The 57,671-nt window shown below is 65.7% G+C and carries 45 protein-coding genes and 1 pseudogene (2 of these 46 cut by a window edge); 11 read left to right on the top strand and 35 right to left on the bottom strand.

Features of this window, described 5'->3' with window-relative positions; all coding sequences use genetic code 11:
- A protein-coding gene (locus tag GAK28_RS15795; protein ID WP_291781174.1) for a helix-turn-helix transcriptional regulator crosses the window boundary here: on the bottom strand, positions 1-494 show its 5' portion. It extends 112 nt beyond the left edge of the window; only the first 494 of its 606 coding nucleotides appear in the window; its start codon is at positions 492-494; its stop codon lies off the left edge, out of view.
- A 568-nt stretch (positions 495-1,062) separates the two neighbouring features.
- Here GAK28_RS15795 and GAK28_RS15790 point away from each other — a divergent pair.
- From GAK28_RS15790 to GAK28_RS15780, 3 genes are all read left to right on the top strand, one after another.
- Complete coding sequence (locus GAK28_RS15790) at positions 1,063-4,110, top strand: TonB-dependent receptor (protein WP_291781171.1); 3,048 nt, start codon at positions 1,063-1,065, stop codon at positions 4,108-4,110.
- A gap of 472 nt (positions 4,111-4,582) precedes the next feature.
- Complete coding sequence (locus GAK28_RS15785) at positions 4,583-7,609, top strand: TonB-dependent receptor (protein WP_291781168.1); 3,027 nt, start codon at positions 4,583-4,585, stop codon at positions 7,607-7,609.
- Positions 7,610-8,063: 454 nt separating this feature from the next.
- The gene (locus GAK28_RS15780) at positions 8,064-8,912 is read left to right on the top strand and encodes a YbaY family lipoprotein (RefSeq protein ID WP_291781165.1); all 849 of its coding nucleotides are present in this window, start codon (positions 8,064-8,066) and stop codon (positions 8,910-8,912) included.
- Positions 8,913-8,977: 65 nt separating this feature from the next.
- Here GAK28_RS15780 and GAK28_RS15775 read toward each other — a convergent pair whose 3' ends face one another.
- On the bottom strand, positions 8,978-9,376 hold the full coding sequence (locus GAK28_RS15775; RefSeq protein ID WP_291781162.1) for a hypothetical protein: 399 nt from the start codon (positions 9,374-9,376) through the stop codon (positions 8,978-8,980).
- A 226-nt stretch (positions 9,377-9,602) separates the two neighbouring features.
- Between GAK28_RS15775 and GAK28_RS15770 the strand changes: the two genes are divergently transcribed.
- Complete coding sequence (locus GAK28_RS15770) at positions 9,603-10,202, top strand: TetR/AcrR family transcriptional regulator (protein ID WP_291781160.1); 600 nt, start codon at positions 9,603-9,605, stop codon at positions 10,200-10,202.
- A gap of 42 nt (positions 10,203-10,244) precedes the next feature.
- On the opposite strand, the gene GAK28_RS15765 is transcribed toward GAK28_RS15770, so the two are convergent.
- The 6 genes from GAK28_RS15765 to pepN form a co-directional block, all read right to left on the bottom strand.
- Positions 10,245-10,844, bottom strand: a complete 600-nt coding sequence (locus GAK28_RS15765; RefSeq protein ID WP_291781157.1) for a hypothetical protein — start codon at positions 10,842-10,844, stop codon at positions 10,245-10,247.
- 187 nt (positions 10,845-11,031) lie between these two features.
- Positions 11,032-12,828 (bottom strand): autotransporter domain-containing protein, encoded by a 1,797-nt coding sequence (locus tag GAK28_RS15760; protein ID WP_291781154.1) that lies wholly within the window; start codon positions 12,826-12,828, stop codon positions 11,032-11,034.
- A 202-nt stretch (positions 12,829-13,030) separates the two neighbouring features.
- On the bottom strand, positions 13,031-15,364 hold the full coding sequence (locus GAK28_RS15755; RefSeq protein ID WP_291781152.1) for a Tex family protein: 2,334 nt from the start codon (positions 15,362-15,364) through the stop codon (positions 13,031-13,033).
- Positions 15,365-15,465: 101 nt separating this feature from the next.
- Positions 15,466-16,236 carry an RDD family protein gene (locus GAK28_RS15750; RefSeq protein WP_291781149.1) on the bottom strand — a complete coding sequence of 257 codons (771 nt, stop codon included), beginning with the start codon at positions 16,234-16,236 and terminating at the stop codon, positions 15,466-15,468.
- An 81-nt stretch (positions 16,237-16,317) separates the two neighbouring features.
- A complete protein-coding gene (gene mnmG, locus GAK28_RS15745; protein ID WP_291781146.1) occupies positions 16,318-18,192 on the bottom strand; it encodes a tRNA uridine-5-carboxymethylaminomethyl(34) synthesis enzyme MnmG in 1,875 nt (624 codons plus the stop codon).
- Positions 18,193-18,730: 538 nt separating this feature from the next.
- Positions 18,731-21,385 carry an aminopeptidase N gene (pepN, locus tag GAK28_RS15740; protein ID WP_291781143.1) on the bottom strand — a complete coding sequence of 885 codons (2,655 nt, stop codon included), beginning with the start codon at positions 21,383-21,385 and terminating at the stop codon, positions 18,731-18,733.
- Positions 21,386-21,456: 71 nt separating this feature from the next.
- Here pepN and GAK28_RS15735 point away from each other — a divergent pair, with 71 nt between their 5' ends.
- Complete coding sequence (locus GAK28_RS15735; protein WP_291781141.1) at positions 21,457-22,449, top strand: aldose epimerase; 993 nt, start codon at positions 21,457-21,459, stop codon at positions 22,447-22,449.
- A gap of 3 nt (positions 22,450-22,452) precedes the next feature.
- Here the strand turns inward: GAK28_RS15735 and GAK28_RS15730 are convergent, their stop codons facing one another.
- On the bottom strand, positions 22,453-23,346 hold the full coding sequence (locus tag GAK28_RS15730) for an EamA family transporter (RefSeq protein WP_291781139.1): 894 nt from the start codon (positions 23,344-23,346) through the stop codon (positions 22,453-22,455).
- A gap of 93 nt (positions 23,347-23,439) precedes the next feature.
- On the opposite strand from GAK28_RS15730, the gene GAK28_RS15725 reads away from it, so the two are divergent.
- Positions 23,440-23,994, top strand: a complete 555-nt coding sequence (locus tag GAK28_RS15725) for a DNA-3-methyladenine glycosylase I (protein WP_291781137.1) — start codon at positions 23,440-23,442, stop codon at positions 23,992-23,994.
- Positions 23,995-23,998: 4 nt separating this feature from the next.
- On the opposite strand, the gene bioC is transcribed toward GAK28_RS15725, so the two are convergent.
- From bioC to bioB, 5 genes are read right to left on the bottom strand one after another with little or no spacing between them, the layout of a single operon-like run.
- Positions 23,999-24,889, bottom strand: coding sequence for a malonyl-ACP O-methyltransferase BioC (gene bioC / locus GAK28_RS15720; protein ID WP_291781134.1), 891 nt, complete (start codon positions 24,887-24,889; stop codon positions 23,999-24,001).
- On the bottom strand, positions 24,886-25,659 hold the full coding sequence (gene bioH, locus GAK28_RS15715) for a pimeloyl-ACP methyl ester esterase BioH (RefSeq protein WP_291781132.1): 774 nt from the start codon (positions 25,657-25,659) through the stop codon (positions 24,886-24,888). The genes bioC and bioH overlap by 4 nt, the downstream gene beginning before the upstream one ends.
- Positions 25,656-26,393: a sulfurtransferase gene (locus GAK28_RS15710; protein ID WP_291781206.1), complete on the bottom strand. Its 738-nt coding sequence runs from the start codon at positions 26,391-26,393 to the stop codon at positions 25,656-25,658. Before GAK28_RS15710 ends, bioH begins: the two co-directional genes overlap by 4 nt.
- A gap of 28 nt (positions 26,394-26,421) precedes the next feature.
- A complete protein-coding gene (locus GAK28_RS15705) occupies positions 26,422-27,636 on the bottom strand; it encodes an 8-amino-7-oxononanoate synthase (protein WP_291781130.1) in 1,215 nt (404 codons plus the stop codon).
- Entirely contained in the window at positions 27,633-28,640 is a 1,008-nt protein-coding gene (gene bioB / locus GAK28_RS15700; protein WP_291781128.1) for a biotin synthase BioB, read from the bottom strand. Before bioB ends, GAK28_RS15705 begins: the two co-directional genes overlap by 4 nt.
- A gap of 195 nt (positions 28,641-28,835) precedes the next feature.
- Here bioB and GAK28_RS15695 point away from each other — a divergent pair, with 195 nt between their 5' ends.
- A complete protein-coding gene (locus GAK28_RS15695; protein WP_291781125.1) occupies positions 28,836-29,042 on the top strand; it encodes a hypothetical protein in 207 nt (68 codons plus the stop codon).
- Between the two features lie 12 nt (positions 29,043-29,054).
- Positions 29,055-29,765: a ComF family protein gene (locus GAK28_RS15690; RefSeq protein WP_291781123.1), complete on the top strand. Its 711-nt coding sequence runs from the start codon at positions 29,055-29,057 to the stop codon at positions 29,763-29,765.
- Between the two features lie 39 nt (positions 29,766-29,804).
- Here GAK28_RS15690 and ubiA read toward each other — a convergent pair whose 3' ends face one another.
- On the bottom strand, positions 29,805-30,671 hold the full coding sequence (gene ubiA / locus GAK28_RS15685; RefSeq protein WP_291781203.1) for a 4-hydroxybenzoate octaprenyltransferase: 867 nt from the start codon (positions 30,669-30,671) through the stop codon (positions 29,805-29,807).
- A gap of 237 nt (positions 30,672-30,908) precedes the next feature.
- Between ubiA and GAK28_RS15680 the strand changes: the two genes are divergently transcribed.
- Complete coding sequence (locus GAK28_RS15680) at positions 30,909-33,137, top strand: YfhO family protein (protein WP_291781120.1); 2,229 nt, start codon at positions 30,909-30,911, stop codon at positions 33,135-33,137.
- Positions 33,138-33,165: 28 nt separating this feature from the next.
- Here GAK28_RS15680 and GAK28_RS15675 read toward each other — a convergent pair whose 3' ends face one another.
- From GAK28_RS15675 to GAK28_RS15645, 7 genes are all read right to left on the bottom strand, one after another.
- Positions 33,166-33,327, bottom strand: a complete 162-nt coding sequence (locus GAK28_RS15675) for a hypothetical protein (protein ID WP_291781117.1) — start codon at positions 33,325-33,327, stop codon at positions 33,166-33,168.
- Between the two features lie 90 nt (positions 33,328-33,417).
- Positions 33,418-34,905: a mannitol dehydrogenase family protein gene (locus GAK28_RS15670; protein WP_291781115.1), complete on the bottom strand. Its 1,488-nt coding sequence runs from the start codon at positions 34,903-34,905 to the stop codon at positions 33,418-33,420.
- A gap of 9 nt (positions 34,906-34,914) precedes the next feature.
- Positions 34,915-35,988, bottom strand: a complete 1,074-nt coding sequence (locus GAK28_RS15665) for an ABC transporter ATP-binding protein (RefSeq protein ID WP_291781112.1) — start codon at positions 35,986-35,988, stop codon at positions 34,915-34,917.
- Between the two features lie 9 nt (positions 35,989-35,997).
- Positions 35,998-36,831 (bottom strand): carbohydrate ABC transporter permease, encoded by an 834-nt coding sequence (locus GAK28_RS15660; RefSeq protein ID WP_291781109.1) that lies wholly within the window; start codon positions 36,829-36,831, stop codon positions 35,998-36,000.
- Between the two features lie 9 nt (positions 36,832-36,840).
- Entirely contained in the window at positions 36,841-37,716 is an 876-nt protein-coding gene (locus GAK28_RS15655) for a sugar ABC transporter permease (RefSeq protein ID WP_291781106.1), read from the bottom strand.
- The gene (locus GAK28_RS15650) at positions 37,713-39,080 is read right to left on the bottom strand and encodes a sugar ABC transporter substrate-binding protein (protein WP_291781102.1); all 1,368 of its coding nucleotides are present in this window, start codon (positions 39,078-39,080) and stop codon (positions 37,713-37,715) included. The genes GAK28_RS15655 and GAK28_RS15650 overlap by 4 nt, the downstream gene beginning before the upstream one ends.
- Before the next feature lie 238 nt (positions 39,081-39,318).
- The gene (locus GAK28_RS15645) at positions 39,319-40,245 is read right to left on the bottom strand and encodes an AraC family transcriptional regulator (protein ID WP_291781100.1); all 927 of its coding nucleotides are present in this window, start codon (positions 40,243-40,245) and stop codon (positions 39,319-39,321) included.
- Positions 40,246-40,295: 50 nt separating this feature from the next.
- Between GAK28_RS15645 and GAK28_RS15640 the strand changes: the two genes are divergently transcribed.
- On the top strand, positions 40,296-40,895 hold the full coding sequence (locus tag GAK28_RS15640; protein ID WP_291781097.1) for a short chain dehydrogenase: 600 nt from the start codon (positions 40,296-40,298) through the stop codon (positions 40,893-40,895).
- A gap of 69 nt (positions 40,896-40,964) precedes the next feature.
- Here GAK28_RS15640 and GAK28_RS15635 read toward each other — a convergent pair whose 3' ends face one another.
- The 10 genes and pseudogenes from GAK28_RS15635 to GAK28_RS15590 form a co-directional block, all read right to left on the bottom strand.
- Positions 40,965-42,587 carry a hypothetical protein gene (locus GAK28_RS15635; protein WP_291781094.1) on the bottom strand — a complete coding sequence of 541 codons (1,623 nt, stop codon included), beginning with the start codon at positions 42,585-42,587 and terminating at the stop codon, positions 40,965-40,967.
- Positions 42,588-42,808: 221 nt separating this feature from the next.
- Positions 42,809-43,291 carry an acetolactate synthase small subunit gene (gene ilvN / locus GAK28_RS15630; RefSeq protein WP_291781091.1) on the bottom strand — a complete coding sequence of 161 codons (483 nt, stop codon included), beginning with the start codon at positions 43,289-43,291 and terminating at the stop codon, positions 42,809-42,811.
- Between the two features lie 2 nt (positions 43,292-43,293).
- On the bottom strand, positions 43,294-45,087 hold the full coding sequence (gene ilvB / locus GAK28_RS15625) for a biosynthetic-type acetolactate synthase large subunit (RefSeq protein ID WP_291781200.1): 1,794 nt from the start codon (positions 45,085-45,087) through the stop codon (positions 43,294-43,296).
- Positions 45,088-45,254: 167 nt separating this feature from the next.
- Entirely contained in the window at positions 45,255-46,274 is a 1,020-nt protein-coding gene (gene ilvC, locus GAK28_RS15620; RefSeq protein ID WP_291781088.1) for a ketol-acid reductoisomerase, read from the bottom strand.
- 77 nt (positions 46,275-46,351) lie between these two features.
- Positions 46,352-48,082, bottom strand: a complete 1,731-nt coding sequence (ilvD, locus tag GAK28_RS15615; protein ID WP_291781197.1) for a dihydroxy-acid dehydratase — start codon at positions 48,080-48,082, stop codon at positions 46,352-46,354.
- Between the two features lie 26 nt (positions 48,083-48,108).
- Positions 48,109-49,173 carry a 3-isopropylmalate dehydrogenase gene (gene leuB, locus GAK28_RS15610; protein WP_291781086.1) on the bottom strand — a complete coding sequence of 355 codons (1,065 nt, stop codon included), beginning with the start codon at positions 49,171-49,173 and terminating at the stop codon, positions 48,109-48,111.
- Positions 49,170-49,766, bottom strand: a complete 597-nt coding sequence (gene leuD / locus GAK28_RS15605) for a 3-isopropylmalate dehydratase small subunit (RefSeq protein ID WP_291781083.1) — start codon at positions 49,764-49,766, stop codon at positions 49,170-49,172. Before leuD ends, leuB begins: the two co-directional genes overlap by 4 nt.
- On the bottom strand, positions 49,763-51,178 hold the full coding sequence (gene leuC / locus GAK28_RS15600; RefSeq protein ID WP_291781081.1) for a 3-isopropylmalate dehydratase large subunit: 1,416 nt from the start codon (positions 51,176-51,178) through the stop codon (positions 49,763-49,765). Before leuC ends, leuD begins: the two co-directional genes overlap by 4 nt.
- On the bottom strand, positions 51,175-52,122 hold the full coding sequence (locus GAK28_RS15595) for a branched-chain amino acid transaminase (RefSeq protein WP_291781079.1): 948 nt from the start codon (positions 52,120-52,122) through the stop codon (positions 51,175-51,177). The genes leuC and GAK28_RS15595 overlap by 4 nt, the downstream gene beginning before the upstream one ends.
- 12 nt (positions 52,123-52,134) lie before the next feature.
- Positions 52,135-53,358: pseudogene (locus GAK28_RS15590) on the bottom strand (2-isopropylmalate synthase); the annotation flags it as partial.
- A 539-nt stretch (positions 53,359-53,897) separates the two neighbouring features.
- On the opposite strand from GAK28_RS15590, the gene GAK28_RS15585 reads away from it, so the two are divergent.
- A complete protein-coding gene (locus GAK28_RS15585) occupies positions 53,898-55,199 on the top strand; it encodes an OprD family outer membrane porin (RefSeq protein ID WP_291781076.1) in 1,302 nt (433 codons plus the stop codon).
- A gap of 9 nt (positions 55,200-55,208) precedes the next feature.
- On the opposite strand, the gene thrC is transcribed toward GAK28_RS15585, so the two are convergent.
- The 3 genes in view from thrC to GAK28_RS15570 are tightly spaced (at most 2 nt apart) and all read right to left on the bottom strand, a layout consistent with a single transcriptional unit that may run on beyond the window.
- Positions 55,209-56,486 (bottom strand): threonine synthase, encoded by a 1,278-nt coding sequence (gene thrC / locus GAK28_RS15580; RefSeq protein ID WP_291781074.1) that lies wholly within the window; start codon positions 56,484-56,486, stop codon positions 55,209-55,211.
- 2 nt (positions 56,487-56,488) lie between these two features.
- A complete protein-coding gene (locus tag GAK28_RS15575; protein WP_291781072.1) occupies positions 56,489-57,439 on the bottom strand; it encodes a homoserine kinase in 951 nt (316 codons plus the stop codon).
- Positions 57,433-57,671, bottom strand: partial view of a homoserine dehydrogenase gene (locus GAK28_RS15570; protein ID WP_291781194.1) — the final stretch only. Its footprint extends 856 nt past the window's final position; 239 of the gene's 1,095 nt are visible here — the last part of the coding sequence; its start codon lies beyond the right edge, outside the window; its stop codon occupies positions 57,433-57,435. The genes GAK28_RS15575 and GAK28_RS15570 overlap by 7 nt, the downstream gene beginning before the upstream one ends.

Here is a 57,671-nt window from a genome sequence, read left to right as displayed (position 1 = left end):
TCGGCCACCAGGTCGGCATGGCGGACCGGCGAGAAGCGGCTGCCCGTCATCTCGATGTCCGACTGCAGGAGCTTCATGGCGGCAGCCAGGCGGGACGGATCCAGCGCGCTGGGCACCGTGCCGTGGAGCTCCCGACCTTCGCGGCCGCGGACCGACTCGGAGCTTTCGGTGCGCGTGGTCACGTCGTCGGTACTGCTGTCCATCATCATCGGGCCTTCGCCCGCGGCCAGCCAGACCAGGGACAGGCCCAGCGTCTTGGCCATCGTGACGCAACGGCCGCGGGACGGATCGGTGTTGCCGTCACGCCAGCTGCGCACCACGCCCTCGGAAAAACCACAGCGGCGAGCGATCTCGCTCACGCTGCCGGACATCTTGATGACCTGCCGTACCCGGCTGGCAAAAGATGACGTCGGGGCGATGGCGTCCCCCCGGCGGATCTCAAGGTTGCCACCGACGCCGTCGGCCATGATGGATCCCCTCGAATTGTCGTTCATGCGCTTGGAACCTCAGTTGTCTACAGGCCGCCCCCGGCGATTCACCGCACAAACGCGCGAACCGCAATATCGGTGTACAGCGATTTCCCTTCGAAAGCCTTTCTTTTGAGAAGTTTCCGAAACTCACTGCGAACAGGCCCACAAAACGCGATATCCAGGCGTGTTTTAGCCAAAAACGGCTAAGAATCTTTCGTAAGACTTTGTTAACGCCACGCCCCGGTGGCGAGGGATGACGATCGTAAATTACTGATCCCCATCATGTAATTGAGAGGCATAGCTTTATTGAGACGTAAGTAACTGCCTTCGCAGCAAAATTCCTAGGATATTTAGTGTTGTTACCGTCCCGTGAAGTTCGCTATATCTTGCTCCAAGGGCGTTCCTTCTTACGGCGACGCCCGATCAGGGGCATCAGGGGGGCCCCGTCACCACCGGCGTCGTTCCGGCGCGGGCTGACGGGCGTCGATACACATTAAATAAGGCTCATTTATCCCGAATCGCCATCGATTCGGTCGACAACGTGTTGCCAAAATTCCGGGGCGTCGCATCGCGCCCCTTAGGGGAGCTATTGATGATCGTTCGTAATTACCGTCACTGGGGCTATCCACGTTCCGCGCTGGCCGTCGCGCTGGGCATGACGCTGCTCGGGGGAGTGGCCCATGCCCAGTCGAACGCCACCGGCACCATCTTCGGCCAAGCCGCGGCCAACTCGACCATCGTGATCGAAAGTCCCGATACGGGTCTGCGCCGCGAAGTCACGGCCGGCACGGATGGGCGCTACCGCGCCTCGTCCCTGCCCGTGGGGCGCTACAAGGTCAGCCTCATCCAGAACGGCACCGCCGTCGAGACGCGGGACAACGTGCAGCTGGCCATTGGTGCCGGTACGGAGGTGTCCCTGACGGGCGCCGCCGCAAGCGCCTCCGGCGCCAGCAACCTGGAGGGCGTGTCGGTCAATGCGTCGGCACTGCCGACCATCGACGTCAGCTCCACCGACTCGCGCACGGTCTTCACCGCCCAGCAGATGCAGCGCATCCCCGTTCCCCGTGACGTGACGGCCGTGGCGTTGCTCACGCCGGGCGCTGTCGCCGGTGACTCCCGCTATGGCGGCGTGCCCAGCTTCGGCGGCTCTGCCGTGTCGGACAACGCGTACTACATCAATGGCTACGCCGTCACCAATCCGCTGACCCAGATCGGCTTCTCGTCACTGCCGTTCGACGCCATCGAACAGGAGCAGGTGCTTACCGGCGGCTACGGCGCCGAGTTCGGTCGTTCGACCGGCGGCGTGATCAACATCGTCACCAAGCGTGGTACCAACGAATGGAAGGCGGGCGCCGAAGTGCGCTGGGAGCCACTCAGCCTGAAGAGCGACCCGCGCAACATCTATTACCCGCGTACGGGCAATACGGAAGACGGCACGATCTACCAGCGTCGTGAAAGCAACAAGTCCTGGCGCACCACGTATGCCGCCTACGTCGGCGGCCCGCTGATCAAGGACAAGCTGTTCATCTACGCGACCGGCGAAGCCACCCGACAGGAAGGCACCGCCGCGGGCAGCATCGAACACGCCTCGCGCAACAACTACGACAGCTACCGCTACGACACCCCGCGCTGGTTGGCGAAGGCCGACTGGAACATCACGGACAACCATATCGTCGAAGTCACCGGTTTGTCCGACAAAACCAAGCGCCACTTCGACGACTACACCTACGACTATGCGTCCGGCACGCACGGCAGCACGCGTACCGACACCGGCCAGCAGAAGGACGGCGGCGAGGTCTACATCGGCAAGTACACCGGCTACATCACCGACAACTTCACGGTGACCGCCCTCTACGGTCGCAGCAATTCCGTGCACACCGTGACGCCGGGCGGTGCCAGCGCCGGCTATCCGTATGTCGCCTATTCCAATGCGGCGTCGATTCCGACGGGCCAGGTCTATAACCCGCAGTACAGCAACTACGTGCCCAGCGTGCCGGGCGCGCGCGACAAGACCCGCGGCTGGCGCCTCGATCTCGAATATCGTCTCGGCGACCACAGCCTGCGCGCGGGTATTGATCGGCAGGACCTGGAATCCACCTCCGGTAGCAACGGCTACGCTGGTGGCGTGTACTACCTCTACAGCCGATCGTCGCGCCCCAACAACCCCATCAGCTCGTTCTATGGCCAGGCGGCACCGGCCACCGGTGGCGGTTACGGTACGCAGGGTTACTACGTGCGCAAGCGCGTGTTCAATACCAATGCATCGGTCGAAGTGAAGCAGTCCGCGCAGTACATCGAAGATGCCTGGCAGGTCTCGGACCGTTGGCTGCTCTCGCTGGGCCTGCGCAACGAGCAGTTCACCAACTTCAACGGTGAAGGCCAGCAGTACGTGAGCCAGCGTCATCAGCTTGCGCCGCGTCTGGGCGTCTCGTGGGATGTCTTCGGCGATTCGACGCTGAAGGTGTATGCCAATGCCGGTCGCTACCACCAGCCGCTGCCGAACAACGTGGCGATCCGCGGTGCGTCCGCCTCGCTCTACACGAACCAGTACTTCACCTATACGGGCATCGATCCGACCAACGGCGCACCGCTTGGCCTGAAGGCGCTGGGCAAGCCCTATTCGACGAACAACGAACTGGGCCAGCCGAAGGATCCCAAGGGCGTGGCGTCCTCCACGCTCAAGCCGCAGTACCAGGACGAGTACATCCTGGGCATGCAGCAGCAGATCAATCCGGCCTTCAACTGGGGCGTGAAGTTCACCTATCGCAACCTGCGCAACATCATCGACGACTTCTGCGACGACCGTCCGATCGAAGACTGGGCCAAGCGCAACGGCAAGCAGTACAACTTCCTGTTCACCTGCGCGCTGTTCAATCCGGGCCGCGGCGGCACGTGGAGCTGGGACGTCGATGGGGATGGCAAGGCCGAACAGGTTCACCTGAGCGCCGCCGATCTCGGCTTCCCGAAGCCGAAGCGTCGCTACCTCTCGATGGACACCTTCATCGAGCACCCGTTCGACGGCAAGTGGTACGGCCGCATCGACTACACGCTGTCGCACAGCTTCGGCAACACCGAAGGTCCCGTGCTGTCGGATATCGGTCAGTCGGACGTGTCGGCCACCCAGTCGTGGGATTACCCGGAGATCATGGAGCATGCCAACGGCAACCTGCCCAACGATCGTCGTCACTACCTCAAGGCCTACGGTTACTACCAGTTGACCCCGGAATGGACCTTCGGCGCCACGGGTATCGCGGCCTCCGGCCGTCCGAAGAACTGCATCGGCCTCAACCCCGACCCGAACTCGTACGTGGCGGGGTATGGCTCGGCGTTCTTCTACTGCGACTTCTCGGGCAACAACGTCACGGGCGCGAACTCCGTGGCCGCGCCGCGCGGCTCGCAGGGCAACCTGCCGTGGTCGTTCCGCCTGGATCTCAACGTGGGTTATCGCCCGGCGTACTTCGACAACAAGTTCCTGTTCCAGGTCGATGTCTTCAACGTGTTCAACAGCCGCAAGGTGCAGAGCATCAACGAAGTGCACGAGCAGTCCACCTACAACACCAAGCTCAACAACGCTTACGGACGTCCGATCAGCTTCCAGGATCCGCGTTCGGTCCGTCTCACGGCGCGCTACGACTTCTGATCGGGTTACGCATTACAACAACAAGCCAGACGGCGCCTCCCAGGGCGCCGTTGACTCCCCAGATTGCCGCCGGTTCCCCGGCGGCTTTTTTTTTCGAACTGCATGAAATTTCGAGATTTTTCTCAATCCGGGGGCGGGTGGATTTTCCACTAACCCTTGCAAATCCGTGGCTTGCTGAAGGCTGGTCTTCGGCAAGTCCTTGTAAATAATTTGTTGGCAGGGGCTTCCGCCTGCGCCTATGTTCGGCCTCGGCGAATCTGTCAGGGATGTTTCACGAGCGTGAAATATCCCCGTTCAGACGATGTCGATGGGCTTGTCGGGAGCAGGTCTCATGGGGGCGACGTCACTCTGGGAGGAGTGTGCGCTGCTGCTTTAACCCCGGATCCGCGCACGGCAAGGCCACTTTTTCCGGCCTTTGGCTGGTTTTGCTTGTTTTCAGGCCCGGCTCGGGCCGATCTGGGGAGATTTGCACATGAGTTCTCGCAGCATCCGGCAGGCATCCGTCCTGCGTCATACCGCGTTGGCGTTGGCTCTCGCGGTGGGTTTCGGTGGCGCAGGCACGGCCCTGGCCCAGTCCACCAGCGGCACCATCTTCGGTCAGGCGACCGCAGGTCAGACGGTTACCGCCACCAGCAATTCCGGTGTGACGCGTACGGTGACCGTCGGTCAGGACGGTCGTTACACGATCAGCTCACTGCCTGTGGGTACTTACAACGTTTCGGTGATGAGCGGTGGCGCCACGGTGTCCTCGCGCGAGAACGTCGCCATCCGCGTCGGCGCGGGTACGGAAGTATCGTTCAACGCGCCGGCCACGCCGGCCGGCAATGCGCAGGACCTGACGGCCGTGACCGTCTCGGCGAACACGCTGCCGTCCATCGATATCTCGCAGGTCGACTCGCGTACGGTCATCACCTCGGCCCAGTTGGCAAAGCTTCCGCTGGCGCGTGATGCCGATTCGATTGCGCAGCTGGCACCTGGCGTCGTGGCGGGTAGCAGCGCCTTCACGGGTCCGAACGGCAAGGCCTTGTCGTCCTTCGGCGGTGCCGGTGTCACCGAGAACGCTTACTACATCAACGGTATGAACGTCACCGATCCGCTGAACGGTCTCGGTGGTATCCAGCTGCCGTATGGCTCGATCGACCAGCAGGAAGTGCTCACGGGTGGTTATGGCGCCGCCTATGGTCGTTCCGACGGTGGCGTGATCAACCAGGTCGGCAAGCGTGGTACGAACGAATGGCACTTCGGTGCGCAGATTCTCTACACGCCCGAATGGGGTCGTGGTACGCCGCGCAGCACGCACTATCCTTCAGCCTATCCCGGTACCCTGTCCGGACAGGTCTACCAGAATCGTAGCGCCAACAAGGGCTGGGAAGCCGTCGAAAGCGCTTATGTCGGCGGCCCTCTGATCAAGGACAAGTTGTACATGTTCGCGTCGGTCGAAGCAGACCGTACGAAGGACACCTACACGTCGCCGTCCACGTCCGAGCAGCAGACCAAGCGTACGTTCAAGGATCCGAAGTGGTACGCCAAGCTCGACTGGAACATCACCGATAGCCATATCCTCGAGCTGACGGCGGCGTCCACCAAGCACGAGTACAACGGTTCGAACTACGAGTACGATCCGGCCACCGGAGATCGTGGCGCTTTCATCAGTCCTGATGTCTCCACGAAGACCTCGGCCAGGATGTGGATCGCCAAGTACACCGGCTACATCACCGACGATTTCACCATTTCGGCGCAGTACGGCAAGCAGATCACGGATCTGTACGAAGACCCGTACAATCCGTATGCGGACATCATTCCGGTCAACGCCGCGAACGCTGAAAATGAGAATCCGCTGTATACCGGCGGTCATCCCATCACCAATATCAACAAGATCGAGCAGATCAAGGATCCGAGCCACCAGACGCGTGGCGCGAACTACCGCATCGACCTGACCTACAAGCTCGGCGACCATACGATCACGGCGGGTATCGATAACCAGCGTACCCAGGATCTGCGCGACAGCACGTACATGGCGCCCACCGCCGGTTATTCGTGGCAGTATGGTCTGAATACCAATCCAAACGGCAGCATCGCCAACGGTGTCGATGCTCCGGCCAATTACCCGGGCGGCGAAGACGGTTACTACGTCAGCAAGTACATCCAGTCGACGAACGCGTCGGTTCGTGTCGAGCAGCGTGCGCAGTACATCGAAGATTCCTGGCAGGTTAACGATCGCTGGCTGGTGAAGCTGGGTCTGCGTAACGACCAGTTCACGAACTACAACCCGGAAGGCAATGCCTTCATCCGCGAAACCAAGCCGCAGTGGGCTCCTCGCCTTGGTTTCAGCTGGGACGTGTTCGGTGATTCGACCTTCAAGGTCTATGGTAACGCCGGTCGTTACTATCTCGCGTTGCCGACCAGCGTCGCACTGCGTGGTGCGTCGGGCTCCCTGTATACGCAGGAGTACTACACCTATCGTGGCATCGACGCGAATGGTCAGCCGTTGAACCTGACGCCGATCATGACGGCGAACGGTCTGGGCGTCCCCTATTCGGCGAACCGCGAGTTCGGCCAGGCGCCGGATCCGAAGACCGTGACGGCGAAGAACCTGAAGGCCCAGTCGCAGGATGAGTACATCCTGGGCTTCGACAAGGCGCTGAACGACAAGTACACCTTCGGCATGAAGGCCACGTACCGCAAGCTCAACCGTGCCATCGACGACACCTGCGACACCAACGTCTTCGAGGAGCAAGGTGAGCTGCAGGGTGCCGACCTGACCGGTCTGCGCGGCTGCTACTTCTTCAATCCGGGCACGAAGGCCATCTATCGCCTGCCGAATGCGGGTGGCGGTTACACGAACGTCACCATCACCAACGCCGACGCCGGCTTCCCGCACGTGAAGCGCAAGTACTACGCGCTGGATACCTACCTCGAGCATCCGTTCGACGGTACGTGGTGGGGTCGCGTGACCTACACCTTCTCGAAGAGCTACGGCAACACGGAAGGCCAGGTCAAGTCCGATATCAGCCAGCAGGACATTGCCGCCACCCAGGACTGGGATTACCCGGTGCTGATGGAATACGCGGGTGGTCGTCAGTCGAACGATCATCGTCACCAGATCAAGGCGTTTGGCTCCTGGCAGATCAATCCGGAATGGAACGTCTCGGGCATCCTGACGATGGCTTCGGGCGCACCGACCTCGTGTGAGGGTCTGTACGGCCCGAATCAGACCAAGCCCGCTTATGACGGCAACTACTACCACTGGTGCAATGGCTCTCCGGCACCGGCGGGGTCTGCGGGTGATACGCCGTGGACGCACATTTTCTCGCTCAATGCGGAATATCGTCCGTCGTTCGCTGACCACAAGCTGGCATTCAACGTGAACATCTACAACGTGTTCAACGAGCAGAAGGTGACTCGCTTGAGGGCGAGCTACTCGCCGAACACGTACCGTTTGCCGCTGGCCTGGGAAACGCCGCGTTACCTTCGTTTCGGCATCACCTACGATTACTGATCCATCGGTTCTCGTAGTCGTTCCCGGTGTGGCAGCACACTGGGAACGAAAAAACGCCACCCATTCCGGGTGGCGTTTTTTTTGGGGTGGCTAAGGCAGCGGTTTTCTATCGCCGAGATGGAAGCGTCACGATCTGCGGCGGTCAGGCAGCGACGCGCCAACCTGGCGGTCGCTCTACGACCCGCGAGGCAACAGAGCATGGCCGGCATATAGGTTATTTATCATATTGAAAGATATGAATAAATTGGCTTTTGGGCCGATTCGGCAAACCTGACCGCCAGCTTGCCAACCCCGTCGCGATTTGCCGATCGTGGGGCTTTTCACTCTTGACTTTTCCGAAGGCGCTTTTACCGGTATGCTCCAAGGTTCCCCCCGGAAGGTTTTGCGCGCCATGCGCGTGCGTATCCTTTCGTGACTCGCATCCACCTTGTTTCCGCTACAGAGGTTCCGACCCATGCGCAGGATTTTCTTGTCGCTCGCATCCGTGGCCACGCTGGCCCTCGCCGGTTGCGGCGGTTCTTCCGGTAACGGCCAGCAGGCCGCCGCCGGTGGTTCGCCCGAGGCCGCTGGCCCGGCCAACAACGTCACGGGTACCGTGGCCCTGCGCGACGCGGGCAAGTCGGTCTCGGCCGATGCCAAGCTCGAGCTGAAGCTGGTCGATGTATCCGCCGAGGGTTCGCAGCCGCTGGCGTCGAAGACCATCGCCCCGGTGACCCTGCCGCAGCAGTTCCAGCTCGACTTCAACCCGGGCGACGTGAACCCCAACGACATGTACATCGTCGAGGTGACGCTGCAGGACGGCGAGCGTCGCTACACCGCGCCGCTGAAGGCCCCGGTGCTGACCAAGGGTGCGAAGAACGTCGCCAACATCCAGCTCGTGGGTGAAGCCACGCCGGGTGAAAAAGAGCTTGCTGGCTTCAACGGCCTCAAGAAGAACATCGGCGGCATGAAGATGACGCAGGGCACCGCGCTGAAGGAAGGCGAGTCGCGCGGCTGGCAGATCTTCAAGAAGGGCAACGACGTCCAGTTCATCATCGAGCTGGTTGATTACGGCGACAAGGGTTTCACGTCGACCAACTACGCCTACAAGAATGGCAAGCCGTGGGTCATCGTGCAGGAAAAGAAGCCGAGCAAGGACGGCAAGCCAACCTCGACCGAGCGTGCGGGCTGGAACGATGCCGGCGAGCTCGTGCTGAAGGACAACGAAGCCGGCGGCAAGACCGACGTGCTCTCGGACGATGCCGCCAACGATCTGCGCAAGCAGGCTGAGGCGATGCTCGCGAAGGCCGGCGGCAAGAAGTAAGTCGTTCGATACCGTGATCCAAAAAAAGCCGCCCACTTGGGCGGCTTTTTTTTGAGCGTTTGGGGCTATTTGCCGCGGCCCTCCACCGGGGTCCAGCCTTCATCCCAGAGAACATCGACTTCGGGAAGCTGTGCGGGTACGCATCGAGCTATCCGGCAAGCTGTCGTGATGTCGAGAAATCCGGGAAGTGTGTAGCGAGTGACTTTGGTGCCGGGCACGATGGGAACGATCTCCCTAGGTTCGACTCCCTTGACCTGGGTGCTGCACGTCATCGTTTCTTCAATGAAGTAAGCCGTATGCGTGTTTCCGCCCGTAAATAAATGATTGGAACATAGTCGGATGGATTGTCCGACCAGATTACCGTTCTCATCGAAATATTTGAGCGAAGTAGGATTTGCTACTGCGGCATGGGCTGATGAGCTGATCAAGCTCAGTAATAGGCCGTAACAAATGTATCGATTCATGGTGTTTCTCCTGATAAGGACTCGCGGTCCTCAGTCTGAAAAAAACATGGCTCCCCTTTTCCCCGGCTGTTAAATTACGTCTTACTGGCGGTGAAGCCTGTCGGTGAATCCTGATATCGATGTAGGCGAAGACCTACATCGATATCAGGATTCACGAACGGAAGGTTCCTGAGCTGGCGATGCCTGCAGCGAGTAATCACGCGCAACGTTGTTTCCAGTTCCCGTGATGGTGAAAGACGTCTATCTTCACGCCTTGCATCCTCGTAAACCGTTTTTGCGTGCCGACATGACCCATCCCGCCAAAGCCGACATCCTTGACCGTGCCTCTGCGTTGTTCGCACGCCATGGCTTTGAGAACACGTCTTTGCAGCAGATCGCGGATGCAGTCGGTTACTCGAAAGCGGGCCTGCTCCATCACTATCCCAGCAAAAAGGCGATCTACGAGGCTGCGCTGAAGACGGGGCACGACCACATGCAGGCGTTGCTCGCCCGTGTCGTGGCTATTCCCGTGGGCATTGAGCGGGATCGCGCCGTGGTGGAGCAATCGGTCGATTTCACCTATCGGTGGCCTGGTATCTCAGCCTTCGCTCAGGCGTTGACCAGCACCGATCCGAAAGAGGCACGGCCGGAACTGGAAGCGATGGGCATGACGCTGTATCAGGCCCTGGGCATCGATCTGCAGACATGCGGTATGGAACGTATTGTCCGCGTCACCAGTGCCTTTTCAGGCCTGGGCATCACGGCGGTACTCGCGGTCACGCTCGGTCTTGCCGAGGAGTGGCGCGACTGCATCGTTGCGACGGCGATGGACGGGCTGGGCCACTGAGCGTCGGCGAAAGCGCCTCACCGACGCTTCCGTCGGACGGACTTATCGCAGCAGCGGAAGGTAATGGACGGCGTCAAAGCTCTCGTAGACCAGGCCGAAGCCCAGCGCCACGACGATGAAGATCGAGAGCCGGGCCGTGTTCAGGGCTCCCGCCACGATGCCGCTCCGCCGTGATGCCAGGCCGTAGCGGCGAGGCCACAGGGACATCCGCAGCTGGACGTAAAGCGCGAATGCCGTCAGCACGTAAGCCTCGCCCTTGATGGTGAAGGTCAACGAGTGCGGCATGAAGCTGTCGAAGTCGGGACCGATCTGCGGAACCAGCGAGTTCCACATCGAGGCCTCTTGATAAGTCGCCGATGACACCAGGGAGGGCAGGATCGAGGCGATGAGGTCGACCAGGTAGGACACGGCGATCGACATCCAGGGCTCGCCCTGGGTATAGGCGTGCCCTGCGAACCTCAGCTGGTCGGCCCGGGGAAGCACGGGGTCGGCCGCCGTCAGGCTGCCGGTCTGCAGATCGGGCAGGAACGCGGCGACCAGCATGCACAGGCCGAAGAAGCCGTAGAAGGCGAGGTTGAGGGCGATGAACGCCTTGCGATGGTCCCTGATGGTCGAAAGGGCGCCGTGCAGCCATGTGGGCATGGATAGTCCTTGATTCCTGGGAGCCCGTACGGTGTCTGGGGGCGAGGTCTGCCAACCTCGTGGGGTGTTACTAGGTTACAGAGCGGGCCGGATGGATTTCAACCATTTTGGTCGGTCCCTGCCGATGCAAAGAAAAACGCCGGCCAAAGGCCGGCGTTTTTCTTCGGTGCCAAGGGTGTTGGCTGGCTTAGAAAGCCATCTTCACGCCGAGGTTCAGGCTGTTGTAGCGCTGCGTATCGTCGGCGAAACGGCCGCTGTAGCTGGCCCAGCCGCTCCAGCGCTGGCTGAAGTCAGCGGCGATGCCGAGGTCGGCGGTGGCCCAGCTCTTGTCCGGGGTGAAGCCCTGGACGCTGAAGCGACCGGCCATGTTGGTGAGGCCGGCGGTCACGAAGCGCTTGTCGGCACGACCGTCGTGGTTGTAGGCGATCTCGGCGAACGGGTGCAGCGTGGTGCTGCCCGACTGCCAGGAGCCCTGCACGCGCCAGCCGGCGGTTTCGATGCGGGCATTGCGGGTCTGCTTGCCGAACTGCATCGCGGTGCTCGTGGCGCCGTATTCGGTGTAGCCGAACACGCGAAGCTGCTCGAACTCGACAGTGACGAACGGACCGGTCTTCAGCGTCTCGTTGCCAAACCACCAGCCACCGGTGAGGCCAGCGCCCACGTGCGAGCCGTCGGTCTTGCCGGTTTCGGTGCGGCGGGCGGCGCCCAGGTCGATGCGGCGGTCGATGTTGGTAAAGCTCAGCTGGCCGAAGCTGGTGTAGGCGCCGACGTAACCGCCACCCTGGTGGTAGAACGCGTACAGGGAGCCGGCGATGTCCTGCATCTTGTAGCCGCCACCGCCCTGGAAGTCGGCGTTGGTCTGGGCGATACCGAGCGCGCCACCCACGTTGAAGTTCTCGCCCACCTTGGCGTCGGCACCGACGGTCAGGTTGACGTTGTCGCTATCGGTCTTCGGCGAGTTGGTCTGGCTCTTGTACTTCTGCTGGCCGTATTCGACCGACGCGAAGACGCGCGAGTCGGCGCCGAAGTTGTCGGCGATCATCTGGTTGCGCAGCGCGCGGGTGTGGGCGGCGCTGGTGGCGAGACCGGCTTCGCCGAGCACCGAGATCTTCTTCGGGGCTTCGATGATCGACACGGCGTACTGGCCGAGCAGGGCGTGCGCGGCCGTGGTTGGGTGGATGCCGTCGGCGAACAGGTAGGTGTTCGCGGCGTTCGGGTCACGCAGCGTGTTCGGCGAGCAGCTGATCGAGCTGGCCGTGGTGCACGCCGGGGTGGTCACGTTGGAGAAGCCGTAGGCCGACGGATTGGCGATGACTTCGTTGAGCAGCGAGTAGGTGTCGATCGGCACGATGCCGCGCTGCGAGGACGCCAGGCCGCCGGAGAGGATGCCGTTGTAGACCTGGGCGAGCTGGGTCAGGCCGGAGGACGCCGCCGCGCCCTGCGACAGGGCAGCCGGGGTCTTGCCCACGTCCGGCAGGTTGAAGACGACGATGGTCTTGGCGCCGGCGGCCTGCAGGGCCTTGATCTGGGCCACTTCGTTCGAGGCGGCGGTGGCGACGGTCACCTGGGCCGTGGCCGGGTTTTGCGCGGCGGCGAGCAGGTCGTTGGCGCCGATCCACATGGTGTAGAGGGCGTTCGGGTTGGCCTTGCCGCCGTTGGCGGTGAGGTACTGCTGGATCTGCGCCGAGGTGGCCGGGACCGGGTTGGCGATGGCGGCGCGGGCGCCGCCGAAGGCGTAGTCGGTGCCGCCCTGGAGCGACGGGGTCAGCTGCAGGTTGAAGTACTTGGCGATGTTCTCGACGGCGACCGTGCCCGGGTTCGTGGTGAAGCGGGTGACGACCGGCGACTGGGAGAGGATCGAGAGATTGCCGTTGTCGCTCAGGCTGTCGCCGAACGAAACGACCTGCTGGTATCCGTCGGCGTGCGCCCCGGCACTGAACAGAAGGGCGGCGCCGATGGCACCGGCAAGATGGCGAATGCGCATTTGAATCACTCCGTGTGTGGGGCGTTAGAGAAACGTTACGGTAATGGAACCCATACGGCTGCGCATGCTGCGCTGCGGTAAGGGCAGGAAAATCCGCTCCGGTGGGGCTGGAGCGGGTTTTGGGGACGACATCGCCATCCATCCCGGGCGCAAGCCCGGGATGGATAAGGGTTGAGGAATTTCGCGAAGCTGCCGGAAACGCTTATTTCTTGAGGGCGCGCGAGAAGGCGTCCGCAAAAGCGCTGTTGGTCGGCGGCGCGCTGGGCTTGGCCGGTGCGGGCCCCCGTCCGCCACCGCCCTGGCCGCCACGACGATTGCCGGCAGGCGCGTCGTCGCGTTGGGCCGGGCGACTGCCACGGGCTTCGCCAGGGACGTCGTCGAGGCGCATGCTGAGCGCGATGCGCTTGCGCGGCAGGTCCACTTCCATGACCTTCACCTTGACGATGTCGCCGGCCTTCACCGCGTCGCGCGGATCCTTCACGAAGGTGTGCGACAGCGCCGACACGTGGACGAGGCCGTCCTGGTGCACGCCGATGTCGACGAAGGCGCCGAACGCGGCCACGTTGGTCACGCGGCCTTCGAGCACCATGCCCACGCGCAGGTCCTTGAGGTCCTCGACACCCTCGGCAAAGCTGGGTGCGACGAACTCCGGACGCGGATCGCGGCCCGGCTTTTCCAGTTCCTTGAGGATGTCGCGCACGGTGGGCACGCCGAAGGTGTCGTCGGTGAAGTCTTCCGCCTTCAGGCCACGCAGGAAGGACGTGTCGCCAATGACCTGCTTCACCTCGCGGCCGCACTGCTTGAGGATGCGCTCCACGACCGGGTAAGCCTCCGGATGCACCGAGCTGGCGTCCAGCGGGTTGCTGCCGCCGGTGATGCGCAGGAAGCCGGCGCACTGCTCGAAGGCCTTGTCGCCCAGACGCGGAACCTTGAGGAGGTCCTTGCGGCTCGGGAAGGGGCCGTTCGCGTCGCGATGCTTCACGACGTTCTCGGCGACGCTCGCCGACAGGCCCGCGACGCGCGCCAGTAGCGGTGCGGATGCCGTGTTGACGTCCACGCCCACGGCGTTCACGCAGTCTTCCACGCGCGCGTCGAGGGTGCGGGCGAGCTTCACCTGGTTCACGTCGTGCTGGTACTGGCCGACGCCGATGGCCTTGGGTTCGATCTTCACCAGTTCGGCCAGCGGATCCTGCAGGCGGCGTGCGATGGAGACGGCGCCGCGGATCGACACGTCGAGGTCCGGGAATTCACGGGCGGCCAGTTCGGAGGCCGAGTACACCGATGCGCCGGCTTCGCTGACCACGATCTTCGACAGGCCGAGGTCGGCATGCTTGCGGATCACTTCGGCGGCGAGCTTGTCGGTCTCGCGCGAGGCGGTGCCGTTGCCGATCGCGATGAGGTTCACGCCGTGCTGCTTGCACAGCTGCGCGATGCGCGCGATGGACTGGTCCCACTGGTTGCGCGGTTCGTGCGGGTAGATGGTGTCGTAGCCGAGCAGCTTGCCCGTGGCATCCACGATGGCGAGCTTGCAGCCGGTACGGATGCCCGGATCGAGGCCCATCACCGTCTTCGCGCCGGCCGGCGCGGCGAGCATGAGGTCCTTGAGGTTGTCGCCGAACACGCGGATGGCTTCGTCCTCGGCGTTCTCACGCACGCGACCGAACAGGTCGAGCGTGAGGTGCAGGTGCAGCTTCACGCGCCAGGTCAGGCGAACCGTCTCGCGCAGCCAGGCGTCGGCCGCACGACCGCGATCGACGATGCCGGTGCGTGCCGCGACGCGACCTTCGCCTTCGGCGTGACCCTGGTCCGCATCGAGGGCGGGATTGAGGTCGATCTCAAGCACGCCTTCGTTGCGGGCGCGCATGAGCGCGAGCAGGCGGTGCGAGGGAATCTTCGAGACCGGTTCGACATGGTCGAAGTAGTCGCGGAACTTGGCGCCTTCGTTTTCCTTGCCGGCCACGACGGCGGCGCGGATCTGGCCCTTGTCCCACAGCCAGTCGCGAAGCTCGCCGACGAGGGCGGCATCTTCGGCGATGGTTTCCATGAGGATCGCGCGGGCGCCATCCAGGGCTGCCTTGGCGTCGGCCACGCCCTTCTCGGCGTCGATGTAGGCGGCGGCAGCGGCCTCGGGGTTCTGCGTCGGATCCTCGCGCAGGCCCAGCGCCAGCGGCTCGAGGCCCGCCTCGCGCGCGATCTGCGCCTTGGTCCGGCGCTTCGGCTTGTAGGGCAGGTAGAGGTCTTCCAGGCGCGCCTTGGTGTCGGCGGTGAGGATGTCGGCCTTGAGGGCGTCGGTCATCTTGCCCTGTTCGACGATGCTGTCGAGGATCGCCGCGCGGCGGTCTTCGAGTTCGCGCAGGTAGCGCAGGCGTTCCTCGAGCAGGCGCAGCTGCGTGTCGTCGAGGCCGCCGGTCACTTCCTTGCGGTAGCGGGCGATGAACGGCACGGTGGCGCCGCCGTCGAGCAGTTCCACCGCCGCGCGTACCTGTTCGGTCTTGGCGGCGATGTCCTGGGCAATACGTTGTTCGATGCTCTGCATGTCTTTCCTGTGCGTTGCTCGGCCGGCCATGCGTCGGGCCGGGTCGCCGATGATAGCAAGCGCGGGCAAGACCCCGGCCCTGGGCGGGCCGGGAGGGGCGATCAGGCGTCGAAGCGACCGCTGGTGCCGGTGCCGCCCTGGCGGGGTGCCGGTTCGGCGACAGGCTGCTTGTCGGCGCGGCCCACCAACACGTAGGTGCTGGCCAGCAGGTCATGCACGCCCTGCTTGCGCTGGGTGAAGGCGGTGACGATGTAGAACACGAAGGGCACGAAGGCACCCATCGCATTCACCAGGCGGATGGCGTTGCGGCCGGCGGCGCGCGCCATGGACACACGCTTGCCCGCGGTGTCGGTCACACGGATGCCGACGGCCATCTTGCCGGGCGTCGCCTGCCACTTGGAGCTTTCGAAGAGGGTGTAGTAGATGAAGCCGATCGCCGCGAAGATGTAGCCGACAGGGCGCACGGCTTCAGCGTAGGCGGCGATGGCCGCAGTCTGGTTGCTCTCGACGTTGCGCAGGAGTTCGGTCGCCATGCCGCCCACGCCCATCACGATGCTGACGACGGTGAACGGCACCATGAGGATCAGGTAGTCGATGATCCAGGCGCCCACGCGCGTCCAGAACGTCGCGTACTCGGGTTGCACTTCTTCGTTGACGGCTGCGAAGAAGGGCGGCACGGGTGGTGGAGTGGCGCTGGTCGCGGGTTCGGGGCGCGCGTCGGGAAACAGCTCGTCGAGCGGTCGCCAGTCGGTCATGCCCTCGTACCAGCCCAGTTCGTCCGCACGGCAGGTGCCGTCGCGCAGCCACTGGCGCACGTCATCCTCGGTATAGGGGCCGAAGCGCTCACCGTTGCGTCCGATCCAGACTTGCATGGTTGTCCTTCCGTTAGCTTGCTGACTGCCCGGGATGATGCCAGATGTCGTGGTGGTTGCCCGCGTTTGTGGGGCACACGCTCAGGCAGCGCGGCGTTTCAGGTGCACCAGCAGCAGCGAAATCGCAGCCGGGGTCACGCCGCTGATGCGGGAGGCCTGGCCGATGGTCGCGGGGCGGGCCTGCTTGAGCTTGAGCAGCACTTCGGCCGAGAGGCCGCGCACGCGGTCGTAGTCGAAGCTTTCGGGAATATCCGTCGATTCATGGCGACGCTGGCGCTCGATCTCGTCGCGCTGGCGCTCCAGGTAGCCGGAGTACTTCGCCTGCACCTCGACCTGAAGGGCCACTTCAGCGTCTTCCACGGCAGGCCCCAGCTCGGGCACGGCGGTGAGTGTGGCGTAGTCCAGTTCGGGGCGGCGCAGCAGGTCGAGCGCGTGCGTCTCGCGACTGACGGCGATGCCTAGCGAACGCTCCACGGCGGCGCCAAGCGTGTTCGTGGGAGCCGCCCAGATGCCACGCAGGCGTGCGGTCTCGCGTTCGGTCGCTTCGCGCTTGGCCTCCAGGCGATGGAAGCGGTCGTCGGGCACGACACCGCGCGCGTGGCCTTGGGCCGTCAGGCGCAGGTCGGCGTTGTCCTCGCGCAGGTGCAGGCGGTATTCCGCGCGCGAGGTGAACATGCGGTAGGGCTCGATCGTGCCATTGGTGGTGAGGTCGTCGATCAGCACGCCGATGTAGGCTTCGTCGCGTCGCGGATACCACGGCGCTTCGCCACGTACGGCCAGCGCGGCGTTCATGCCGGCGATGAGGCCTTGCGCGCCCGCTTCCTCGTAGCCGGTGGTGCCGTTGATCTGCCCTGCGAAATACAGGCCCGGGATGTTCTTCGTTTCCAGCCACGGATGCAGGCCGCGCGGATCGAAGTAGTCGTACTCGATCGCGTAGCCGGGGCGGGTGATGTGGGCGTTCTCGAATCCGGCGATGGAGCGCACCAGCGCGTACTGGACATCGAACGGCAGTGAGGTGGAGATGCCGTTGGGGTAGATCTCGAAGGTATCGAGGCCTTCGGGCTCCACGAAGATCTGGTGCGAGGTCTTCTCGGCGAAGCGGACCACTTTGTCTTCGATGGAGGGGCAGTAGCGCGGGCCGACGCCTTCGATCTGCCCGCTGTACAGCGGCGAGCGGTCGAGCGATCCACGGATCAGCTCGTGCGTCGCTTCGCTGGTGTGCGTGATCCAGCAGCTTACCTGGCGCGGATGGTCGGCCGCCGAGCCCATGAAGGAGAAGTGCGGCATCGGATCGTCGCCGGGCTGTTCCTCGAGCTTCGAGAAATCGATGCTGCGGCTGTCGATGCGCGGCGGCGTGCCGGTCTTCAGACGATCGGCCGCCACCGGTAGCTCGCGCAGTCGCGCGGCCAACGTGGAGGCCGGCGGATCGCCGGCGCGGCCGCCCGCGTACTGGGCGGGACCGATGTGGATCTTCCCGGCCAGGAAGGTGCCGGCCGTGAGCACCACGGCACCGGCATGGAAATCCAGGCCCATCTGCGTGCGCACGCCGGTGACTCGGTCGCCGGTGAGGATGAGGTCGTCCACCGCCTGCTGGAACAACCACAGGTTGGGCTGGGTTTCGACCAGGGACCGGATGGCGGCCTTGTACAGGGCGCGATCGGCCTGGCAGCGCGTGGCGCGCACGGCGGGGCCCTTCGAGGCGTTGAGCGTGCGCCACTGGATGCCGGCACGGTCGGCGGCACGCCCCATGGCGCCGCCGAGGGCGTCGATTTCCTTCACCAGGTGCCCCTTGCCGATCCCGCCAATGGCGGGATTGCAGCTCATCTGACCGATGGTCTCGATGTTGTGGCTGAGCAGCAGGGTGCGTGCGCCGGCGCGCGCGGAGGCCAGCGCGGCCTCGGTGCCGGCGTGACCGCCACCGACCACGATCACGTCGTAGGTTTCTTGATGCAGCATGGGAAGGATTCGGGCGTAGGGCCGGTGGACTAGTTTACGCGTGCCACGCCCCGTCCGCAGGCGCGGACCGTGAAGGCGTCGTGAGGGCGATGGCACGACTCATGCTTCAGAATCTCCGCACTTCACTCGGGCAGACGCTGCGCGATATACGCGCGCCGAGATCGGACGACAGGGGTTCGATCGCGTGCCGGGGGAAGGAAGCGGGATGAGGGCAGGGACGCCCCATTCGGTTCGAAGAATGAGATCTGGCGCCCGGCGGTCTCAGGAACAGGGGGAATCCAGGATGACCGTGCTGCCGGGCGCCAGAAACCGAGTGACTGGCACGAGTAGCCGCGCCCTTGAGCGCGGCTCTTTTCGTTGGGCCAACAGTACACTGATCGAATGAACCATGTGTGACTTTTCCGTCAACAAGGTGCTCGGTTTCGGCAATTCCTGACGCTCAGCGTCACTTCCTTGATGGCCTTCACCTTCGTGATGTGATCGGTATCACGGAATTCCGCATCGCCTTCCATGGCCATGCTGCACCGATTCGGCAGGGTCAGCCCAGCGCCACGCGACCGAGGATATCGGTGAGGTCTCTCGACATGTCCTTGCGAGCCGACAGCTCGGCGATGACCGCGTGCGCGGCCTCCCGGCGGATGGGCTCCAGGCGCTTCCAGCCGTTGAATGCCGTGGCGACACGGGCGGCCACCTGGGGGTTCAGGGCGTCCAGGGCCAGCAGGCGATCCGCCAGCCAGCGGTACGCCGCGCCATCGGCGCGATGGAAGCCCGTCGGGTTGGCCCGCGCGAAGCTGCCGATCAAGGACTGCACCCGGTTCGGGTTCTTGAGCGTGAACGCCGGATCGTTCTCCAGGGCGACTACCCGGGCGAAAGCATCGTCGCCGGGAAGCTGGGCCTGCATCGCGAACCACTTGTCCAGCGCCAGGGCGTTGCCCTCGTAGCGCTGGCGGAAATGGGCGATGGAGGCCTCGGCGGCATGCGCGTCGGAGACGGCCAGGGTCGACAGGGCGGCGAGGCGATCGGTCATGCCGGGCGCGCCTTCGTACTGGGCGAGGGCGAGCCTGCGGGCGTCTTCGGCGGCAACGAGGGCCAGCAGGTCCAGAACGCGGCGCTTGAGCTGGCGTCGGGCCTGGCTATGTGCGTCCAGCTCGTCATTGGTATGCCCGGCGAGATCGTCGTAGCGACGGCGCAGCGCGTCGACGCCGATGCGCTCGGCCAGCGCCTTCAGCATGTGCTGGCGCGCGGTGCGGATGTGTTCCGGATCGCGCTCGAGCTGGCGCTCGACCAGTTCGATCTCGCCTGGCGGGGTCAGCAGTTCGGCCAACAGGGCGTCGTCGATGGACGCATCGGCGAACAGGTCGGCGAGCGCACGCGTCCAGGCCTCGATGGCCGGGCCATGGGGGTGGCTGTCGCGGCAGTTGTCAAAGGCCAGCCCAGCCAGTTGCTGCCCGGCTTCCCAGCGATTGAACCCATCGGGGTCGTGGCGAAGCAGCACGGCCAGCTCTTCCGGGGCATAGTCGTATTCGAGCACCACGGGGGCGGAGAAGCCGCGCAGCAACGATGGCACCGGCGGCTGGTCGATATCCTCGAAGACGAACGCATGCTCGGTGCCATCCAGCACCACGGTGCGCTCGCTGGCGCTCGCCACCGATTCGCCTTCGAGGCGCAGCGGCAACGCGTGGCCGGCGGCGTCGAACAGCGAGAGGCGTACCGGGATCGGCACGGCATGCTTGGCCGGCTGGCCCGTGCTGGCCGGGGTGCGCTGACGCAGGGTAAGGCGGTAGCGTCGGCTGGCGGCGTCGTGCCGCCCTTCGGCGCTGAGGCGCGGCGTGCCGGCCTGCGCGTACCAGGCGAGGTAGGGCATGAGGTCGATGCCGTTGGCGTCGCCCAGGGCCTTCAGGAAGTCCTCGATCGTCACGGCCTGCCCGTCATGGCGATCGAAGTAGAGGTCCATGCCCTGGCGGAAGCCGTCGAGGCCGAGGCGGCCGGCGAGCATGCGGACCAGTTCCGAACCCTTCTCGTACACCGTGGCGGTATAGAAGTTGTTGATCTCGCTGTACTGCGACGGGCGCACCGGATGCGACAAGGGGCCTGCATCTTCCGGGAACTGCGCGCGACGCAGCAGCGCGACATCCTCGATGCGCTTGAGCGGCGCGGAGTTCATGTCGGCCGAGAAGCTCTGCTCGCGGAACACCGTGAGGCCTTCCTTCAGGCTCAGCTGGAACCAGTCGCGGCAGGTGACGCGGTTGCCGCTCCAGTTGTGGAAGTACTCGTGGGCCACAACCGCTTCCACGTGACGATACTCGTCGTCGGTGCTGGAATCCGTATCGGCCAGCAGGTACTTCGCGTTGAAGATGTTGAGGCCCTTGTTCTCCATCGCGCTCATGTTGAAGTCATGGGTGGCCACGACATGGAACACGTCCAGGTCGTAGTTGCGACCGTAGGTTTGCTCGTCCCAGCGCATGGATCGCACCAGCGAATCCATCGCGTAGTCGCAGCGACCGATGGCATCCGCCTCGGCCCAGATATGCAGCGCGACCTTGCGGCCATCGGCCGTGGTGTAGTCCTGGCTGATCCGTTCCAGGCGACCGGCGACCAGCGCGAACAGGTAGCTCGGCTTCGGATGCGGGTCGACGAAACGGGCCCAGTGGCGACCGTCGGGCAGGTCGCCTTCGCCGTCCGGGTTGCCGCCGGCGAGTAGTACGGGGAAGCGTGCCTTATCGGCGCGCAGGGTCACCGTGTACTTCGACAGCACGTCGGGGCGATCGGGGAAGAAGGTGATGTGGCGGAAGCCCTCGGCTTCGCACTGCGTGAGCAGGAAGCCATTTTCGCGGCTGCCCGACAGATAGAGTCCTTCGAACGCCGTGTTCTCCGCGGGCCGCAAGGCGACGCGCGTGCTCAGGACGCAATGCGTCGTGCCGGCAGGGACATCGACCTCGAGCATGCCGTCCGCCTGCTGGTATTCGCCTTCGGCAAGCCTGCGTCCGTCGAGCGCCAGTTCCAGCAACTGCAACCCTTCGCCATGCAGTCGCAGCGGTTCGCTTGCGTGCCTGCCGAGAGTCAGCGTCGCTTCCACCTCGCTATGGTCGATGCCCAGGTCGAAGGACAGTTCCACGTGTTCCACCGTCCAGGCGGGCGGACGGTAGTCGGCGAGGAGGATGGGCGTGGTCGGCGTTTCGGAACGGTCGCTCATGACGTGAGGGCAACACTTGGAAGGTGGCAGGAGGCTAACATGCGGCCAGATTCGTCAAAAGGAAGGCATCCATGTCCCGTTTCACCGTGACGCGCTCCACCCTGGGCGCCCAGGAACTGGTGGTATTGGCCGACACCCGCGAGGGTCGCGAGGTGCGCATCGCCCGCTGGGGCGCCACCGTCCTGTCCATCCGTTCGGGCGGTCGCGACATCGCCGACGGCTTTCGCAACGAAGCCGAGCTGGTTCCGCACAAAGGCTCGCGCTTCGCCATCATGACGCCGTTCGCCAATCGCGTGAACGACTCCCGTTTCACGTTCGACGGAACATCCTACGATCTCCAGCCCGGCGTAGTCGGCAAGGATCGCGCGAGTCGCCACGGTTTCCTGCGTGGCCAGTTGTTCGACGTGGCGGACGAGCGTGCCGACGATCACGCCGTCTCGGTGACTTTCGCGACGCAGGCGATTCGTCCCGGAGTCCATCCGGGCTATCCCTTCGCGCTGGATTTCAGCGTCACCTTCACCCTCGACGACAAGGGGCTCACCCTCGACACGCTCACGCGCAATGTCGGCGAGCACGCCGCGCCGACCTTCTTCGGCTGGCATCCGTATTTCCGCCTGTCGGACAACCCCATCGAAGGTTGGGAGCTGCAGGTGCCCGCGAAACAGGTGATCGCTACCGATCCCGACTTCATTCCGGTGCCCGGCAGCGCCGCGTGGGTATCGCTCGACAACGCGGAGAAGTCCCTCGATTTCCGCAAGCCACGCCTCATCGGCGAGACCGCGTTGAACAATACCTATGCGGATCTCCAGCGCGATGCGGACGGCAAGGCGCGTACCCATCTGCGCGATCCGCAGACCGGTACGGCCATCGCCCTGTGGCAGAAGTCCGGCGTCATGCTCGCCTTTACCTCCGACACCGCGGAACGCGATGCGCGCAAGTCGGTGGCACTGGAACCGATGGAATGCATCCCGGATGCCTTCAACCGCGAGGATTGCGCGACGCAGCTGAGGCTCGAACCTGGCAAGGAACGTCGCTTCGTCTGCGGCGTGGAGTTCCTGGGCTAAGGATCAGGCGGCGCGCGATCGACGCGCGCCGCCGATACCGCTGACGGCGACGAGACCGGCGACGATGAACACCATGCCGAACCATTCGTTGGGCGTCGGTCGTTCGCCGAGGAACACCCAGGCCATCAGGAAACTGATGACCGGTACTGCCAGCGACGAGAGTGCCGCCACGGCCGTGGGCAGGCGACGCACCACCAGCAGCCACAGCGTCCAGGCCAGGCAGGTGGCGAGGATCACCGAATAAGCCAGGCCGCCGATGAAGGCGGGCGTCCAGTCGATCGTCCGCTGTGGCAGGCACAAGGCCGCCACGATCAGCGCAAGCGCCCCGAAGAGCATCTGCCAGGCCGTGAAGGCCAGCGGATCGGGATGGTGGCGCTGGAACATCCGTTTGCTCAGCACGGTGCCCAGCGCCCAGAAGACGCCGCCGAGCAACGCGTAACCACTGCTTGCAGCATTACCCAGGCCTTGCCAGGGAGCGATCACGGCGACGAGCCCCACGGCGGCGAGCGCCATCCCGGTCCAATGCCGACGCGAGGGCTTCTCGCGAAGCAAGGCCCAGGCAAGCAGCACCGCCCAGAACGGCATCGCATAAGCCAGCAAGACGACATGCCCCGCGCCGCCGCTGGTGAGCGCCAGTTGCGCGAGCCCCTGGAAGGCAGCGGTCTGCGAGACACCGATGAGCGCGGTGGTCAGCAAGGGCGGTGGCGCGAGCGGTCGGCGTAGCGCGACCAGCACGATGAACAGCACGATGCAGCCCAGGCTGTAGCGCAGGGCGGAAAAGTCGAACGGCCCCGCATAGGCCAGCACCTGTTTCATCACGATCCAGCTGCTGGCCCAGATGATGACGGTGGCGCCCAATGCGACGACAGCGCCCTGCGATGCTTTCGACTCGTTCATACGCACGTCCGGCGCCGTTGAAAGCGGACATCTTGAGGCAAAACGCGTCGATATTCTCGCCCTCGCAGTGGGAAAACGGTGGGGAGAGAAACGATGCGTTGTACCTGGGCCGATCTTAGCGACGCCGAGCGCGTCTACCACGATACCGAATGGGGCGTCGTCACGCGGGACGACCGCCGCCTTTTCGAGCTTCTTATCCTGCGTGGCGCACAAGCCGGGTTGGCGTGGCGCACGGTGCTCGCCAAGCGCGAAGGCTATCGGGGCGTGTTCTTCGACTACGACCTCGAAGCCATTGCCGCACTGACCGACCTTCAGATGTCGGAGATCCTCCGCGATCGGAGCATCATTCGCCATCGACTCAAGGTCGCTTCGGTGAGGCACAACGCCCGCGCGGCGATCCGGCTCATCGAAAGCGAGGGGTCGCTCGCGGGCTACCTGTGGTCCTTCGTCGATGGCGAGCCGGTGATGAACGCCTTTCGCCGCGGCCAGGAGCTGCCCCTGCGCACGTCACGCTCGGATCGCATGAGCGACGCGCTGCGCCAGCGAGGCTTCCAGTTCGCGGGTACGGCGATCTGCTATGCCCTGATGCAGTCAGCAGGGCTCGTCCATGATCACGAGCGCGAGTGTTTTCGTTACGGCTGCACCTGAGGCGTCAGGTGAACGGTGTTTTCCGTCGCGAGCCGCGCAGGTTTTCGATCGGGAAGCTGGCGATCTCGCCTTCGCCTTCGCGGCGCGACTGCCCGGCGGGCGGACCCCAGGCGTGTGCCGTCACCACTTCCCACGTCGAGGGGATGGTGCCTTCGGTGCGCATCGCCTCGTAGGCGTCGAGCATGCGGCGGTAATGCGTCTTTCCGGTGAGTCCGCGATTGCGGTCGGAGTCGGCGTTGTTGGCGCCCAGCCCCTTGAGTTCGTCGAGCAGTGCGCGCGGCGTCGGATACGTGAGCGTGTAGCGCTCGGCGAACAGCACCGGATCACGCAGGCCCTGGGCGAGCATGGCGTCGCCGACGTCGTGCATGTCGAGGAAACGGGCCACGTGCGCGTGCTGGTCCGCTTCGGCCCAGGCCGCGCGCAGTTCCTTCAGCGTATCGGGACCGAAGGTGGAGAACGTAAGCAGGCCACCCGGCTTCAGCACGCGCGCGCATTCGGCGAACAGTCGCGGCAGGTCCTCGCACCACTGGAAACAGAGGTTGGAAAACAGGATGTCCACGCTGTGGTCATGCACGGGCAGCGTGTACGCGTCGGCGGCGACGCGGCCGAACGGTTTCAGCCAGCTCGCGTTCTGGCGCGCCTGCCGAAGCATGGGCAGCGCGAGATCGACGGCGATCACCTGGGCTTTCGGATAGCGCTTCTTCAACGCGGCGCTGCCACGACCCGTGCCGGCGCCGACATCCAGCACCACCTCGGGTACTTCCTTGTGGATCTCGAGGCGCTCGATCAGCGTGGATTGCACCTCGCGCTGGAGTGCGTCGTGCTTTTCATAGGTGCCAGCGGCACGACCGAAGTTACGGCGGACCTGGCGGCGGTCGAAATGGAAGTCGCTCATGCGTTGCCTTCGGCGAATCGGTTCAGGACCTCCGCCAGGGCGGCGGCGTGTCCGATAAAGGGGGCGTGCCCGGCGTGGGCGATTTCCTCGAAGCGGCCGTGCGCCGCCTCGGCCGACCAGCGCATCGCATCCGGATGCACGATGCGATCGCGGCGTCCGGCGATCCAGAGGTTGGGCTGGCGCAGTTCGGGCAGGCGGGGGCGGAGGTCGGCGCTTTCGAGCAGGCGGATGCCTTCCATGAGCACGCGCGGGTCCGGCTCGCCACGCGAGTACGCTTCGGTCATCAGGCGGCGTGTCTCGGCGCGCGGATCCTCGCTGCCCATCGCCTCCAGGGCGATGAAGCGGTCCACGGTCGTCTTGTAGTCCGCTTCCAGGTCGGCGGCGAGCTTGCGCACCATCGCGGCGTCGTTGCCCTGCGGCCAGTCTTCGGTGCGGACGAAACACGGCGTGGAGCACACCGGCACCACGGCGGTGACCTGCGTGGGGAGGTCGAGCGCGGCGGTCAGCGCAACCAGGCCGCCCAGCGACCAGCCCAACCAGATGGCCGGTGGTGTCGCCTCGGCGATGGCCTTGGCGCAGGCAAGCGGTTCGAGCGGAATGGCCGAGTCGCGCGAATAGCCGTGTCCCGGCAGGTCCACCACGTGCATGTCGAAGCGGCCGTCGAGCACGTCGCAAAGCGGCCCAAGGATGCCGCCGTGCATCGCCCAGCCATGGATCATCACCAGTGGCGTGGTGCCGTGGCCGCGTCGCTCGATATGCAGGCCGCTCATGCGTCGCCGCTCGGTGCGAGGGCGGGATCGACGGCGCCACGGCCGTCGAACACGAAGCAGTCGCCGCGCCAGTGCGCGCCGCCGACTTCCTCGAAATACTTCAGGATGCCGCCTTCCAACTGGAAGACGTTCTCGATGCCGATGTCGCGCATATGGATCGCCGCCTTTTCGCAGCGGATGCCGCCCGTGCAGAACGAGACCACGGTCTTGCCTTCGAAGCGGGCGCGATCGGCGGCCACGGCGCCAGGGAAGCCGGTAAAGCTGTCCAGGCCGTACTCGACCGTGTTCTCGAACGTACCGGCGGCGACTTCATAGTCGTTGCGTGTATCGAGCAGCACCACCTCGCGACCCGCGTCGTCGTGGCCCTGGTCGAGCCAGCGCCGCAGGTCCACGGGCATCACGTGCGGCGCACGGCCCGCTTCCGGACGGATCGCGGGGGCGCGCATCGTGATGATTTCCTTCTTCAACCGCACGCGCATGCGCGCGAACGGAGGCGCGTCGGACCAGCTCTCCTTCGGCGCGATGTCGGCGAAGCGCGGATCGGCATGCAGCCAAGCGACGAACGCATGCACGGCGTCTGCCGGCGCGGCGAGGAATAGGTTGATGCCCTCGGGGGCGAGCAGGATCGTGCCTTTCAGTGCCAGGGCGTCGCAGCGCTCGACGATGCGGGCGCGCAGCTCCGCGAGGTCGTCGAGGGCGACGAACTTATAGGCGGAAATGTTGAGGATCGACATGAACATGCGTGGGGCCTGCGGCCGGCCATTATACGGCCGTGGCCTCGGTGGGGCGCGGCAGGCGGCCCAGGGCATCCAGCAAGGCGTCGATCCGGTCCGGGGCATGGGCGGCCGACAGCGTGATACGCAGGCGCGATCCGCCCTGCGGCACGGTGGGCGGCCGGATGGTCACGACAAGGAATCCTTCCGCTTCCAGCCACCGTGCGGCCTCGGTCGCCGCCTCGGCGGAGCCGATCCAGAGGGGCTGGATGGCGGTGGTCGATGGCATCAGCGGCAGGCCCAATTGGGCGGCGCCCGCCCGGAACCGGGCGATATTCGCGTGCAGACGGTCGCGCCGACCGTCGCGGTCCGTACGGGCGAGATGCACGGCGGCCCGCGTGGCGGCGGCCAGCGCCGCCGGCTGGGCGGTCGTATAGATGTAGCTGCGGGCGAACTGCATGATCGCGTCGATCAGCGTCGCGTCGCCCGCGACGAAGGCGCCCGCGCAGCCCAGCGCCTTGCCCAGCGTGCCCATCAGCAGCGGTACCTCGCGCACACCGAGGCCTGCGGCCGCGACGGCGCCCGCGCCTTCCGGGCCAAGCACGCCCAGGCCGTGGGCGTCGTCCACATAAAGCAGCGCACCACGTTCGGCGCAGACCTGGGCGAGGTCGGCCAACGGGGCGATATCGCCGTCCATGCTGAACACTCCGTCGGTGGCCAGCAGCGCCGGGCGATCGGGGCGGCTGTCGAGGCGACGCGCGGCAGCCTCCGCATCGGCATGCGGGTAGCGCAGCAGTTCGGCACCGGCCAACTGCGCGCCGTCGATGAGGCTGGCGTGGTTGAGCTTGTCCTGCACGCACACGGCGTCGGTCTTGCCGGGCGCGCCGGCGCCGAGCAAGGCCTGCAGGCAGCCGAGGTTGGCCATCACGCCGGTCGAGAAGACCAGCGCCCGCTCGCGCCCCGTCCAGTCGGCCAGCTCCTCCTCCAGCGCCGCATGTTCGCGACGGTGCCCCGATACGAGGTGCGCGGCGCCCGTGCCGATGCCTTCCGCACTGGCCGCGCGCGTGAGTGCCGCGAGCAGGTCGCGGTGACTAGCGAGGCCGAGATAATCGTTGCCGCAGAAGTCCGTGAGGATGCGGCCACCGCCCACGAGACGCCGTCCGCCCGGCAGGGCATCGGCGGTCCGCAGGCGGCGCAGCAGTCCCTCGCGCTCGCGACGGGCCCTTGCCGACTCGATGCGTGCGCGAAGGTCAGGCCGACTCACGCGGCGTGCACGTGCTCGAGGATGTCGGCGTGCACGGTGCCCGGTTCGACTTCGACGTCCATGGGTTTCAGGCCCAGGCGGGCGAACAGGCGACGGTCGCGCTCGGCTTCCGGGTTGCCGGTGACCAGCAGCTTCTCGCCATAGAAGATCGAGTTTGCGCCGGCGGCGAAGCACAGCGCCTGGAGGGCGTCGTCCATCGTTTCGCGACCGGCCGAAAGACGCACCACCGAGGCAGGCATGATGATGCGGGCGACGGCGATGCTGCGGACGAATTCGAACGGATCGAGGTCTTCGGCGTGTTCCAGGGGGGTGCCCGGTACGCGTACGAGGCGGTTGATCGGCACCGATTCCGGATGTTCGGGAAGGTTGGCCAGCGTCATCAGCAGGGCGCAGCGTTGCGAACGCGACTCGCCCATGCCCACGATGCCGCCGCAGCAGGTCTTCAGGCCCGCGCCACGCACGTGGTCCAGCGTGTCGAAGCGATCCTGCATCTCGCGGGTGTGGATGATGTCGCCGTAGAGCTCCGGCGCCGTGTCGATGTTGTGGTTGTAGAAATCCAGGCCGGCGGACTTCAGCGTGTCGGCCTGCGGGCGGCTCAGCATGCCCAGCGTCGCGCAGGTCTGCAGGCCCAGGGCCTTCACGGCGCTCACGATCTCGGCCACCTTTGCCACGTCGCGGTCCTTCGGCGAGCGCCATGCGGCGCCCATGCAGAAGCGGCTGGCACCGGCGTCCTTCGCGGCCTGCGCGCGCGCCACCACGGCCTCGACGCTCATCAGCTTCTCGGCCTTCACGCCCGTGGCGTAGCGGGCCGCCTGCGGACAATAGGCGCAGTCTTCCGGGCACCCGCCGGTCTTGATCGACAGCAGGGTCGACACCTGCACGGCGTTGGCGTCGTGGTACTGCCGGTGGACGGTCTGCGCCTGGAACAGCAGGTCGTTGAAGGGCAAGGCGAAGAGATGCTCTACCTCTTCACGGGACCAGTCGTGGCGGATGGCTGCGGTCATGGGGAACTCCCGTTGTGAAGGCGCGGAGTATCGGTGGGCCCCTTTTTACTGTCAACTTTGATGAATTGATCAAGGTTTACATTGCCGGCCGACATGCCGCGTCCCTTCCGCCCGCTTAACGGCAGGCGGGGCGCCCCCTGCCCGACCTGTCATGCGGGCATACCATGGGGTCGTCCCCCCATCAGGAGTGCCCCCATGAGCGAAGGTCAGGGAAGCAGCGGCAACGTCCTCGCCGCCATCTGCAGCTTCTTCATTCCCGGTCTGGATCAGCTGGTACAGGGATGGGTATTCAAGGCGCTCATCATGTTCGTGCTGGCCGCGGTGCTCTGGGTGGTCTGGCTGGGCTGGATCATCCACCTGTGGTCGATCGTCGACGCGGCGATGTACAAGCGCGGCGACTGAGCGAGGCGACGCATGGACGCGTCCTTTTTGAAACGCGTCATGGCGGTGGCGGGGCGGTTCGTCCTGCCGCCGCGCTGCATGGCCTGCGGCGACGAGGGCCATGATGGCGTCGAACTGTGCGAAGGCTGCCTTGCCGCCTTGCCACGCAACGAGGTGCGCTGCCAGCGGTGTGCCCTGCCACTGGTTCGCGATGTCGCCATGTGTGGCGCCTGCCAGAAGCATCTCCGCCCGTGGGACGCCATCTGGGTTCCTTATCGCTACGACACGCCTATCGACCGCTTGGAGAGTCGGTTCAAATTCGGTGGAAGCCTCGCCGCCGGACGGACGTTGTCGATGTGCTGGGTGCGCTCCGGTGCGCCCCCCGCGTTGCCTGAGGCCCTTGTGCCTGTGCCACTGCATAGGGCGAGGTTGCGGTCGCGTGGTTTCAACCAGTCGCTCGAGCTGGTGCGGCCGGTGGCGCGGCGGTACGGTATCCCGGTACTCCGCGATGCGTTGCGAAGGCATCGGGCGACGGAAGCGCAAAGCGAACTCGATGCGGTGTCACGCGCGCGGAACGTACATGGTGCCTTCGTGGCGACGAAGCCATTGCGTGTCGATCACGTCGCCGTGGTCGACGATGTCATGACCACCGGCGCGACGCTAGCGGCCTGTGTCGATGCACTGCGTGACGCGGGTGCGAAGCGCGTGGATGTCTGGGCGCTGGCTCGCACGGGACTGTCCTGACGCGCCACTCCGCTCCTTCAGCGAATGAAACGATGACGCTCAGAGCGCCAGGGCGAGCACGATGCCTACCCAGAGTGCGAGCCCTACCCAGTTGTTGTTACGAAAGGCCGTCAGGCAGGCGTCACGGGCCCGATCGCGCATGATCCACTGCTGGTACGCGAACAGGGCGGCGGTGGCGAGCATGCCGATCCAGTAAGGCCAGCCGAGCCCCGAGCGCGTGCCGACGAGCAGCATCGCCAACAGGAAGGTCGCCATGAGGATGCCGATGATCACCAGGTCGGCATCCGCGAACAGTATCGCCGTGGACTTGGCGCCGGCCTTGATGTCGTCATCGCGATCCACCATCGCGTACTCGGTGTCGTAGACGACCGACCAGATGATGTTGGCGATGAACAGCAGCCACGCCACCGGTGGCACGCTGTCACCGACCGCGGCGAAAGCCATGGGGATCGACCAGCCGAACGCCGCACCCAGCACCACCTGCGGCAGGTGGGTGTAGCGCTTGGTGAACGGATAGGCCGCCGCCAGCGCCGCGCCCGCGAACGAGAGCAGGATCGTGAGCCGGTTGGTGAACAGCACCAGCACGAAGGCGAAGGCGAGCAGGCCGAAGAACACGTACAGGGCTTCGCGGGGCGTCACGCGCCCGCTAGCGATGGGCCGGCCGGCGGTGCGAGCCACCTGGGGGTCGAGCTTGCGATCGGCGTAATCGTTGATCGCGCAGCCGGCCGCGCGCATCGCGAACACGCCAAGGGTGAAGATGACCAGCGGGCCCACGGGCGGGAAATCCTTCGCCGCCAGCCACAACGCCCACCAGGTCGGCCACAGCAGCAGCAAGGCGCCGATGGGGCGATCCATACGGGTGAGCTGGAGAAAGGCATAAAGCTTGTCGCGGCGATTCACCGCCATGCCGCGCAACAGGAACGCCAGCACGCGCTCGGCGCGGGTGGACGCGTCGGCGGGCCGTACGACGGGCGCCGGCGCGACGGTCTTGCGCACCGAAGGCGTCGCCTTGCGGCGGGAGGAAGGTTTCTTGGAGGCGGGACTCATCCGCGAAGTCTAGCCGGTCGTGCTGGGGCACCACAGGGGCGTCCGCAAGTTCTTGTCTTACACTTGCCGCCCATCGCGATGCTACCGGCACCCCAAGTGATCAAGGACAAGACCTCTTACCGCCGCCTGTTACTGATTCTGTCCATCGTCTGGCTCGCGTTGAACTTCACCGTCCTGGTCTGGGGCAAGGTGTTGCCGTGGGACGCGCTCGACCAGTTCTATCCCACCGTCTACTTCAATGCGCATAGCCTGCGGTCGGGCATCGCCCCGTGGTGGAATCCCTATATCTATGGCGGTTACGCCCAGATCGGCGATCCCCAGGGCATGCTGTTCTCGCCGCTGTTGATGGGCTGGATGCTGTTGCTGGCCCACCCCAGTGCTCACTGGTTCGCCTGGGGCATCCTGTTGCATGTGCTCCTGGGCGGTGCCGCGATGCTCGCATTGCTGCGCCGTCATGGTGCGAACGCACTGGGCGCGCTGGTCGGGGCCACCGTGTTCATGGCAGGCGGCGTTGCCGCCTCGCGCCTCGAGCACACGCCGATCGTCATCGCGTATGCCTACGTGCCGCTGGTCCTGCTGGCGTTGCGCCACTTGATCGCGCGGCCGGGTATCGGTCGGGGTTGCCTGTTGGGACTGGCGGCCGGGGCGATGGTCACCCAACTGGTCCAGGTGACCTATCTCTTCGTGCTGGTCATCGTCGCTTACGCCTGTGTCGCCTTGGCGCGGGCCTGGCGTAGTGAAGGTGCGGGCTGGCGCTGGCGTACCGTCGGGGGCGTTCTCGTGGCGTTGGTGGTCGCGCTTGCGCTGGGCTTGCCGCAGCTGGTCTTCAGCTGGGCGTCGCTTAGCCTGTCCAATCGCAGCGACATGGCCTTATCGCTCGCGACGGATGGCTCACTGGACTACCGGGCCTTCCTCTTCCTGCTCAACCCGAACGCCTACGACGGCATGCGTGACTTTCGTGCGGCGCCGATCGACCCGGTGCAGTCCTTCCTGTATATCGGCGTGGTTCCGCTGCTGATGCTATTCGCCCTGGGAAGGGCGTGGCGATCCGCCGCGCACCGCCGCACGATCGCGTGCTTCGCCGGACTATCCGGGTTGGCCGTCGTCTACATGCTGGGTACCCATACACCCGTCTACGGCTGGTTGTATTCCTGGCTACCCGGGCTGACGCATTTCCGCCGCCCTTCCGATGCGGCCTATGTGCTCAACTTCGCGCTGGCGTTCCTGGCCGCCATCGGCGCCAGCTACATCGACCTGCGTTCGCGACGGGAGGTGACGACGCTCCTGGTCATTGCGACCGTATGGCTTGCGTTGATCGCCGCGCTTTGCAGGCTTGCGCCGCATGGTGCGCCCCTGCTGGCGGTGATCGTCGGTGGTCTCGCGCTCTGGCGCCTGAGGACGCCCGGGACAGAGTGGCGTACCGCGCTCTGGATCGTGGCGTTGCTGGCGGCCGACTATAGAAGTTTCAATCTCAACGGCACGTTCAATACATCGGGCAACGGCGCAGCGCGCTATGCATCGCATCCCGCTGTCGATTATCTGTCTGGGGCGCTCGCCAGCGAGGATGGCTCCCCCGCCGGTCGCATCGCCACGCAACATACCACGACGATCTGGGACAACATGGGAGTGCTGCCGCATATCGCCTCCACACAGGGATACAACCCGCTGAGGTATGCCCTCTACGAGACCTGGTACGGTCCGCGTGAGAGCAGCAATGCACCATCACCCGGTTCCCCGTATAACGCATCGCCGTCGGCGCGGCTGGATGACCTGCTGGGTGTGCGCTATCTGGTGATTGGCGATGAGGACCAGTCGCCGACTTATCTTCCGCCGCCCAGCTATCGCAAGGTGCAGTCCTATCCCCATCTCGATATCTGGCAGAACGATGCCGCATACGCGCGATTCCTGGCCCCCACCGACGTCCACCTGCTGAAGGTCGGCGAACTACCGGATCTGGAGGCCTTCACGGCCACGGACTTTTCGAAAGCCCTGTGGCTGACGCCGCGGGACGAAGACGATCGCACCGAAGCCGCGATGGCCTCGTCCACCTGCACGGGGGACGTGAGCGTGCAGACGCTTCAGTTGGCCCATACGCGCCAGGAACTCCGGACGACGTCCGTGGCCGGAGGCTGGGTCGTGGCGGGCGAACTCGACCACCCGGGTTGGGGTGCGGATATTGACGGCGAGCCGGTTCCGATCCACCGGGCGAACGGCATGTTCCGGGCCGTCTGCGTACCGGCGGGTACTCATCGATTGCGCTTCACCTTTCACCCGTGGCGCATGGTTGCCCACGCCTGGGACCGCCTGTCCGCGAAACGGAATTGAAAAGGGCGCCCACGGGCGCCCTGTTTCATCACTTCGGTTCGGCGGGCTCGACCGGGTCATCGTTGGCCGGTGGCTCGGGATCCACATCGCGTTCCGGCTTGTAGCTGCCCGGCTGGCGGATCTCGTCTTCCGGTCGGTTCTTGCCCGGCTCGGCGAAGGGCGGCTGGGGATTGGTGGGGGTGTAAGGCATGGTATCGCTCCCGTTCGCTTCGGTGAGGCGACCATGCTGGAAGCGGTCCGGTGAAACTCCCGGAAACGCCCTGTGTAGCGCGAGTAGACGTCAATCGACCAGGTTGTCGAGTTGTTCCATCGTCTTGCGTACGCCCTGGCGTGCCAGCGCCGCCACATAGATGCCGTACTGGCGGCGGAAGCGCTCGTCCTTCGCCGGTAACGGCCCGACCAGTTCGACGCTCTCGATCAGCGTGTCGCTGGAGTCGCTGTCGATCAAAGGCTGCACCAGGCGCATCGCGTTGGGCTCGCGAAGCGGATACGCCTCGCCGTGGTCATCCTTGCCGACCCGCACATAGCGGTCGAAGGCCGCCAGCAGGAAGGCGAGGCGGCGGGCATCCTTGCCGTTCTCCAGGCAGGCGCGAATCGTCGGCCCGAGGAAGCCGGGAATCTTCGAGCCACCGTCGAGGCACAGGCGATCGAGCTGGTCGGCGATGGATGCATTGCTGAAGCGATCGAGCAATTTTTTCTTGTAGGGGCCAAGTTCCATGCCCGGCAACGAGGTAAGCCACGCGCCCGCGTCGTCGTTGAGGAAATCGGTAAGGTAAGCGTTGAACAGCGGATCCTTCACGGCGATGTCCACGCGCCGGTGGCCGGACAGGAAGGCGGGATACGAAAGCATCTGGTGCGAGCCGTTGAGCAGGCGGATCTTGGCGTCCTCGTAGGGCGACACGTCGTCCACGACCTGCACGCCGTGGCGTTCCCATGCGGGGCGTCCCTGGCGGAACCGGTCCTCCAGGACCCACTGGATGAAGTCCTCGCAGATCACCGGTGCATGGTCGTCGAGACCGGTGGCGGCGTTGATCTCGTCGCGCACGCTCGGTGTCGTCGCCGGCGTGATGCGATCGACCATGGCGTTGGGGAAATCCACGTTCGCGTCGATCCACGCGGCCAGTTCGGCGGAACGCGCCGCGGCGAACGCAAGCACGGCTTTCTTCGCCTGTGCACCGTTGTGGCGGAGGTTGTCGCACGACATCACAGTGAAGGGCGCTGTGCCTTTCTTGCGGCGCCGTTCCAGCGCGCCCACGATGAAGCCGAACACACCCTTCGGCGCGTCGGGGTGCTTTAGGTCGTAGGCCACCGTATCGTCGTCCAGGCGAAAAACGCCGTGTTCATCGATGAGGTAACCACCTTCGGTGATCGTCAGCGAAACGATGCGGATGGCCGGATCGGACAGCCTCTCCAGCACGCGCTCCGCGCCATCGGTGGGGGCATGCAGGTAGTCGACCATCGCACCGACGACGTGCGTGCGTCGCTCGCCCTGCGGATCGAATTCGCTCACCGAATACAGGCCATCCTGCGTCTTGAAGGCATCGGCCAGCGGCTTGTCGTGATCGAGCAGGTTGACGCCGAGGATGCCCCACTCGGCCATATCCGCATCGGCGAGGACGAGGTTCGTGTAGATGGCGAGATGGGCGCGATGAAACGCGCCGACACCGATATGTGCGATGCCGGCCGTGATGGCCTGGCGATCGAACGGCGGGGCGTCCACTCCGTGGGGAAGGCGGTCCAGATGCGCGGGCGTGAGGGAAACAGACATGACGATTCTTCAGGGATGATGGATGGCGGCGCCGGTGGCGTCGAACACGTGGGCATGCGTGAGATCGAGGCGGATGCAGATGTCGCGACCGGCGCGGCGCTCGAAGTCGCCATCCGCGCGCACCGTGATGCTGCCGACCTGCGGTACGTCCACGTAGGCGTAGGTCTCGCTGCCCAGGCGCTCCACCACGGTCAGCTTGCCGTTGAGCGTTTCGCCCGAACCGTCGCCTTCGTCGCAGACGCGCAGGTGCTCCGGACGTACGCCGACCGTGAGGTCACCCGTCGCGTCGATGCATGTCGGAAGGTGCAGGAGATTGCCGTTGCCCAGTCGCAGTTCGCCATCCACGGCGGTGGCGGCGAGGAAGTTCATCTGAGGCATGCCAAGGAAGCCGGCGACGAAGCGGTTCACGGGACGGCGATACAGCTCCAGCGGCGTGCCGACCTGCTCGATGCGTCCTTCGCTGAAGATCGCGATGCGATCCGCCAGCGTCATCGCCTCAACCTGGTCGTGGGTGACGTAGATCATCGTCGCGTTGAGTTCCTGGTGCAGGCGCGCGATCTCCAGGCGCGTCTGCGCGCGCAACGCCGCATCGAGGTTGGACAAGGGCTCGTCGAACAGGAACACCCGCGGCTCGCGGGTGATCGCACGCCCGATCGCCACACGCTGGCGCTGGCCACCCGACAAGGCGGAAGGCTTGCGATCGAGATAAGGCTCCAGCGCGAGGATCTTCGCGGCCCGGGCCACCTTCTCGTCGATGCTTCGCTGATCCTTGTGAGCCAGCTTCAGCGCGAACGACATGTTCTCGCGCACGGTCATGTGCGGGTAGAGCGCATAGCTTTGGAACACCATGGCGAGGTCGCGCTTGTCGACGGCCCGATCGGTGATGTCGTCCTTGTCGAGCAGGATCTGGCCGTCGTCGACCTCTTCCAGTCCGGCGATGAGGCGCAGCGTGGTCGACTTGCCGCAACCCGACGGGCCGAGAAACACGCAGAACTCGCGATCCTCGATCACCAGGTCGATGCCCTTGATGACGTCGGTGCCTTCGAACGACTTGCGCAGCGAACGGATTTCCAGACGGGACATGGGCGACTCCTATTTGACCGCACCGAAGGTGAGACCGCGAACCAGCTGGCGCTGCGACAGCCAGCCGAGCACCAGGATCGGTGCGCAGGCCAGGGTCGAGACGGCCGAGAGCTTGGCCCAGAACAGTCCCTCGGGACTGGAGAACGAGGCCACGAGCGCGGTGAGCGGCGCGGCGCTGGAGGTGGTGAGATTGAGCGACCAGAACGCCTCGTTCCATGAAAGGATCAGGCAGAGCAGGGCGGTGGAGGCAAGGCCGCCGCGACTGACGGGGATCAGCACGCGGAACATCGTCTGCCAGGTGCCTGCGCCGTCCATGCGTGCGGCCTCGAGGATGTCGTAGGGGATATCGCGGAAATAGGTGTAGATCATCCACACCATGATCGGCAGATTGATCAACGCGAAGATGATTACCAGTGCCAGGCGCGAATCGAGCATGTTGAGATCGCGGCAGATCAGGTAGATCGGCACCAGCACGCCCACGCCCGGCAGCATCTTGGTCGAGAGCATCCACAGCAGCACGTCCTTGGTGCGCTTCGTCGGGTGATAGGCGAAGGCGTAGGCGGCGGGCACGGCCACCACCATGCCGAGGATCGTCGCGCCGCCGGCGGTCACGATCGAGTTCCAGGCGTAGTGCAGGTAGTTCGCCCGGGCGAGGATTTCCCGGTAATTCTCCAGTGTCGGCGAGAACACGAAATGCGGTGGCATGCTGAAGGCGTCCAGCTCGGTCTTGAAGCTGGTCAGCAGCATCCAGAGGATGGGAAAGAAAACCACCAGCGCGACGATCCATGAAGCGAGGGCGCGGAGGGTGCGGGCGAGACGGCGGGTAGGGCGGTTGCGGGCCATGGCTCTCTCCTAGCGCGCCGTGAGCGATTTGCCGATCAGGCGGATCAGGAACACCGCCATGATGTTCGCGAGCACCACCGCGACGAGGCCACCGGCCGATGCCGCACCCACGTCGAATTCCAGCAAGGCCTGGGTATAGACGAGGTAGGGGATGTTGGTCGTGGCATCGCCGGGTCCGCCGTTCGTGGTGACGAAGATCTCGGCGAAGATGTTGAGCAGGAAGATCGCCTCCACCATCACCACCACGGCGATCGGACGGGCGAGATGGGGCAGGGTGAGGTAGCGGAAAATCGCCAGCCCCCGAGCACCATCCATGCGGGCTGCTTCCAGTTGTTCACGGTCCAGCGACTGCAAGGCCGTGACGAAGATCAGGATCGCGAACGGCAGCCATTCCCACGACACCACGATGATGATCGACAGCAGGGGCCAGTCCGCGAACCAGTTCACCGGCGTGGCGCCGAACAGTTTCCACACCCAGGCCAGCAGGCCGGATACCGGATTCATCAGCAAGTTCTTCCAGACCAGCGCCGCCACCGTGGGCATGATGAAGAACGGCGAGATCAGCAGCATCCGGACGATGCCCTGCCCGGGGAAGCTCTCGTCCACGAGGATCGACACCAGTACGCCGCCGACCACGGTGATCGCCAGCACGCTGCCGACGAGCACGATGGTGTTGAGCACCGAAGTCCAGAAGCTCGGATAGGTGAAGAAGTAGGCGAAGTTCTCCAGTCCCACGAAGGACGACTTGCCCGGGTAGAGCAGGTTGTAATACTGCGTGGAGAAGTACAGCGTCATCGCCAGCGGCACGATCATCCACACCAGCAGCATGATGATCGCCGGTTGCGCCAGCAGGCGTTCGGGACGTTTACGGATGCGCGTGCTCATTTCGACGGCTCCTGCTGGATGACGGGCTTGTGCTCGTAATAGCCGGCCCGCTTCATGGTGCGATCCACGGCACCCTGCGCCGTGTGCAGCAGTTCGTCCACGTTGCCGCGACCGGCGAGGGCGCCAGCGATCTGGCGCCCGACGAGCGTCGCAACGGCCTGGAACTCGGGGATCGACACGATCTGGATACCCTTGTAAGGCACGGGCTTTAGCGTGGGATGTGCGGGGTCCACCGCCTTGAGCGAGTCGTACGTGACCTTCGCGAAGGGTGCGGCCTCGATGTAGGCGGCGTTGGCATACGTGGATTCGCGCGTGCCGGGCGGTGTGGATTCCTCGCCGTACTTCTTCGCCACCAGTTGCAGGTAAGGCTTGGAGGTGGCCCAGAGGATGAAGTCACGCGCGGCATCGGCCTGCTTCGAGCTGGCGGGAATCGCCAGCGACCACACCCACAGCCACGACGAGCCCTTGTCGGTCACCTGGTGTGGCGAACGCACAAACCCCACCTTGCCGGCGACCTGGCTTTCCTTGGGATTGGAGACCGTGCCGCCGCCTACGCTCGCGTCCACCCACATGGCGCAACGGCCGCCGGCGAACAGGGCGAGGTTCTCGTTGAAGCCGTTATCGGAAGGGCCGGGCGGTCCGTAGTGTTTCAGCAGGTCCACGTAGAAGTTCACCGCCTGGTGCCATTCCGGCGTATCGATCTGCGGATGCCATTGCTCGTCGAACCAGCGGCCGCCCCAGCTGTTCACGATGGTGCCCAGTAACGCCATGTTCTCGCCCCAGCCGGCCTTGCCACGAAGGCAGATGCCGTACACGCCATGCGCGGGATCGTGCAGCTTCTGCGCGAAGCCGCGGATCTGGTCCCAGGTGGGCTGCTGCGGCATGGTGAGATTCGCGCGGGCGAACAGGTCGGTGCGGTAGTAGGTGATGCTGGCTTCGGCGTAGAACGGCACCGCGTAGAGATGATCGTCCACGGTCAGCTGTTCGCGTACGTTCTTGAACAGGTCCTCGACGTCGTAGTCCGCCGGGAGGTTGTCCAGCGGCTTGAGCCACTTCTGCGCACCCCACAGCGGCGCTTCGTACGCGCCGATCGTCACCACGTCGAACTGGCCGCCGTGCGTGGCGATGTCGGTGGTAAGGCGCTGGCGCAAGGTGTTTTCTTCCAGCACCACCCAATTCAGGTGCACGCCGGGATGCGTGCGTTCGTACTCGGGAGACAAGGCCTGCATGCGCACCATGTCGGCGTTGTTCACCGTGCCGATGGTCAGCGTGGTATCGGCGAAGGCGCTGGCGGATGCTCCCGTCAACGCGGCGCACAAGGCCAGCCGGGCGAGTGCGCCATGCCGTTTCCATCGATCGCTCATCGTGCCTCCCAGTGCGCCAAATATCGTCGCGTCGTGGTTCAGCGTTATAGGCGTTCGGCGGCGATCGCCACCAATACGTGCGACGTCGTTTTGCGGTGAAAACAGATACTTTTTTGCAGGTGGGTGTGACGTGAAGTCGTCAGGCGCGGCTATTTTGCTGCTATGCAGCACACCTGGTCTGAGGCAATAAAGTATGTAAATGCGTGACTTCGCGCCGTCGGCCTGCGGCGTCGCCGCATCAGGTCGGCGCGACGGACTCGCGATGACGCATTCGATACTCGCGCGGCGTCATGCCGGTAAGGATCAGGAAGCGGCGATTGAAGTTCGACAGGTTGCTGAAGCCGACCTCGTAGCAGATGTCGGTGATGGGCGTTTCACCACCGGTCAGTCGATCGCAGGCGCGCTGTATGCGTGTCTGGTTCACGTAGTCGATGAAGCGGTAGCCCGTATGCTGGTGAAAGAACCGCGAGAACGCGGTCTCCGACATCGACAGGCGATCGGCCACCGCCTTCAGCGAGATATCGTTGGCGTAATGGCGCTCGATATAGGTGACGGCGCGATGCAGCTTCACCGACTGGGCCGGATCCGACGACGCCTTGAAGGGGCGGCTGCTGAGAGGGCGACGGGTTTCGTCTTCCGCCAGGGCCTCCACCATTTCGAAGAAACTGGCGACACGACGCAAGCCACCGTGTTCGGAGACGCGCCGGAAGTAGGGTTCCAGTCGACGCCCCAGTTCGCTGGAGAAACCGATGCCGTGGCGGGCTTCATCCAGTAGCAGCGAGCGCACGTGCCGCGCCGAGGGAAGGAAGTCGATGCAGCGACGTACGAAGGCCTCGGAGAACAGGATCACCCGATCGCGCAGCGCCACCGGTTCGCAGGCCTCGTCGGTCACCCAGTTGTGCGGCACGTTGGGTCCGGTGAGCATCAGCGTGTACGGCGCGAAACGCCCCGTGTAGTCGCCGACATAGGCGGTGCCTTCGGTGGCGACGATCAGGTGCAGCTCGTAGGCCGGATGGTAGTGCCAGCGGATGAGGCGGCTGCGCGAGCCGTGGTCGAGGTAATGGATCGTCGGTTCGTCCGACAGGCCCTGCAAATCCTGCTCGCGGCCAAGGGCCGAGGTATCGGCCATGGGCGGCGGCAGCGAGAGGGCGGCGCGACGATTCATGCGATCGAGCGTACTCTCTCTGGTTGGCAATCACCAAGGAACCAAGACCCATGAAGATCCTTATCGTCGGTGCCAGTGGCACCCTGGGCCAGGCAGTCGCGGCCGAGCTCGGCCAGCGCCACGAGATCGTTCGCGCAGGGCGCTCCAGCGGCGACGTACGTGTCGACCTGCGCGACGCCGCCAGTGTCGAGGCGATGTACCGCGAGGTGGGCGACCTGGACGCCGTGATCTGCGCCGCCGGCAAAGTGCCGTTCAAGCCGCTGGCCGAGCTGGGCGAGGCCCAGTACCTGGAAGGCCTGCAGGACAAGCTGCTCGGCCAGGTGCGTCTCGTCGTGGCGGGCACGTCGCGCCTTCGCGACGGCGGCTCGTTCACCCTCATCACCGGCATCCTCACCGAGCAGCCGATCCTCGCCGGTGCCTGCGCGAGCATGGTCAATGGCGCGGTGGAAGCCTACGTCCGCGCCGCCGCCATCGAACTGCCGCGCGGCTTGCGCATCAACGTCGTGAGCCCCACCGTGTTGACCGAGGCGATGGACAGCTACGGCCCGTTCTTCCGCGGCTTCGAGCCGGTCACCGCCGCCCGCGCCGCACAGGCCTTCTCGCGCAGCGTGGAAGGCCGTCAGACCGGGCAGGTCTACAAGATCTGGTAACACGCTCCGCTCCCACTCGTTCGACAGCCTGGCTGCCGAAGGTGTGGGAGCGGATCGTATCCGCGATGATCAGTGTGCCTGACTCCAGATCGGCGCACCCTGGTAGATCACCTGCACGCCGCCATCGTTGCGCACGTACAGGTACGCGCCAGCATGGTTCTCGGTGCTCGTCGCCCACAACGGCTTGCCGTCGCTGCCGTAGCTCACGAAGTTGCCGTCGCCCTGCATGATCAGGGTGCCCTGCGTGCCACCGGTGGTGCCCACGGTGCCGGTACGCACGCCATCGCGATACAGGCCCGCGCTGCCGTCGGCCTCCTGGTGCAGGCTGGTATGGCCGTCGCACGACACCACGGGCAGCGACACGGTCACCTGCTGGTTCGGTGCCAGCACGCCGCATTCGGGGATCGAGGTATCGAACGGGCCTGGGTCGCTCGGCGTGTCGCGGGTGTAACCCGGCACGCCGTGGTACAGCGCCGCCACCTCGTGCGAGATACGCAGGTTCCAGTCGTGCGGCAGGCGGAAGCCATCGACGTCCAGGCTGATCCAGTTCATCTGCGACGGCGTCTCGGACGCGTTCGCGGAGGTCTTCAGCAGCGAGGTCCCTTCGCCGAGTTCGTCGAACATGGCGATCTTGATCGTGCGCACGCCGGCACTGCGATCGTCGAAGGCCTGGTGCCAGAAGAATGCACCGCCCAGCGAGGCGCCGCCTTCGACGGCTTTGTTGCCGTTGTTCTGGTCGCGACCCGACGAGGCTGGGAACACCGTCGGCATGTACAACTGGCCAGCCGCCTGGGTGGCGGCGAGCTGCGGCTTGATGCGGTTCTGCAACTGCCAGGGCAGGTCGCTGTCGCCGCCGTAGGCGCCCACGTTCCACGGCTGGATCACGTCGAGCTTGGCGAGGATGTCCTTCCACTCGGGAAGCTCCATCCAGAACGGGCTCACGCCGCCGATCACGGTGACGTTGGCGGTGTTCTTGAACCAGTCGATGACACGATTCGCCAGCGCGGGCTTCACGCCCCACAGTTCGTCGGCGGGACGCCCCATGCCCCACAGGCTCACCACGGGCTTGCCGTTGTGTTTCTGGTACACCGGGTTGTCGAGCACGTGCAGGTCGTTCACCAGGTGTGTCCAGTCCGAGGTGATCTTGTTGAAGATCGCGTCCTCATCCGCCTGCGTGTGGGTGTCGTTGAAATTGCCGCTCATGTCGTACTCGATCATGATGCTGCGGCCGTTGTCCTTCGCTGCCTGGAACGCGTGCTGGAGCACGATGTCGTTTTCCTGGTAGTACGAATCCACCGAGCCGAGGAAGCGCTGGAGCATCGCGCCGTCGATGCCGTACTCACGCATCCAGCGGAAGTGGGTTTCGGCCGTGCCCAGCGCGAGCGAGGTGAACACGTAAGCCTGCTGGCCATTGATCGTCAGGCCCGGCACGGGGCAGCGCGATTCGGCGGGGTATTCGTCGAGGATCGGATAGGTGGGGACGCTGATCATTTTCGCGTCCGGCACGATCTGGGAGATATACGACCAGTGGAACCAGTTGCTGTTGTCGCCAGGGTCGCCCGGGCAATGGAACCAGCCCTGGTAGGCGGCGAACACGTGGTCGTTCATGGTGCTCGTGTCCACGTTCTGGGCGAGGGCGCCACCAGCGAAGAGACTGGTGGCGAGCAGAGCAAGCAGTTTGCGCTTCAACATGACGGTCATCCTCTGTTCGGGATGCGCATGATGATGCGGTCGATCGCAAGGTAACGCGGCATAGGCCACGATTCCAGGCGAACGCGTGTTGGTTTCGTTTGCGTGCGCAATGCTGGCATGTCGAGGTATCGACGATCGCGGACACGGTCCGCTCTCACCCCTCTGGTAGCAAGCGCACTACCGAAGGGGTGGGAGCGGACCGTGTCCGCGATGGAGAAACCTCAGCCTGACACCGCCGAAGCCCTCTCGACCGCCGCCACGCCACTGCGCGCCTGATCCGCGATGGCCCCCACCTCGCGCAAGCCATCGATGAAGCCGTCGACTTCGTCGGTGCGTCCTGTGTACTCGACCACCGCATGGCCGCCCGTGCGTTCGAGCAAGCGTCCACCCGCTCGCGAAAGATAGGCGTCCAGCACCGGAGCCTCAGCTTCCACACGGACCACCGAAAGCTCCCGCTCCAGATGCTCCCGGCGGGTAAGTTCGGCAATCTCGATCACGTCCACCAGCTTGGCCGACTGCTTCACGACCTGCTCCACCGTGGCGTCGTCGCCGTACACGGTGAGCGTGAGGCGGGATACTTCGTCGTCGTGCGTGGCGGCGACGGTCAGCGATTCGATGTTGTAGCCGCGCGAGGCGAACAGTCCGGCGACGCGTGCGAGCGCGCCGGCCTCGTTCTGGAGCAACATGGAAATCAGGTGGCGCATCGTCAGAACATCCCTGTGGGTTCGGCCTCGCGGGCCATGGGAGCGTCGCGGCTGGGAATCCAGTCGCCCGTGATCATCTCGGCGTACGTGGCGCCAGGGCCCACCATCGGATAGACGCCCGCGTCCGGATCGATCACCACCTCAAGGAAGGCTGGGCCGTCGAAGGCCAGCAATGCGGCGATCGTGGCGTCCAGTTGGGCGGGGTCTTCCAGCCGACGCGCCCACTCGAAGCCGTCCGCCTGCGCGGCACGGACGAAATCCTTCTTGTGCAGGCTCTTGTCGGTGGCGGAAAAGCGTCCCTTGAAGAACAGCTTTTGCCACTGGCGGACCATGCCGTCGCCGCTGTTGTTCAGCACCACCACCTTCACCGGCAGGCCGTAGGTGGTGACGGTTTCCATCTCGCCGATGTTCATGCGGATGCTGGCATCGCCGTCGATGTCGATCACCGTCAGGTCACGCCGTGCGAACTGCGCACCGATGGCGGCCGGCAGGCCGAAGCCCATCGTGCCCATGGAGCCGGAGGTGAGCCAGCGGCGCGGCTCGCGGAAGTCGAAGTATTGCGCGGCCCACATCTGGTGCTGGCCCACGCCCGTGCTGATGATGGCGCGGCCATCGGTGATGCGGTTGATCGCCTCGATGACGGCACACGGCTGGATGTGCTCGCTCTCGCGGCAAAAATTCATGGGATGGCTGGCCTTCAGCGCGGCGACATGCGCATGCCACGGCGCATAGTCGGGCCCGAAGCCATGCTGCCGACCATAGGCGGTCAGGCGGCGCAGCGACACGTCGAGCGAACCGACATGATGCCAGTGCACGGATTTGACCTTGCCGATCTCCGCCGGATCGATATCGATCTGCGCGATGGTGCGCGCCTTCGGCGCGAACTTGGCTGGCACGCCCACGACGCGATCGTCGAAGCGCGCGCCCAGGGCGAACACGAAATCGCAGTCTTCCATCGCGTAGTTGGCATACGCCGCGCCGTGCATGCCCAGCATGTGCAGCGCCAGCGGATCGGTGGTGTCGAAGCCGCCGATGCCCATGAGCGTGGTGACCACGGGGATGCGGAACGCGTGCGCGAAGTCGCGCAAGGCCTCGGCCGCCTCGGCGGCGATGATGCCGCCACCGGCATAGATGAGAGGGCGCTCGGCCCGACCCAGGGCAGCGAACAACGCCGCGCAGGCGTCGTTGTCGATGGTGGCCGACTGCACGGCATGCAGCCGGGAACGGTAGCCGCGCACCGGCAGCTCGTGCGCGCCGTGGAAACTCATCGCGGCGTTCTGCACGTCCTTGGGGATGTCGATCACCACGGGGCCCGGCCGTCCGCTGCGCGCGATCTGAAAAGCCGTGCGCAGCGTGGCTTCGAGCGTGGAGGCATCGGTGACCAGGAACACATGCTTCGCGCAAGCACCCATGATCGTGCTGATCGGCGCTTCCTGGAACGCGTCGGTGCCGATGGCACCCGTCGGCACCTGGCCGCAGATCACCACCATGGGGATGGAGTCGGCCATGGAGTCGCGCACCGGCGTCACCGCATTGGTGGCGCCGGGGCCCGAGGTGACCACCGCCACGCCCACGCGTCCGGACGCACGCGCGTAGCCGGCGGCCATGAAACATGCGCCTTGTTCGTTGGCGGGAACGATCAGGGGAAGCGCTTCGCCGCCGTCGTCGCGCGGGTGTTCCGTGTTGTAGCGAAACAGCGCGTCGTAAACGGGAAGGATGGCGCCGCCGGAGTAACCGAAGAGTACGTCGAGTCCCTCGTCGGCAAGCACCTGCACGACGACGTCCGCGCCGCTCATGGAGCGACCGGCCAGGGGATGGTTCGAGGTGGCGCGACGGCTATCGCCGACGGTATCCAGTTGCGCGTTCACGGGATGGGTTCCTTATGCGTTGAATGCGGAACGCGTCCTCCCCGCAAGAGGGGGAGGCGCTGGCGAGTGGAGGACGCGTTCCGGCAACGGTGGCCTCAGGCGGTCTTGGCGGATTCCTCGGCCGGCTTGGGCTGGTTGGCGGACAGCCACGGCATGCGCGCGCGCAGCTGGGCGCCCACCTTCTCGATCGGATGCTCCAGGTCGCGCTGCTTGAAGGCCTTGTAGTTGGGCAGACCGGCCTGGTATTCGGCCGTCCATTCGCGGGCGAAGGTGCCGTCCTGGATGTCCTTGAGCACGGCCTTCATACGCTCCTTGGTGCTGTCGTCGACGACGCGCGGGCCGCGCGTGTAGTCGCCGTACTGGGCGGTCTCGGAGATGAATTCCAGCATGCGGGCGAGGCCGCCTTCGTAGAACAGGTCCACGATCAGCTTCAGCTCGTGCATCACTTCGTAATAGGCGATCTCCGGGCGATAACCGGCTTCGACCAGGGTCTCGAAGCCCTTGATCACCAGCTCGGAGGCGCCGCCGCACAGCACGGCCTGCTCGCCGAACAGGTCGGTCTCGGTCTCTTCCTTGAAGTCGGTTTCGATCAGCATGGCGCGGGCGCCACCGATGCCGGCGGCGTAGGCCTGGGCACGCTCCGACGCGTGGCCGGTCGCGTCCTGATGCACGGCGTACAGGCAGGGCACGCCGCGGCCGATTTCATACTCGCGACGGACCAGCGCACCCGGACCCTTCGGCGCGACCAGCACCACGTCGATGTCCTTGCGCGGCTGGATCTGGCCGAAGTGCACATTGAAACCGTGTGCGAAGAGCAGCGTGGCGCCCGGCTTGATGTTCGCTTCGATGGCGTCCTTGTAGATGCCCGGCTGGGTCATGTCGGGCGTCAGCACGGCGATCAGGTCGGCGTTGCGCACGGCCTCGGCCGGCTCGGCGACGGCGAAGCCATCGACATAGGCCTTGTGCCAGGACGGGCCGCCGGGACGCAGGCCCACGACGACGTCGAGGCCGGAGTCCTTCAGGTTCAGTGCGTGGGCACGACCCTGGCTGCCGTAACCGAGCACGGCGATGCGGGCGTTCTGGAGCGGAGCGGTGGTGGCTTGCTTGTCGGTCATGGGTGTCTCCTCGATAAAAAGGGTGGTGTAGGAGCGCGCTTGCGCGCGATCGCGCGCAAGCGCGCTCCTACAAAAGGTCAGTTACCAATCAATTCCTGCGTCAAATCCTCATCCTCGATCTCACGACGCACGCGCGACGCGGTCGCGGCGACATCGTCGAAGGCCTGCGTGACCGCACCTTCGGCGGCGGAGCCGACGAGGCGCGCGTACTTGGCCAGTACGCCACGCGTCACCTTCGGCGGTTGGGCGCGCCACCCGGCGCGACGCGTGGCGAGATCGGCATCGGTGCGCAGTTCGCGCGACGAGGCGTCGATGAAGATCGCGTCGCCTTCGCGGATCAGTCCGATCGGGCCGCCGCGCGCCGCTTCCGGTGCGATGTGGCCGACCATGAAGCCGTGCGTGGCGCCGCTGAAACGACCATCGGTGATCAGCGCCACATCGTTGCCGAGGCCACGTCCGACGAGGGCGGCGGTCACCGCCAACATCTCGCGCATGCCTGGGCCGCCCGCAGGGCCTTCGTTGCGGATCACGACGACATCGCCGGCGCGGATGCGGCCGGCCTGCACGGCGTTGAAGGCGTCTTCCTCGCTCTCGAACACGCGCGCCGGACCGGCATGGCTCGTGCGGCCGTGACCGGCCAGCTTGAGGATGCAGCCTTCGGGAGCGAGGTTGCCGTACAGGATGCTGTAACCGCCGCGCGGCTTCAGCGGCGCGCTGACCGGACGGACCACCTGCTGGCCTTCGGTCGCTTCCGGCGCGGCGTCCAGTTCGGCGAACAACGTGCGGCCGGTGACCGTCGGCGTGTCCTTCAGCATGCCGGCCTTGCGCAGTTCGCGCGCGACGACGGCGGTGCCACCGGCAGCGGTCAGTTCCACGGCGCTGTAGCGACCACCGGGTTTCAGATCGGCGATGACCGGCGTATGCGCGGAGGCCGGCTCGAAGTCTTCGATGGACATCGGCACGCGGGCTTCGTTGGCGATCGCCAGCAGGTGCAGCACGGCGTTCGTCGAGCCGGCGGTGGCGGCGACCATGCGCGCGGCGTTGTCGAAGGCGGTGCGGGTCATCACGTCGCGCGGGCGACGGTTGGCGTCCAGGCACTCCATCGCCAGTTCGCCGCAGCGGAAGGCAGCGGCACGCTTGTCCTTCGCCGTGGCGGGGATGTCGTTCAAGCCGACCGGCGACAGACCCAGCGTGGTCAGCACCATCGCCATCGTGTTTGCGGTGAATTGACCGCCGCAGGCACCGGCACCCGGACAGGCATGGCGCTCCACGTCGTCCAGCTCGGCGTCGGTGATCTTGCCCGCGCCATGCGCGCCGACGGCTTCGAACACTTCCTGCACCGTGATCGGGCAACCGTTGTGGCTGCCGTGGTCGATGCTGCCGCCGTACAGGGCGACACCGGGGATATCGAGACGGGCCAGCGCCATGGCGGCGGCGGGGATCGTCTTGTCGCAACCGCACAGCACCACCATCGCATCGAGGCAGTGGCCGTCCACCGCCAATTCGATGGAATCGGCGATCAGCTCGCGGCTGACCAGCGACGAGCGCATGCCCGAGGTGCCCATGGCGATGCCGTCGGTCACGGCGATGGTGTTGAATTCCACCGGCGTGCCGCCCGCCGCGCGCACGCCTTCCGCGGCGGCCTCGGCGAGTTCGCGCAGGTTGAGGTTGCACGGCGAGACGTTCGACCAGCTGTGCACGATGGCGACCATCGGCCGGGCGATGGCCTCGTCGTCGAGGCCGGTGGCGCGCAGCATGGCGCGTGCGGGAGCGCGGTCGGGACCGGTCTTGATGGCATCGCTGCGCAGCGTGCGCACCGGGATCTTGCGGGTGTTCATGCTGCCTCCGCTTTGGCTTGGACAGCGTCCAGGACGGCACGGGTCACGGCATGCGTGGTGGCCGTGCCGCCTAGGTCGCGGGTGAGGTTGGCTTGCGAGAGCACGTCTTCGACGGCGGCTTCGATCGTCTCGGCTTCGTCGGAAAGACCCAGCGAGTGGCGCAGTAGCATCGCGGCCGAGAGGATTGTGCCCAGCGGATTGGCGAGCGCCTGTCCGGCGATGTCCGGCGCGGAACCATGGATGGGCTCGTAGACGCCGGCACCCGGTCCGCCGACCGACGCCGACGGCGACAGGCCCAGCGAACCGGCCAGCACCGAGGCCTCGTCGGTGAGGATGTCGCCGAACATGTTCTCGGTGACGATCACGTCGTAGTCGGCCGGACGGGTCAGCAGGTGCATCGCCATCGAGTCGACCAGCTGGTGTTCCAGCTCCACGTCCGGGTAGTCGGCAGCGACGCGCGTGGCGACCGAGCGCCACAGGCGCGAGGTCTCCAGCACGTTGGCCTTGTCCACCGAGGTCACCTTCTTCTTGCGCGAACGGGCCAGCTCGAACGCATGGCGCACCACGCGCTCGACCTCGGCCACGCTGTAGCGGCATTCGTCGGTGGCGTCGTCCTCACTACGCGTCTTCGCGCCGAAGTAGATGCCGCCGGTCAGCTCGCGGACGAACACCAGGTCCACGCCCTTCGTGCGTTCCGGCTTCAACGGCGACAGCTCGGCGGTGCGCGGATGCAGCTTCAGCGGACGGATGTTGGCGAACACGCCGAGCAGCTTGCGCATGGCCAGCAGGCCCTGTTCCGGGCGGACCTTGGCCGACGGGTCGGACCACTTCGGACCGCCGACGGCACCGAGCAGGATCGCGTCGCAGGCTAGCAGCGCGTCGCGCGTGGCCGGCGGCAGCGGGTCGCCGAAGCGGTCGATGGCATCGCCGCCGATCGCGTGCTCGGTGAAGGTGAATTCGTGGCCGAAGCGCTCGGCTACCTGGCGCAGCACGGCGACGCCGGCGGCGGCCACTTCGGGGCCGATGCCGTCACCCGGCAATACGACGATGTTGGCCTTCATGCGGCTTTCTCCGTAAGGGTTTCGTAGGCGGCGATCGCGTCCTGCTGCTGGAGCAGGAAGCCCAGCTGGTCGACGCCGTTGAGCAGGCAGTGGCGGGAGAACGCATCCAGCTCGAAGTGGATCGAGCCGCCATCGGGGAGGCGGATCGTGCTTTCGGCCACGTCGATGCGCAGTTCCACGCCGGGGTTGTCCAGCAGCCAGCGATGCTCGGCCTCGCTCAGCACGATGGCGAGCAGGCCGTTCTTCAGCGAATTGCCGCGGAAGATGTCCGCGATCTCGCTGGAGATCACCGCCTTGATGCCGTAGTCGAGCAGCGCCCACGGTGCGTGTTCGCGCGAGGAGCCACAGCCGAAGTTGTGTCCGGCGACCAGGATCGAGCAACCCCGCGCAGCCGGCTGGTTGAGCGGGAAGGCCGGGTCGTCGCTGCCGTCGGCGGCATAGCGCCAGTCCTCGAAGCAGTGCTTGCCCAGGCCCGTGCGCTCGGTGGTGGTGAGGAAGCGCGCCGGGATGATCCGGTCGGTGTCGATGTTTTCGTTGCGCAGCACCGCGGTGCGCGAATGCACGTAGGTGAGCGGCTGGCTGGTCTGGCTCATGCGGCGGCTTCCTGGGTCATGTACTCGCGCGGGTCGGCGACGCGGCCGGCCACGGCGGAGGCGGCGGCCACGAGCGGGCTGGCGAGCACGGTGCGCGCGCCCTTGCCCTGGCGTCCCTCGAAGTTGCGGTTGCTGGTGGCGACGACGAGCTGTCCCGGCTGGGCCAGGTCGCCATTCATGGCGATGCACATCGAGCAGCCCGGCTCGCGCCATTCGGCGCCGGCGGCACGGAATACCTCGTGCAGGCCTTCGTGCTCCGCGTCGCGACGCACTTGCTCGGAACCCGGCACGACCAGCATGCGTACGCCATCGGCGACACGGCGGCCACGCAGGATGCCGGCCGCTGCGCGCAGGTCGGACAAGCGGCCGTTGGTGCAGCTGCCGATGAATACGACATCGACGGCTTCACCCGTCATGGGCTTGCCGGCGGAGACCTTCATATAGTCGAGCGCGCGTTGCTCGACGGCGTCGGCGGCGGCAGGCACCGGTGCGTGGATCGGCACCACCATGCCCGGATGCGTGCCGTAGGTGACCGACGGCTGGATCGTCGAGGCGTCGATGCGCACTTCGCGGTCGTAGCGTGCGCCCTCGTCGGTGGGCAGCGTGCGCCACTGGGCGACGGCGCGGTCCCAGGCCTCGCCCTTCGGGGCGCGCTCGCGACCCTTCAGCCAGGCGAAGGTGGTCTCGTCGGGCGCGATCAGGCCGGCGCGCGCGCCCGCCTCGATCGACATGTTGCAGACGGTCATGCGCTCTTCCATCGACAGCGCGCGAACGGCTTCGCCGGTGTACTCGATCACATGGCCGGTACCGCCGCCGATGCCGATCGTGCCGATGATGTGCAGGATCAGGTCCTTCGCGGTGACGCCCGTTTGCAAGGCGCCGTCCACGTGGATCGCCAACGACTTCGGCTTGCGCTGGAGCAGACACTGCGTCGCCAGCACGTGGCCGACTTCGGTGGTGCCGATGCCGAACGCCAGCGCGCCGAATGCGCCGTGCGTGGCGGTGTGGCTGTCACCGCAGACGATAGTCATGCCGGGCTGCGTCGCGCCCACTTCCGGGCCGGCCACGTGCACGATGCCGCGCTGCGGGCTGTCCCACCCCATCAGGTCGACACCGAACTCGCGCACGTTGGCTTCGAGTTTCGCGACCTGTGCTTCGGCTTCCTTCGTGTAGTACGGACGCTTGCCATCGGCATCCGGCGGCAACGTCGGCGTGGAATGGTCCAGCGTCGCTAGGGTGCGATCCGGGCGGCGGACCTTGAGGCCGCGCGAACGCAGCTCGTCGAAGGCCTGCGGCGAGGTCACCTCGTGCACCAGGTGCAGGTCGATGTAGAGCACGCCCGGCGTCGAGGCGGTCTCCGCCTTCACCTGGTGGGCATCCCACAGCTTGTCGAACAGGGTGCGCGCGCTCATGCGGCGACCCTCCCTTCGGCCTGCTCTTCGACAGGCGTCAGCCAGCCCCAGAGGTCTTCCGTGCGGCCATCGAACAGGCCGAAGAAATCCGCCTGCAACTGTCGCGTGATGGGACCCGGGCGACCGTTGCCCACCGGCTTGCGATCCACCGAGCGCACGGCGGTCAGTTCGGCGGCGGTACCGGTCATGAAGACTTCGTCGGCGAAATACAGCATCTCGCGCGGCAGCGACTGTTCCACCACGTCGTAGCCACGCTGGCGGGCGAGCGTCAGCACGGTGTCACGGGTGATGCCGCAGAGGATGGCCGACGCGGCCGGCGGCGTGTAGATGGTGCCCTTGCGCACCACGAACAGGTTTTCGCCGGCGCCCTCGCTGAGCAGTCCGTCGGTGCCCAGCGCGATGCCCTCGGCGTAACCGCCGTTGGCCGCTTCGCGTGCGATGAGCTGGCTGTTGAGGTAATTGCCACCGGCCTTCGCGCCGCTGGGATAGGTATTCGGCGCCGCGCGATTCCACGACGACACGCAGACATCCACGCCTTTCTCCAGTGCGTCGGCGCCGTGGTAGGCGCCCCAGGGCAGCGCGATCACGGCGACGTCCACCGCGGTCTCGGCCGGCGGTGCGATGCTAAAGGTGAAGCCGCTGCGCAGGACGATGGGGCGCACATAGGCCGACTGCAATCCGTTCGCGCGGATCACCTCGCGACACGCGCGGTTGATCGTGGCGGCGTCGTAGGGCATCGGCAGGTCGTACACCCGCGCCGAGTGGAACAGGCGCTCGGTGTGGTCTTCGAGGCGGAAATAGCGCGGGCCGTCGGGCGTGGCGTACACGCGCACGCCTTCGAACACCGAGGATCCGTAGTGCAGCGCGTGTGCGCCCACGTGGACGGTGGCTTCCGCCCAGGCCTTGATGCGGCCGTTGTGCCAGAGATGGGACGGGGCTTCCATGGATCCTCCTTAGGACTGGACCGCGACAGCGGCCTGGGTTTCGTCGTCGTAGGCGCTCATCAGCGCCACGAGATCGTCGTTAGTGACATTGCGCTGGCGATCGGCCAGCACCTTGAAGCGTTCGAAGACGGTGGCGAGCGTGGCGTCGTCGAGCTGGTAGTCCAGTTCGGACAGGCGCTGGCGCAGGGCATGCTTGCCGGAATGCTTGCCGAGGACGAGCGAGGTCTTTGCGCCCACGTCCTGCGGCGTCATGATTTCGTACGTGCCGCGATGCTTGAGCATGCCGTGCTGGTGGATGCCCGACTCATGCGCGAACGCGTTGTCGCCGACCACGGCCTTGTTGCGCGGCACGCGCTGTCCCGTGACCTCGGCCAGCAGACGCGAAGTGGGGAACAGGTGCCGGGTAACGATGCCGGTATCCACGCGGAACAACGGCTTGCGCGTGTGGATGGCCATCACGATCTCTTCCAGCGCGGCATTGCCGGCGCGTTCGCCGATGCCGTTGATCGTGCACTCCACCTGGCGTGCGCCCGCCGCGACGGCAGCGAGGCTGTTCGCCACGGCCATGCCGAGGTCGTCGTGGCAATGCGACGAAAACACCACCTTGTCCGCGCCGCGGACGTTCGCGCGCAGGTAGGTGAACATGTCGAAGATTTCGTTGGGGGTGACGTAACCGACGGTGTCGGGTGCGTTGAGGGTGGTGGCGCCGGCTTCCACGGCGACCGAGAAGATCTCGGCGAGGTACTCCGGTTCCGTGCGCATGGCGTCTTCGGCGGAGAATTCGACTTCGTGTGCCAGGGCTTTCGCACGCTGGATCGCCGTTGCGGCGATGTCGATCACTTCTTGCTTGCTTTTCCCCAGCTTGTGTTCGCGATGCAGGGGAGAGGTTGAGAGGAACAGGTGTATCCGTGAATGTCGCGCGCCTTCCAGTGCCTTGCCCGCGCTGTCGATGTCACCCGCCTGACACCTGGCCAGCGCGGCGATCGTAGGCGTTTTCAACGTCCTCGCGATCTCCGCCACGGCGGCGAAATCGTCGGGTGAGGCCTGCGGAAAGCCGGCCTCGATGATGTCGACGCCCAGTTCTTCCAGGGCGTGCGCCATTCGCAGTTTTGCACGACGGTCCATCGAGAAGCCGGGGGCCTGCTCGCCGTCGCGCAAGGTGGTGTCGAAAATGCGCACGCGTCCGCCTACGTCGCTGTCGGCGGTGTCGGTGCTGCCCTGGTGTGCTGGATTCATGTCTGGCTCCGCTCGTGTGTGAGGCGGGCCGGGCAATAAAAAACCCCGCATCCGTTACCGGGTGCGGGGTTCTTTGGGAGTCTTCAGGTATTTGTTTAGTTCACCTGGACACTTGCCCTCAGCCCGCACCTCCGCAGGTAATAAGTACAAGGCTAATAAGAAGGAGGCCGCCGCCGAGACGCAGCTTGCCCGTTACCGCCGTAAGGAGGTCGAGGGCAAAGCGGCCATGGATATTGCGCTGCGTCATGCAGTCGATCGTATGCGATGTCGTGCGGGCGTGTCAACACTTTCCGAGGAAACTTTTTTTATTTCGTTTGGACGGCTAGACGCCCACGTCCTGAACGGCCTGTGATCCATGTCTCATATCGATAGGCGGCGAGTGGCACGCGCGTCCACCCGGAATCGGCATCGGAATGGCTGCGACACGGGCGTGCCAACGGCTGGCCGTTTGGCGATTCGTGCTACCGTGGCTGTCTTTTTTCTGTCACGGAGCGAGCGTCGATGGTGTCGACACCGAACGATCAGGGAAGGCTGCGCTGATGCGTCGCCGAGCGTCCCTTGCCATGGCGCTGGCCTGCGCGGCGGGCGGAGCCCAGGCCGAGGATTTCATCCGCGATGCCCGTTTTGACGGCGAGCTTCGCCTGTATCGCTTCGATCGTGTCTTCGATACCGCCAACGCCCATGACGAGCGCGCTTGGTCGCTGGCTGGCCTGTTCACGGTGAAGAGCGGCAGCGTCGGCGGCTTCCGTCTCGCGGCCACGGGGTTCTCGGCGCAGTCCCTCGGTACCCGGGCCGATCCACACACCCGGATCGACGCCTCGCTGATGGCCCAGGGGTCATCGCTGAGTGGTTTCTCGCAGGTCTATGCCGAATACGCGGGTCGCGGGGTCACCGTGCGTGCCGGTGACCAGTACCTCGACACCCCCTGGATGGGCCCGTCCGACTCGCGGGTGATCCCGGCCTCCTACCGGGCACTCAATGTCATCGTGGAGGTCGCTCCGGGCTGGAACGTCCAGGCCATCCGCACGCTCCGCTGGAAGAGCCGTACCTCCGATGGCTTCCTGGCCGACAACGTCTACTACCCCTCGCACTGGCGCGGCGACACCATGTTCGGACAGAACGGCACGTTGCCCGCCGACGCCCGGGCGGCAGGCGGGACCACGGCGCTGGGTAGCACCTACGCCTCCGGCGGCCTGAAGGCCCGCGCCTGGTACTACGGTTTTGGCGGGTTCGGTCGGATGGGTTACGCGGACGCCACCTATACCTTCGCCACCGACAGCGGCATCACGCCCTTCGTCGGCGCTCAGGTCCTGCGCCAGACCGGGGGCGCCAACAATGTGCTGGTCGAGAACGCCACACGGGTCAATGGCCTGGCCGGCGATCGCATCGACGCGCGAGCCTGGGGCCTCGACGCCGGCGCGAAGATCGGCCAGGCCACCGTCGGCTTGTCCTACAACCGGGTGGGCAGCCAGAACGGCGCGGTGGGTGGCGGCGCGGTGATCTCGCCCTACACCAACGGCTACGCCACCGATCCGCTGTTCACTACCTCGATGCTTCGGGGCTTGGTAGAGCAAGGCCCCGGACGGGCCTGGAAGGCCCGCGCCGGCTACGGCTTCTTCGATGGCCAGCTCCAGTTGGCCGCCGCCTATGCGCAGTACGACACCCGCTCGCGCGGTCGTAGCCACGATCTCTATGTGGACGTGATCTGGAAGCTCGACCGCTGGGTGAAGGGCCTCCAGGTACGCAACCGCTGGGAGCGGACCGTCGGCGGCAGCAACGGCCTCAATCCCGGCAACCTGCCGTGGACCTACAACCGCCTGATGATTTCCTACCGCTTCTGATCCGCCGGGTTACCAGCCTCGCAGCCAGTCCGCGAAGATCCGTCCGTCCGCCGCCATCGCTTCGGCGCTGGCGCTGCGGGCGAGCATGACCGCCAACGCGTCGGGCACCTCCACGCGTCGGCCGACCAGCGGTTCCACGATGGTGTCGAACTTCGCCGGGTGGGCGGTCGAAGCCATGGTCCAGTCCTTCGTAGGGTCCTCGAAGCGCAGGCGCTCGAACACGTGGATGGCCGTGGCGGTATGCGGGCAGAACACTTCGCCATCGTTGGCGGCATGGCGACGGATGGTGTCGCGAATCTGGGCATCGTCCACACGTTCGGCCCGACCCTGCCGCCGCGCGGCATCCTCGTCGCCGAACAGGTGGCGCAGGCGCTCGAAGTTGCTCGGCGCGCCGACATCCATGGCGTTGGCGATGGTCGCCACCGCGTCGCGTGCCCGGTACGGCTGCCCGGCGTAGAACTCCGGCAACGTCTCGTTGGCGTTGCAGGCGAACACGACCTCGCCGATCGGCAAGCCGATGGCCCTGGCCCATAGGCAGGCCACGGCGTTACCGAGGTTGCCGGTGGGGATGATGGTGTTCATCGGCTGCGTCGCCTGCAAGGCGGCGTGGCCGAAGTAGGCCATCTGCGGCAGCAGGCGGCCGAGGCTGATGCTGTTCGCCGACGACATCGGCACGTCGGCCTGCAAGGCCGGGTCGCCGAGCGCGCCCTTTACCAGGCGCTGGCAGTCGTCGAAGGTGCCTTCCACGCGCAGCGCGCGCACGTTGCCGCCGAAGCTGCCCAGTTGGTGGGCCTGGCGCGGGGAGACGCGGTTGTCCGGGTACAGGATCGCCACGCGCACGCCGGGCATCTCATGGAACGCGGCACCGACGGCGGCGCCGGTATCGCCCGAGGTGGCGACGAGGATCGTAAGCGGACGTGCCTCGTCGCGACGAAGGCGACCCAGGCAGGCTGCGAGGAAGCGGGCGCCGAAGTCCTTGAACGCGGCGGTGGGGCCATGGAACAGTTCGAGCAGGTGGGCACCCTTGATGCGCAGTTCGCGACGCGGGGCCGGTGCCACGAACGCTTCGGCGCAGATGGCGTCCAGTTCGCTCGCGAGCGGGTCGCCCGCGAAGAACGGCGCGAGCATGCGCGACGCGGTGGTGGCGAGGTAGCCGTCGCGGGGCAGGTGGCCCACCTTGGGCATGGATTCGGGAACATAGAGTCCGCCATCCGGTGCGAGACCGGCGGCGATCGCCTGGGACAGGGTGGCCGGCGCGGCACCGCCGCGCGTGCTGACGAAGCGCATGTTCACACCACCCGGGCGGCAGGGCCGTCGACAGGGGCCACGAGCACGTCGGCCGCATGGCCTTCGTCGGCGAAAGCGCCACGCATGGCCTTCGCGGCGGCTTCCGCCGAGGCGCGATCCTCGAACCAGCCGAACACGCTGGGGCCAGCGCCGGAGATGCTGGCGCCCATCGCGCCGTGATCCAGCGCGGCCTGCTTCACCCGTGCGAATCCGGGGATGAGCGGCGCGCGGCGCGGTTCCACGAGCACGTCGGACAGTCCTTCGCGAACCAGCGCGGCCTCGCCGCGGTAGCAGCCGGCAAGCACCAGCGCGAGATTGGCGCTCTGCGCCACGAACTCGCCCAGTGCGTAATGTCCCGCGAGGGCGGCGCGCGCCTTGCGCGTTTCCAGCACCACGTGGGGATGGACCAGGGCGCAATGCCATTCGGCGGGCACCGGCACGCGGACGAGGCGGGTGTCGGTGGACAGCACCAGGCCGCCGAGCAGCATGGGACCGAGGTTGTCGCCATGGCGGCTGCCGCTGGCGACTACCTCGCCATCGAGGGCGAAGGGGTAAAGCGCCTCGCGGGAAAGCGGTTCGTCGAGCAGGGCGTTCGCGGCCACGACGGCGGCCACGCAGGAGGCGGCGGATCCGCCCATGCCGGAACCCAGGGCAATGCCCTTGTGCAGCGTGATCTCGAAACCGAAGGGCAGGTCCAGCGCTTGGCGCATCGAAAGCAGCGCGGCACCGGCGGTGTTGGCGGCGGCCTCTCGCGGCAGGTCGGTGATCACGCCATGGATGCCTGCGATGCGCACCTCGCGCTCGGGAATACGGCGCACTTCGGCGCGATCGCCCGCGCCGGCCACGCAATGACCCAGGATATCGAAGCCGATGCCGACATTGCCGACACTGGCGTAAGCCTCGGCCTGCGCGACATCCGCGTGGGCCTGGGGCGGGGAAGATTCGTTCAGCATGCGCATCGTTTTACTCCCATGGCGCCGGCCACGCGCAGCAGGTCGGTGAAGACCGCCGCAGCCGTGACCTCGGGACCGGCACCCGGCCCCTGTACGACCAGCGCATTGTCGCAGTATCGGCGGGTCGCGAACCGCACCACGTTGTCCGTCAGGCGGGCATGGGCAAAGGGATGGTCAGCCGGAAGGGCCTGCACGCCAACGCTGGCGCGGCCTTCGCGCAACCGCGCCACAT

Origin of the sequence: Luteibacter sp., from assembly GCF_009912395.1 — a bacterium.
Taxonomy (GTDB): Bacteria; Pseudomonadota; Gammaproteobacteria; order Xanthomonadales; family Rhodanobacteraceae; genus Luteibacter.
The sequence above is the reverse complement of the archived record's forward strand: the minus strand, read 5'-3'. Positions and strand labels throughout refer to the sequence as shown.

Bases quoted from the DNA above. Each gene is read 5' to 3' on its own strand.
- GAK28_RS15790 (WP_291781171.1), top strand. From the start codon at position 1,063: ATGATCGTTCGTAATTACCGTCACTGGGGCTATCCACGTTCCGCGCTG.
- GAK28_RS15785 (WP_291781168.1), top strand. From the start codon at position 4,583: ATGAGTTCTCGCAGCATCCGGCAGGCATCCGTCCTGCGTCATACCGCG.
- GAK28_RS15780 (WP_291781165.1), top strand. From the start codon at position 8,064: ATGCGCAGGATTTTCTTGTCGCTCGCATCCGTGGCCACGCTGGCCCTC.
- GAK28_RS15775 (WP_291781162.1), bottom strand. From the start codon at position 9,376: ATGAATCGATACATTTGTTACGGCCTATTACTGAGCTTGATCAGCTCA.
- GAK28_RS15770 (WP_291781160.1), top strand. From the start codon at position 9,603: ATGGTGAAAGACGTCTATCTTCACGCCTTGCATCCTCGTAAACCGTTT.
- GAK28_RS15765 (WP_291781157.1), bottom strand. From the start codon at position 10,844: ATGCCCACATGGCTGCACGGCGCCCTTTCGACCATCAGGGACCATCGC.
- GAK28_RS15760 (WP_291781154.1), bottom strand. From the start codon at position 12,828: ATGCGCATTCGCCATCTTGCCGGTGCCATCGGCGCCGCCCTTCTGTTC.
- GAK28_RS15755 (WP_291781152.1), bottom strand. From the start codon at position 15,364: ATGCAGAGCATCGAACAACGTATTGCCCAGGACATCGCCGCCAAGACC.
- GAK28_RS15750 (WP_291781149.1), bottom strand. From the start codon at position 16,236: ATGCAAGTCTGGATCGGACGCAACGGTGAGCGCTTCGGCCCCTATACC.
- mnmG (WP_291781146.1), bottom strand. From the start codon at position 18,192: ATGCTGCATCAAGAAACCTACGACGTGATCGTGGTCGGTGGCGGTCAC.
- pepN (WP_291781143.1), bottom strand. From the start codon at position 21,385: ATGAGCGACCGTTCCGAAACGCCGACCACGCCCATCCTCCTCGCCGAC.
- GAK28_RS15735 (WP_291781141.1), top strand. From the start codon at position 21,457: ATGTCCCGTTTCACCGTGACGCGCTCCACCCTGGGCGCCCAGGAACTG.
- GAK28_RS15730 (WP_291781139.1), bottom strand. From the start codon at position 23,346: ATGAACGAGTCGAAAGCATCGCAGGGCGCTGTCGTCGCATTGGGCGCC.
- GAK28_RS15725 (WP_291781137.1), top strand. From the start codon at position 23,440: ATGCGTTGTACCTGGGCCGATCTTAGCGACGCCGAGCGCGTCTACCAC.
- bioC (WP_291781134.1), bottom strand. From the start codon at position 24,889: ATGAGCGACTTCCATTTCGACCGCCGCCAGGTCCGCCGTAACTTCGGT.
- bioH (WP_291781132.1), bottom strand. From the start codon at position 25,659: ATGAGCGGCCTGCATATCGAGCGACGCGGCCACGGCACCACGCCACTG.
- GAK28_RS15710 (WP_291781206.1), bottom strand. From the start codon at position 26,393: ATGTCGATCCTCAACATTTCCGCCTATAAGTTCGTCGCCCTCGACGAC.
- bioB (WP_291781128.1), bottom strand. From the start codon at position 28,640: ATGACCGCAGCCATCCGCCACGACTGGTCCCGTGAAGAGGTAGAGCAT.
- GAK28_RS15695 (WP_291781125.1), top strand. From the start codon at position 28,836: ATGAGCGAAGGTCAGGGAAGCAGCGGCAACGTCCTCGCCGCCATCTGC.
- GAK28_RS15690 (WP_291781123.1), top strand. From the start codon at position 29,055: ATGGACGCGTCCTTTTTGAAACGCGTCATGGCGGTGGCGGGGCGGTTC.
- ubiA (WP_291781203.1), bottom strand. From the start codon at position 30,671: ATGGCGGTGAATCGCCGCGACAAGCTTTATGCCTTTCTCCAGCTCACC.
- GAK28_RS15675 (WP_291781117.1), bottom strand. From the start codon at position 33,327: ATGCCTTACACCCCCACCAATCCCCAGCCGCCCTTCGCCGAGCCGGGC.
- GAK28_RS15670 (WP_291781115.1), bottom strand. From the start codon at position 34,905: ATGTCTGTTTCCCTCACGCCCGCGCATCTGGACCGCCTTCCCCACGGA.
- GAK28_RS15665 (WP_291781112.1), bottom strand. From the start codon at position 35,988: ATGTCCCGTCTGGAAATCCGTTCGCTGCGCAAGTCGTTCGAAGGCACC.
- GAK28_RS15660 (WP_291781109.1), bottom strand. From the start codon at position 36,831: ATGGCCCGCAACCGCCCTACCCGCCGTCTCGCCCGCACCCTCCGCGCC.
- GAK28_RS15655 (WP_291781106.1), bottom strand. From the start codon at position 37,716: ATGAGCACGCGCATCCGTAAACGTCCCGAACGCCTGCTGGCGCAACCG.
- GAK28_RS15650 (WP_291781102.1), bottom strand. From the start codon at position 39,080: ATGAGCGATCGATGGAAACGGCATGGCGCACTCGCCCGGCTGGCCTTG.
- GAK28_RS15645 (WP_291781100.1), bottom strand. From the start codon at position 40,245: ATGAATCGTCGCGCCGCCCTCTCGCTGCCGCCGCCCATGGCCGATACC.
- GAK28_RS15640 (WP_291781097.1), top strand. From the start codon at position 40,296: ATGAAGATCCTTATCGTCGGTGCCAGTGGCACCCTGGGCCAGGCAGTC.
- GAK28_RS15635 (WP_291781094.1), bottom strand. From the start codon at position 42,587: ATGTTGAAGCGCAAACTGCTTGCTCTGCTCGCCACCAGTCTCTTCGCT.
- ilvN (WP_291781091.1), bottom strand. From the start codon at position 43,291: ATGCGCCACCTGATTTCCATGTTGCTCCAGAACGAGGCCGGCGCGCTC.
- ilvB (WP_291781200.1), bottom strand. From the start codon at position 45,087: ATGAGCGGCGCGGACGTCGTCGTGCAGGTGCTTGCCGACGAGGGACTC.
- ilvC (WP_291781088.1), bottom strand. From the start codon at position 46,274: ATGACCGACAAGCAAGCCACCACCGCTCCGCTCCAGAACGCCCGCATC.
- leuB (WP_291781086.1), bottom strand. From the start codon at position 49,173: ATGAAGGCCAACATCGTCGTATTGCCGGGTGACGGCATCGGCCCCGAA.
- leuD (WP_291781083.1), bottom strand. From the start codon at position 49,766: ATGAGCCAGACCAGCCAGCCGCTCACCTACGTGCATTCGCGCACCGCG.
- leuC (WP_291781081.1), bottom strand. From the start codon at position 51,178: ATGAGCGCGCGCACCCTGTTCGACAAGCTGTGGGATGCCCACCAGGTG.
- GAK28_RS15595 (WP_291781079.1), bottom strand. From the start codon at position 52,122: ATGGAAGCCCCGTCCCATCTCTGGCACAACGGCCGCATCAAGGCCTGG.
- GAK28_RS15585 (WP_291781076.1), top strand. From the start codon at position 53,898: ATGCGTCGCCGAGCGTCCCTTGCCATGGCGCTGGCCTGCGCGGCGGGC.
- thrC (WP_291781074.1), bottom strand. From the start codon at position 56,486: ATGCGCTTCGTCAGCACGCGCGGCGGTGCCGCGCCGGCCACCCTGTCC.
- GAK28_RS15575 (WP_291781072.1), bottom strand. From the start codon at position 57,439: ATGCTGAACGAATCTTCCCCGCCCCAGGCCCACGCGGATGTCGCGCAG.